The 42,377-nt window shown below is 70.1% G+C and carries 34 protein-coding genes; 21 read left to right on the top strand and 13 right to left on the bottom strand.

The window, feature by feature from the left end; all coding sequences use genetic code 11:
* Nucleotides 1-1,839: prolyl oligopeptidase family serine peptidase (locus AC07Y4_RS24745; protein WP_495275229.1), on the bottom strand; the 1,839-nt coding region annotated here is incomplete at its 3' end.
* Nucleotides 1,840-2,085: 246 nt separating this feature from the next.
* On the opposite strand from AC07Y4_RS24745, the gene AC07Y4_RS24740 reads away from it, so the two are divergent.
* The 5 genes from AC07Y4_RS24740 (at nucleotide 2,086) to AC07Y4_RS24720 (ending at nucleotide 6,572) form a co-directional block, all read left to right on the top strand.
* Nucleotides 2,086-3,792 (top strand): WS/DGAT/MGAT family O-acyltransferase, encoded by a 1,707-nt coding sequence (locus tag AC07Y4_RS24740; protein ID WP_070063828.1) that lies wholly within the window; start codon nucleotides 2,086-2,088, stop codon nucleotides 3,790-3,792.
* A gap of 146 nt (nucleotides 3,793-3,938) precedes the next feature.
* Complete coding sequence (locus AC07Y4_RS24735) at nucleotides 3,939-4,490, top strand: hypothetical protein (RefSeq protein ID WP_487847370.1); 552 nt, start codon at nucleotides 3,939-3,941, stop codon at nucleotides 4,488-4,490.
* Between the two features lie 86 nt (nucleotides 4,491-4,576).
* Complete coding sequence (locus AC07Y4_RS24730; protein ID WP_487847369.1) at nucleotides 4,577-5,047, top strand: phasin family protein; 471 nt, start codon at nucleotides 4,577-4,579, stop codon at nucleotides 5,045-5,047.
* A gap of 30 nt (nucleotides 5,048-5,077) precedes the next feature.
* Nucleotides 5,078-5,713, top strand: a complete 636-nt coding sequence (locus AC07Y4_RS24725; protein WP_070063831.1) for a TetR/AcrR family transcriptional regulator — start codon at nucleotides 5,078-5,080, stop codon at nucleotides 5,711-5,713.
* Between the two features lie 85 nt (nucleotides 5,714-5,798).
* A complete protein-coding gene (locus AC07Y4_RS24720) occupies nucleotides 5,799-6,572 on the top strand; it encodes an esterase/lipase family protein (protein WP_095746971.1) in 774 nt (257 codons plus the stop codon).
* A 75-nt stretch (nucleotides 6,573-6,647) separates the two neighbouring features.
* Here AC07Y4_RS24720 and AC07Y4_RS24715 read toward each other — a convergent pair whose 3' ends face one another.
* From AC07Y4_RS24715 to AC07Y4_RS24705, 3 genes are all read right to left on the bottom strand, one after another.
* Complete coding sequence (locus AC07Y4_RS24715) at nucleotides 6,648-9,866, bottom strand: bifunctional cytochrome P450/NADPH--P450 reductase (protein ID WP_487847368.1); 3,219 nt, start codon at nucleotides 9,864-9,866, stop codon at nucleotides 6,648-6,650.
* 398 nt (nucleotides 9,867-10,264) lie between these two features.
* The gene (locus tag AC07Y4_RS24710; protein ID WP_487847367.1) at nucleotides 10,265-11,530 is read right to left on the bottom strand and encodes a branched-chain amino acid ABC transporter substrate-binding protein; all 1,266 of its coding nucleotides are present in this window, start codon (nucleotides 11,528-11,530) and stop codon (nucleotides 10,265-10,267) included.
* A gap of 32 nt (nucleotides 11,531-11,562) precedes the next feature.
* Nucleotides 11,563-12,243 (bottom strand): TetR/AcrR family transcriptional regulator, encoded by a 681-nt coding sequence (locus AC07Y4_RS24705; protein ID WP_487847366.1) that lies wholly within the window; start codon nucleotides 12,241-12,243, stop codon nucleotides 11,563-11,565.
* Between the two features lie 85 nt (nucleotides 12,244-12,328).
* Here AC07Y4_RS24705 and AC07Y4_RS24700 point away from each other — a divergent pair, with 85 nt between their 5' ends.
* The 4 genes from AC07Y4_RS24700 (at nucleotide 12,329) to AC07Y4_RS24685 (ending at nucleotide 19,176) form a co-directional block, all read left to right on the top strand.
* Nucleotides 12,329-13,978, top strand: a complete 1,650-nt coding sequence (locus AC07Y4_RS24700) for an AMP-binding protein (protein ID WP_487847365.1) — start codon at nucleotides 12,329-12,331, stop codon at nucleotides 13,976-13,978.
* Nucleotides 13,979-13,991: 13 nt separating this feature from the next.
* Nucleotides 13,992-17,288, top strand: a complete 3,297-nt coding sequence (locus tag AC07Y4_RS24695; RefSeq protein WP_487847364.1) for a carboxyl transferase domain-containing protein — start codon at nucleotides 13,992-13,994, stop codon at nucleotides 17,286-17,288.
* Between the two features lie 129 nt (nucleotides 17,289-17,417).
* A complete protein-coding gene (locus AC07Y4_RS24690; RefSeq protein WP_487847363.1) occupies nucleotides 17,418-18,689 on the top strand; it encodes a GDSL-type esterase/lipase family protein in 1,272 nt (423 codons plus the stop codon).
* Nucleotides 18,690-18,801: 112 nt separating this feature from the next.
* Entirely contained in the window at nucleotides 18,802-19,176 is a 375-nt protein-coding gene (locus AC07Y4_RS24685; protein ID WP_070063838.1) for a YXWGXW repeat-containing protein, read from the top strand.
* Nucleotides 19,177-19,207: 31 nt separating this feature from the next.
* Here AC07Y4_RS24685 and AC07Y4_RS24680 read toward each other — a convergent pair whose 3' ends face one another.
* Nucleotides 19,208-20,455, bottom strand: a complete 1,248-nt coding sequence (locus AC07Y4_RS24680) for a S1 family peptidase (protein WP_487847362.1) — start codon at nucleotides 20,453-20,455, stop codon at nucleotides 19,208-19,210.
* 22 nt (nucleotides 20,456-20,477) lie between these two features.
* Nucleotides 20,478-21,335, bottom strand: coding sequence for a formyltetrahydrofolate deformylase (purU, locus tag AC07Y4_RS24675; protein WP_062478396.1), 858 nt, complete (start codon nucleotides 21,333-21,335; stop codon nucleotides 20,478-20,480).
* Nucleotides 21,336-21,405: 70 nt separating this feature from the next.
* Here purU and aptA point away from each other — a divergent pair, with 70 nt between their 5' ends.
* A complete protein-coding gene (gene aptA / locus AC07Y4_RS24670) occupies nucleotides 21,406-22,740 on the top strand; it encodes an omega-aminotransferase AptA (RefSeq protein ID WP_487847361.1) in 1,335 nt (444 codons plus the stop codon).
* Here the strand turns inward: aptA and AC07Y4_RS24665 are convergent.
* Nucleotides 22,724-23,542 (bottom strand): ChaN family lipoprotein, encoded by an 819-nt coding sequence (locus AC07Y4_RS24665; RefSeq protein WP_159274660.1) that lies wholly within the window; start codon nucleotides 23,540-23,542, stop codon nucleotides 22,724-22,726. The two genes, aptA and AC07Y4_RS24665, sit on opposite strands and share 17 nt — an antisense overlap.
* Nucleotides 23,543-23,606: 64 nt before the next feature.
* Between AC07Y4_RS24665 and AC07Y4_RS24660 the strand changes: the two genes are divergently transcribed.
* Nucleotides 23,607-24,671, top strand: coding sequence for an AbrB family transcriptional regulator (locus AC07Y4_RS24660; RefSeq protein WP_487847360.1), 1,065 nt, complete (start codon nucleotides 23,607-23,609; stop codon nucleotides 24,669-24,671).
* Nucleotides 24,672-24,725: 54 nt separating this feature from the next.
* Here the strand turns inward: AC07Y4_RS24660 and AC07Y4_RS24655 are convergent, their stop codons facing one another.
* Both AC07Y4_RS24655 and AC07Y4_RS24650 read right to left on the bottom strand, forming a co-directional pair.
* A complete protein-coding gene (locus AC07Y4_RS24655) occupies nucleotides 24,726-25,007 on the bottom strand; it encodes a BTH_I0359 family protein (protein WP_056577200.1) in 282 nt (93 codons plus the stop codon).
* Nucleotides 25,008-25,116: 109 nt separating this feature from the next.
* A complete protein-coding gene (locus AC07Y4_RS24650; RefSeq protein WP_487847359.1) occupies nucleotides 25,117-26,289 on the bottom strand; it encodes a DUF3108 domain-containing protein in 1,173 nt (390 codons plus the stop codon).
* 118 nt (nucleotides 26,290-26,407) lie between these two features.
* On the opposite strand from AC07Y4_RS24650, the gene AC07Y4_RS24645 reads away from it, so the two are divergent.
* The 3 genes from AC07Y4_RS24645 to AC07Y4_RS24635 all read left to right on the top strand — a co-directional run bounded on the left by AC07Y4_RS24645 (nucleotide 26,408) and on the right by AC07Y4_RS24635 (nucleotide 30,014).
* On the top strand, nucleotides 26,408-27,502 hold the full coding sequence (locus tag AC07Y4_RS24645; RefSeq protein WP_487847358.1) for a fumarylacetoacetate hydrolase family protein: 1,095 nt from the start codon (nucleotides 26,408-26,410) through the stop codon (nucleotides 27,500-27,502).
* A gap of 172 nt (nucleotides 27,503-27,674) precedes the next feature.
* On the top strand, nucleotides 27,675-28,859 hold the full coding sequence (locus AC07Y4_RS24640) for an ABC transporter substrate-binding protein (protein WP_487847753.1): 1,185 nt from the start codon (nucleotides 27,675-27,677) through the stop codon (nucleotides 28,857-28,859).
* 27 nt (nucleotides 28,860-28,886) lie between these two features.
* Complete coding sequence (locus AC07Y4_RS24635) at nucleotides 28,887-30,014, top strand: zinc-dependent alcohol dehydrogenase family protein (RefSeq protein ID WP_487847357.1); 1,128 nt, start codon at nucleotides 28,887-28,889, stop codon at nucleotides 30,012-30,014.
* Here AC07Y4_RS24635 and AC07Y4_RS24630 read toward each other — a convergent pair.
* Nucleotides 30,001-30,798 carry a helix-turn-helix transcriptional regulator gene (locus tag AC07Y4_RS24630; RefSeq protein WP_487847356.1) on the bottom strand — a complete coding sequence of 266 codons (798 nt, stop codon included), beginning with the start codon at nucleotides 30,796-30,798 and terminating at the stop codon, nucleotides 30,001-30,003. The genes AC07Y4_RS24635 and AC07Y4_RS24630 overlap by 14 nt on opposite strands.
* Nucleotides 30,799-30,881: 83 nt before the next feature.
* On the opposite strand from AC07Y4_RS24630, the gene AC07Y4_RS24625 reads away from it, so the two are divergent.
* From AC07Y4_RS24625 to AC07Y4_RS24615, 3 genes are read left to right on the top strand one after another with little or no spacing between them, the layout of a single operon-like run.
* Nucleotides 30,882-32,639: an FAD-dependent monooxygenase gene (locus AC07Y4_RS24625; protein ID WP_487847355.1), complete on the top strand. Its 1,758-nt coding sequence runs from the start codon at nucleotides 30,882-30,884 to the stop codon at nucleotides 32,637-32,639.
* Nucleotides 32,636-32,872 (top strand): hypothetical protein, encoded by a 237-nt coding sequence (locus tag AC07Y4_RS24620; protein WP_487847354.1) that lies wholly within the window; start codon nucleotides 32,636-32,638, stop codon nucleotides 32,870-32,872. Before AC07Y4_RS24625 ends, AC07Y4_RS24620 begins: the two co-directional genes overlap by 4 nt.
* A gap of 4 nt (nucleotides 32,873-32,876) precedes the next feature.
* Nucleotides 32,877-33,851: a Bug family tripartite tricarboxylate transporter substrate binding protein gene (locus tag AC07Y4_RS24615; protein ID WP_062482864.1), complete on the top strand. Its 975-nt coding sequence runs from the start codon at nucleotides 32,877-32,879 to the stop codon at nucleotides 33,849-33,851.
* Between the two features lie 20 nt (nucleotides 33,852-33,871).
* On the opposite strand, the gene AC07Y4_RS24610 is transcribed toward AC07Y4_RS24615, so the two are convergent.
* Nucleotides 33,872-34,999 (bottom strand): toxin-antitoxin system YwqK family antitoxin, encoded by a 1,128-nt coding sequence (locus tag AC07Y4_RS24610; RefSeq protein WP_487847353.1) that lies wholly within the window; start codon nucleotides 34,997-34,999, stop codon nucleotides 33,872-33,874.
* 74 nt (nucleotides 35,000-35,073) lie between these two features.
* Nucleotides 35,074-35,487, bottom strand: coding sequence for a VOC family protein (locus AC07Y4_RS24605; protein ID WP_095746953.1), 414 nt, complete (start codon nucleotides 35,485-35,487; stop codon nucleotides 35,074-35,076).
* 65 nt (nucleotides 35,488-35,552) lie between these two features.
* Here AC07Y4_RS24605 and AC07Y4_RS24600 point away from each other — a divergent pair, with 65 nt between their 5' ends.
* The 4 genes from AC07Y4_RS24600 to AC07Y4_RS24585 all read left to right on the top strand — a co-directional run bounded on the left by AC07Y4_RS24600 (nucleotide 35,553) and on the right by AC07Y4_RS24585 (nucleotide 40,580).
* Nucleotides 35,553-36,809, top strand: a complete 1,257-nt coding sequence (locus AC07Y4_RS24600; RefSeq protein ID WP_487847352.1) for a TraB/GumN family protein — start codon at nucleotides 35,553-35,555, stop codon at nucleotides 36,807-36,809.
* Nucleotides 36,810-36,820: 11 nt separating this feature from the next.
* Nucleotides 36,821-37,192 carry a DUF2946 family protein gene (locus tag AC07Y4_RS24595; protein ID WP_487847351.1) on the top strand — a complete coding sequence of 124 codons (372 nt, stop codon included), beginning with the start codon at nucleotides 36,821-36,823 and terminating at the stop codon, nucleotides 37,190-37,192.
* A gap of 86 nt (nucleotides 37,193-37,278) precedes the next feature.
* Entirely contained in the window at nucleotides 37,279-39,618 is a 2,340-nt protein-coding gene (locus AC07Y4_RS24590) for a TonB-dependent receptor (RefSeq protein WP_487847350.1), read from the top strand.
* A 32-nt stretch (nucleotides 39,619-39,650) separates the two neighbouring features.
* A complete protein-coding gene (locus tag AC07Y4_RS24585) occupies nucleotides 39,651-40,580 on the top strand; it encodes a copper chaperone PCu(A)C domain-containing protein (RefSeq protein ID WP_495275228.1) in 930 nt (309 codons plus the stop codon).
* Nucleotides 40,581-40,598: 18 nt separating this feature from the next.
* Here the strand turns inward: AC07Y4_RS24585 and AC07Y4_RS24580 are convergent, their stop codons facing one another.
* The gene (locus AC07Y4_RS24580; RefSeq protein WP_487847348.1) at nucleotides 40,599-42,320 is read right to left on the bottom strand and encodes a phospholipase D family protein; all 1,722 of its coding nucleotides are present in this window, start codon (nucleotides 42,318-42,320) and stop codon (nucleotides 40,599-40,601) included.
* Nucleotides 42,321-42,377: the final 57 nt, after the last annotated feature.

The following is a 42,377-nucleotide window of genomic DNA, read 5'->3' as shown; positions in this document are numbered from 1 at the left end:
CGGGTAGGGCGTGCCGGCCTTGGCGTTCTCGTAGGGCGAGAAGGTCCGGATGAATTCCCACTCGTCGGGCAGTTCCGGGTCGCCGTACTCCGCGATCCACGAGGCGCCGGCCGACAGCTGCGTGTAGCGCTTCATGTCGAGCAGCGCCACCTCGCTCACGATGGCGCCGTACAGCTGCGGGTACAGCGTGAGCATGTTGCCCATGAGCAGGCCGCCGTTGCTGCCGCCCATGGCGCCCAGGTGCGCGGGCGAGGTGATGCCGCGCGCGAACAGGTCCTGCGACACGGCCGCGAAATCCTCGCAGGTGCGCAGGCGGTTCTCCTGCAGCGCGGCCTGGTGCCAGCGCGGGCCGTACTCGCCGCCGCCGCGGATGTTCGCCACCACGTACACGCCGCCGCGTTCGAGCCAGGCACGGCCGATGCCGCCGCTGTAGCTCGGCTCCAGCGAGATCTCGAAGCCGCCGTAGGCGTACTGCAGCGTGGGGTGGGTGCCGTCGGCCACGAGGTCTTTCGCGGCGATCTCGAAGTAGGGCACGCGCGTGCCGTCCGCCGAGGTCGCGAAATGCTGGCTCACGCGAAAGCGCGAGGCGTCGAAGAAGCCGGGGCTGTGCTTCAGCGGCTGCGGCTCGCCCTGGCCGAGGGTGCCGATGTACAGCGTGGTCGGCTGCAGGAAGCCGCTCACGGTCAGGAAGTAGTCGTCGCTCTCGGTCTCGTCGATGCCGCCGGCCGCCACGCACGAGAGCGCGGGCGCGCCGCCCAGGCTGTCGCGCGCCCAGTCGCCTAGGCCGTCCGCCGGCGGCGTGAGCACCTCCAGCCGGTTCACCACGTCGTGCATCACGTTGAGGATGAGGTGGTGGCGCGTCCACGAGTAGTCGTCGAGTGCGGTGGTGTCGTCGGGCTCGAACAGCAGCGTGAGTTCGCGCGCGCCGGCCATGTAGTCGTCGAAGCGCGCGGCCAGCAGCGAGCCGGCGGTGTAGGTGCGGCCGGCCACGGTCCAGTCTTCGCGCGGCTCGATCAGCAGCCACTCGCGCGTGACGCCGGTGTTGGCGTCGTCGGGCACGTCGATCTTGGCCAGCCTGCCGTCGGGCGCACGCAGCCAGGTCTCGCTGTCGTAGAAGTCGATCTGGCGCGAGACGAAGTCGCGCTCGAAGCCGGGCGTGTGGTCGCTCCAGGCGCTCACCGACATGTCTTCGTGCGCGCCTTCGTACACGGTGACGGCCTCGGCCAGCGGCGTGCCGCGTTGCCACTCCTTCACCAGCCGCGGGTAGCTCGAGCTGGTCATGGAGCCGGGGCCGAAATCGGTGCCCACGTACAGGTGGTCGATGTCTTTCCAGGTGACGTGGTTCTTCGCCTCGGGCAGCGTGAAGCCGCCTTCGACGAAGGCCATGTTCACCAGGTCGAACTCGCGCACCACGTCGGCATCGGCGCCGCCGCGCGACAGCGAGATGAGGCAGCGTTCGTAGGCGGGCTCCAGGCAGTCGGCGCCGTGCCAGACCCAGTTCTCGCCGTCCTGCGCGGCCAGCGCGTCGAGGTCCAGCACGGTCTCCCACGCGGGCTCGGGCGTGCGGTATTCATCGAGCGTGGTGCGGCGCCACAGGCCCTTGGGGTGCGCCTTGTCGCGCCAGAAGTTGTAGTACAGCGCACCGATCTTGCTGACCATCGGGATGCGCGCGTCCGAGTCGAGCACCTCGAGCAGGCCCTGCTCGATCGACTGGAAGGCCGGCGACTGCGCATAGGTGTGAACGGCGTGTGCATTCTGCTGGCGAGCCCAGTCCAGAGCGGCTTCGCCGTCGATGTCTTCGAGCCAGAGATGGGGGTCGTCGTTGTGCGCAGAGGTCATGCGGCACAGTGTACGAAGCCCCCGTGAATGCGGCGGCCTGTGAGCAGTTGTTGCGGCCTGGTTGCGGCCTGTAGGGCGCGTTGATTTTTTCATTACAAGTGGACGCGCACCCCGCCAAAGCTTGGGGCAAACCCCTGTCTCGCGCGTGCCTTCCCCCGGTGGAAACACTGAAGAAGCGAAGGCCCACGAACGCGATGCCCACGGTATCCTGCCGGACGGCGCATGCCCCAACGAGGAGAACCACACATGAAACACCTGAGCGGTCTTGATGCCACCTTCCTGCACCTGGAAACCCCCGAGATGCCGATGCACGTGGGTTCGCTCAACGTGCTGGACCTGCCCAAGGGCTACAAGGGCGACTTCTACGAAGACGCCAAGGCCTTCATGGCCAGCCGCATCCACCTGGCCGACGTGTTCACGCGCAAGCTCGCGCTGATGCCCTTCGACATGACCAATCCGGTGTGGGTCGAGGACGACGACATCGACCTCGACTACCACGTGCGCCATATCACGCTGCCCAAGCCCGGCACGAACCGCCAGCTGCAGCAATACGTGGCACGGCTGCATTCCACGCTGATGGACCGCAGCCGGCCGATGTGGGAGTTCTTCATCATCGACGGCCTCAAGAGCGGCCAGGTGGCGCTGTACACCAAGGTGCACCACGCGGGCATCGACGGGCAGGCCGGCGTCGAGCTGGGCAAGGCCATCTTCGACCTCGAGGCCACGGGCCGCGTGATCAAGCCGCCGCGTGCGCGCCCGCGCAGCAACGGCTACCAGCTGGGCATGGCCGAGCTCGCCACGGCGGCGCTGCGCAACACGGCGCAGCAGTACGTCAAGCTGTTCAAGATGGCGCCGGCCATCGCGCGCGCCATCGGCGGCCTGGCCCAGCCCGACGAGAAGGCGGCCGACAAGGCGGCCGCCACCGCGCCGAAGAAGTTCAACCTCTTCGCGCCGCGCACCTCGCTGAACGTGTCGATCACCAACCAGCGCACCTTCGCCGGGCGCACCATCTCGCTGGCCGAGACCAAGTACATCGCCAAGCACTTCGGCGTGTCGCTCAACGACGTGGTGCTGGCCACCGTGGCCGGCGCGCTGCGCCACTACCTGGCCGACAACAACGAGCTGCCGGCCAAGCCGCTGGTGGCCGGCGTGCCCGTGAGCCTGCGCGAGGCCGGCGACCAGACGGCCAACAACCAGGCCAGCATGATCCTCGTGAGCCTGGCCACCGACATCACCGATCCGCTGCAGCGGCTGAAGGCGATCAACGCCTCGTCGAATTCCTCGAAGTCGACGATGAACCGCTTCAAGGCCGTGATCCTGGACGACTTCCCGACCTTCGCCGCGCCGTGGCTGGTGTCGGGCATCGCGTCGATGGTGGGGCGCTCGGGCATCGTCAACCTGCTGCCGCCGGCGGCCAACGTGGCCGTCTCGAACGTGGCGGGCGCGCCGTTCCCGATGTACTTCGCGGGGGCGCTGGTCACCTGCTACTACCCGGTGTCGATCGCCAGCCACGGCACCGCGCTCAACGTCACCGTGCAAAGCTACAACGGCCGCATGGACTACGGCCTGATCGCCTGCCGCCGCGCCGTGCCCGACATCACCGAGATCGGCGACTACCTGCTGGCCGAGCACAAGCTGCTGATGGAGTTGACCCAGAAGCACCCGGCCGTCTCCGGCGCGCCGGCCACACCGCCCAAGCCCGTGGCCGCACCCGCGCCGGAGGCGGACGAAGAGGCCCAGGCCGCTGCACCGGCCCGCAAGCCGGCCGCGCGCAAGAAGGCGCCGGTGAAGGCCGTTGCCGCCAAGAAGACGGCGCAGAAGGCCCCGGCCAAGGCCGCGCCGGTCAAGGCGGCAGCGAAGAAAGCCCCTGCGAAGAAGGCTGCGGCAAAGAAGGCCGCACCCCGGCCCGCGGCCCGCAAGGCCGCCGCATCGCCGCGCGCCGCTGCGGCATGATCGACAGGGCCGGCCCGGCCTGGGCAAAAAATTGGGGCAGTTGGACTAGTTTTCCGACCGTTCTAGTTTTCCAGGCCTAGGCCCTGCGGAAGATGATTGGCCCATCGCGATTCCCCGCGAGCCATTCAACTTCAAGGAAATCTCACATGTCCACGCAAACCAACATCGCTTCCGCCGCCATCCACGTCGTCGGCCAGTACAACGACGCCGGCAAGACCCTGGTCGGTGCCTACCGCACCGGCGTGCAACGCCTGCTGGGCGGTGCCGCTTCGCGCTACAGCGAGTTCCTGGGCAACCGCCAGATCCCGCTGGTCAGCGAACAGATCAAGGCCAACCTGATCGGCGCGCAAGAAAAGGTGCATGGTTTCCTGTCGAACCGCCTGGACATCGACACCAGCCGCATCGTGAACGTGATGGACCGCGTCGCCGCCGGTACCACCAGCGGCATCGAAACCGTCGCCAACCGCGTCGCCCAGATCGAATCGCCCGCTGCCACCACCGTGCTGAACGCCCTGTCGGCCGTGAACCAGCCCTTCGCCACCGTGTCGGTGCAAATTGCTGACCGCATCGTCGCCGGCACCAAGCAGATCGAAGCCCGTGTGAGCGGCACCGAAGAAGCCGCCCCCGTGCGCACCGTGAAGGCCAAGGTCGCTGCGGCCAAGAAGCCGGTTCGCCGCGCTGCCCGCAAGGCGGCCTGATCCCGGGGCGCCGATCGCGCCCTTTTCATTCCTTACGCCCCTGGAGCACCCACCGCATGGCGACCCGTCCCGATGACACTGCAAAGTTGAAGAAGAGGGCGGCGCCTGCCAAGAAGGCTCCGGCGGCCAAGAAGAAAGCCGCGCCCCGCAAGGCGGCGCCGGCTGCAAAAGCACCGCCCGCAGACACTGCTGCGGCCGGCACCAACAAGGCCGAAGCGCTGCTGCGCGCCGGCCTCAAGGCGCTGGACAACGTGCGCAACGATGTCGCCAAGCGCCAGGCCAACGTGATCGAAGGCCTGCTCGGCATCGGGCACGGCAAGGCCGACGTGGCCGGTGCCAAGGCGGCGCTGACGCGCGGCTTTCCCAGCCTGGACACCTTCGGCATCCGCAAGTTCGAGGACGTGTTCGACCAGCGTGTCGCCACCGCCCTGCAACGCCTGGGCATGCCCAGCGCCGAGGAGGTGCAGGCCCTGCGCGACGAGGTGGCGCAGTTGCGCGAACGCCTCGCGAAACTCGAGAAACCGTCCAGTTCAAGTGGCTCCGGCGGCAAGCGCTGAGCGGCACACAACGCACGCAACACGCCGCTTGTGGCCAGCTCCAACACCACGCGCGATCGCATCCTGCAGACCAGCCTTGCGCTGTTCAACGCGGAAGGTCTTCCGGCCGTGTCCACGCACAAGATCGCGGCCGAGCTCGGCATGAGCCCGGGCAACCTGCATTACCACTTCAAGGCCAAGCAGCTGATCGTCGAATGGCTGTTCCGGCGCTTCGAGCAGCGGCTCGAGGTGCTCAACGGCTCGTCGGCGTCCATTGCCGCCATCGACGACCTGTGGCTCGCACTGCACCTGCGCTTCGAGGCCATCGACGAGTACCGCTTCATCTACCGCGACATGGCCTTCCTGGCCAGCGAATACCCGGCCCTGGGGCAGCGCGCCCAGGCCATGACCGCGCAGAACCTGCTCGCCGCCCAGACGCTGTGCGAAGGGCTGGTGGCGTCGGGCGTGATCGAGACCAGCGCCGAGCAGGCGCGCATCCTCGCGCTGCAGATGGTCTTCACCACCACCTGCTGGCTCTCGTTCGAGCGGCTGGTGCCGGGGCGCGACGCGCTGGCGCAAGCCGACCCCGGTTTGGCGGCTTTCTACACACTCACGCTGGTTTCTCCGTATGTTTCCAGCGAATCGAGGGCTTATCTTGATTACCTGAGGGGCAAATACCTCGGATAAATGAAGTCGTCGTCCGACGGGGCATGCAACTTCGCACCCCCATCGTCGTCCTACAGAAGAAAGAAACAGAAAGGAAGCCGCCATCATGACCACCGCCACCCACGAACCCATCGCACCGCCGTCGCGCCTGCTCTTGCTGGCCGAAGCGCGCGCCCTCTGGGAAACCGGCGCCGGCCTCGCCATGTGGCCGCTGCTGCAGCTCGCGCCGCGCGGCGACGGGCACCCCGTGCTCGTGCTGCCGGGCCTGGTGGCCAGCGACATGTCCACGCTGCTGCTGCGCCGCTACCTGTGCAGCCGCGGCTACGACGCGCACGGCTGGGGCCAGGGCCGCAACCTGGGCCCGCGCGCCGGTGTCGAGGACGGCATGGTCGATCTGCTCAAGACCCTGGCCGACAAGAGCGGCCAGAAGGTCAGCGTGATCGGCTGGAGCCTGGGCGGCGTCTACGCGCGGCTCTTGGCCTCGGCGCAGAAGGACCTCATCCGCAACGTGATCACGCTCGGCAGCCCGTTCTCGGGCAGCCCGCGCGCCACCAACGCCTGGCGCGTGTACGAAGGCGTGAGCGGCCAGAGCTCGCACGACCCGCGCCGCATGAAGTTCGTCGAACCCACGCCGCCCGTGCCCACGACCTCGATCTTCAGCCGCACCGACGGCGTCGTCGCATGGCGCTGCAGCCTCGAGAAGACCGGCCCGCAGTCCGAGAACATCGAGGTGGTGGCGAGCCACCTGGGGCTCGGCGCGCACCCGGCTGTGCTCTATGCGGTGGCCGACCGGCTGGCGCAGCCCGAGGGCGAGTGGAAGCCGTTCAACCGCGGCATGCTCGGGCCGCTGGTGTACCCGGACCCGGACCGCAACGTCTGACCCGGGGCGAAAGCTCCCAATGAAAAAAGACCGGCGAATGCCGGTCTTCTTCTTTGGGGCTCCAGAGTGGGCCCTTCAGGCCCCGGCCCACACGTCGAGCACATAGCGCTGCTCGGCAATCATCCTGTCCATCCACGCCGCGCTGTCCTGTCCGTGCTCGCGCGCGAGGTCGCTGAGCGTGCGGCGCACGTCGGGTTCCATGCGCGAGCCGTCGCCGCACACGTACACCACGGCGCCCGCTTCGAGCAGCTTCCACACGGCCGCGCCCTGTTCGCGGATCAAGTCCTGCACGTAGACCTTGCGGTCGCCGGCGCGCGAGAAGGCCGTGTGCAGCTTCATCAGGCCGCGATGCGACCAGGCCTGCAGCTCTTCGGCGTAGATGAAGTCCTGCTCGGGATGGCGGCAGCCGAAGAACAGCATTGCCTCGCCCAGCGCGTCGCCGCGTTCGACCTGCGCGGCGCGCGCCTGCAGGAAACCGCGGAACGGCGCCAGGCCGGTGCCCGGGCCGATCATGATGAGCGGCCGGTTGGCGTCCTCCGGCAGGCGGAAGCCTTCGGCCGTGGTCTCGCGGATCACGCCGTGCACCGTGTCACCGGCCTCGGCGCGCGCCAGGAAGTTGGAGCACACGCCCTCGAAGGTGCCGTTGCCCGACATCGCGGGCGCGCTCACCACGCCCACCGTCACGCTGCAGCGCCCCGGCGTCATCGTCGGCGACGAGGAGATCGAGTAGTAGCGCGGCGACAGCGGCGACAGCATTTCCAGGAACACAGCGAACGGCACCTGGCAGGCGCGGTGCTCTTCGAGCAGCTCCAGCAGCGACTTGCGCTTGTGCAGCACCTCGGCCTTGTACGCGGCTTGCGAGGCCTCGTCGCTGCCCGACAGCGCCTGCAGCTTCGGCTTGGTGAACGGGCACTCGGTGTGCGCGGCGAGCGTGGCGATCTGCTTGCGCGTGGCCACGTCCTGCAGCTCGACGTAGTCGCCGAGCAGGCGATCGACCGCGATCACCTGGTCCACCGGCAGCGCCGCCTTGCGCCCCGGCACCGCCGACAGGCGCACGTGCGCCGAGCGGTCGAAGCCGAAGCGCGCCATCGCGCGTTCGACCTGCGCCGGGCTGTTGCGCGGCACCACGCTCAGGTGGTCGCCGGGCACGTAGTTCACGCCCTCGGGCAGCATCAGCTCGACGTGGCGCGTGGAGCGTCCGGCCTCGCCGTTGGCGCCGGCGCTTTGCAGTTCGCGGTTCTCGATCACGCGCAGCGGCACCGCGCCCAGCGCATCGACCAGCGCGTTCTTCTGCGGCGGCGGCAGCTCTTCGAGCGTGTACAGCGGCTCGGCCTCGGCCGGCGTGTCGGCGCCGTTCTTGATGTCGAAGGTCTTCACCAGCGCGGGCCACAGCGCGTCGCTCCAGTCCTGGAAGGCGCCGTCCATGTCCTCGCGCGCATCGCCTTCGCCGCGCGCGTGCACGCGGTCGGCGCCCAGTGCTTCGAGCCGCTCGTCGATGCGGCGCGGCACCGCCTGGTAGGTGGCGGCCCAGTCGGTGTTGCCGCAGCCGAAGACGCTGAAGCGCACGCCGTTGAGCGAGTCGTCGGCCTTGTCGAGCCAGCGGTGGAACTCCGCCGCGTTGTCGGGCGCCACGCCGTTGTACGAGGCGCAGACGATCGCCACCGCGCCGCTGGCCGGCAGCCGCTCGGCGTAGTCGTCGAGCGAGGCCAGCTGGGTCGAGAAGCCGCGCAGCTCGCCGGCCTCGGCCAGCTGGCGCGCCAGGTCTTCGGCGGTGCCGAGGTTGGAGCCCTGCAGCACCAGCAGCGAGGTGCCGTGGCGCGCCGCCTGCGGCTTGCGCGCGGCGGGCTTGGCCGGCGCGTCGGGCGCGGCCGCCGCCTCCACGGTGCCGCGCGGGCGCGAGGCCGGGTCGCGCAGCAGCGCCTTGATCTTGAAGTTCTCGGGCTTGATCGTCAGCGCTTCCTTGATCTTGAGCTTGTAGCCCGTGTGATCGACGAGGTTGAAGCGCTGCAGGATCATGCCCAGCGTGAGCACCGCCTCCTGCAGGGCGAACTGCCGCCCGATGCAGGCGCGCTGGCCGTTGCCGAAGGGCTTGAAGGCATTCACGGGCCGCTCGCGCTCGGCCTCGCGGCTGAAGTGGTCGGGGTTGAACTGGTCGGCGTCCTCGCCCCAGATGCCCTTGTCACGGTGCAGCGCCAGCGCATGCATGATGACCATGTTGTTCTTCTTGATCGTGTACTGGCCGCCGATCTTCGTGTCTTCCTTCGCGCGCATCGAGATCGCGGGCGCGGTCGGGTACAGGCGCAGCGATTCCTTCAGCACCTGCATCACGTACTGCAGCCGGTTGACCTGCGCGTAGGTGGGCTTTTGCGTGGTGTCGCCGCCGAACACGCTGTCGACCTCGGCCTGCGCCTTGGCCATCGCCTCGGGGTTGTTCAGCAGGAAGTAGATGGCGAACGACAGCAGGCCGCTGGTGGTCTCGTGGCCCGCGATGAGGAATTCGATGCACTCGTCGCGGATCATCTTGTCGGTGAGCTTCTCGCCGCTCTTCTTGTCCACGCCCGCGATCATGTAGCTCAGCAGGTCGGGCTTGGTGGCGATGTCGGCACCGCTGGCGCGTCGCTCCTCGATGATGTCTTCCACCATCTTGTGCATGTAGCGGATGTCCTTGCGCTGCTGCGCCAGCTCCTTCTTGAGCATCAGCTCCTCGAGCGGAATGCCGCGCCGGTTCTGCACCGTCTCCAGCGTGCGCACCATCGCATCGACAAAAGGATGGAAGCCCTCGCGGTAGAACGAGTTGAAGCGGTAGCCGAAGCCGCACAGGCCGATGGTGTCGAGCGTGAGCGCGGTCATGTCGCGCACCACGTCCACCTCTTCATCGAAATTGAGGCGCTCCCACTTGGTGACCAGCTGCCCCGCGATGTCCAGCATCATCGGGTGGTAGGCCTGCATCGCGCGCTGGCTGAAGTTGGCCAGCAGGATGTTGTGCGGCTTGGACCACGTCTCCTCGTGCGTGTCGGAGGTGAACAGGCCGTGCGACGCGGCGCGCAGCCGGCGCAGCGCACCGCGCGTGCTCTTGTCGAAGCGCGGCTCTTCGCACAGCTCGTCGACCAGCGCGGGCGACGACACCACGATCACCGGCATGCCCGGCATGTCGAGCCAGTAGATGCCGCCGAGGTCCTGCGCGATCTTCCACATGTCGAGCACCGGCGAGTCGGAGCCGATGGACAGCAGATTGCCGACGAAGGGTTTCTTCGCCGGATGGGGGATCGGATGGAGCGAGTTCTTTCCTGCCATGGTGTACCTTGTTGTGCCTTCGGTATGGACCCGCTTCGGATGTCCGGGATGCGAATCCGGAGTATCCCGATGGCACAGGGGGTGGGCAGGACGGGGTTTCCCTTAGGAGGCGCCGGGGCCGTTTACAGAGTCAGTTCAGGGCGCGATCACGCCGACGGGGCACCTTGCTCCGCGAATGTCCTCCGCCCTTCGGGCTCCCCCTTGATTTCGCTGCGCAAGGCACCCCATCAGCGTGATCGTCATTCACAGTGCGCGTTGATCGGCGAGCACCAGCCGCGTGTCCTCGTGCACAGGGCACTGGGTGCTCCCCGCAGCGAAATCAAGGAGGAGGGGCGAAGCCCCGGGGGACATTCGCGGAGGGGAGTACCCGGTGTCCTGGGTACGTACCCCGAAAGCACTCAGGGTCGGACCATCTTGCAGTCGGTGCCTTGCGCCAGCTCGTTCCCGGTATAGACCGCATCGGTGCGGAAGCCGTAGTTGGTGCCTTCCCAGCCCGTCTTCACCGCCTTGCCGTCCACCGGCGCGATGGTGTTCACCACCTGCGGCAGCAGCAGCTGGTGGTCTTCGCCGCGCATGCGCACCGGGCCCACCACCGAATCGAAGCTCAGGTCTTCGAGGGCGCGCGCCACCTTCACCGTGTCGGCGCTGCCGGCCTTGGTGATGGCGGCGGCCAGCAGGCGCGGCGTCAGGTCGATGCGCGGCGCGAGGAAGTCCTTGCCGGTCTTGGCCTTGTAGGCCTTGGCGAGTGCATCGACCTTCGGCGTGTCGGCCTGGCCCGGGTGCCATTCGGCCACCCAGGTGAGCTGCCCGGTCTTGGCCTGCGACACCGCGGTGACGGTGCCGGGCACCGAGCCCGCGCTGTGGTTGAAGTAGCGCAGGTTGTAGCCCGCGTCGCCCGCGGCCTTCTGCAGCAGCGTCATGTCCTGGCCCCAGTTGCCGGTGATGACCGAGTCGGCGCCGCTTTGCTTGATGTTGGCGATGTAGGGCGCGAAGTCCTTCACGCGGCCGATCGGGTGCAGCGTCTCGCCGACGAACTGGATGTCGGGGCGCGCCAGGCCCACCAGCTGGCGGCCGTAGCTGGCCCACTGCTTGCCGTGGGCATAGTCCTGGTTCAGCAGGTAGACCTTCTTCACGTCCGGCGTCTTCTTGATGTAGTTGGCCAGCGCCTTCATCTTCATCGCCGTGTTGGCCTCGGTCTGGAAGTGCCAGAAGCTGCAGCCCTTGCCGGTCATCTCGGGGTCGATCGAGGAGTGGTTCAGCACGATCAGTTCCTTGCCCGGGTTGCGCTGGTTCCAGCGCGCCACCGCCAGCACCAGCGCCGTCACCACCGACGAGCCCGAGCCGCCCGTGACGATCGCCTTGGCGCCCTGGTCGATCGCCGCCTGCAGCGCGCTCTGGCTTTCCTGCGCCGAGAGCTTGCTGTCGAACTGCAGCAGCTGCAGCTTCATGCCGCCGAGCACGCCGCCCTTGGCGTTGATGTCCTCGATGGCGTACTGCGTGTGCATGAGCATCAGCTCGCCCACGTTGGCGAACGGCCCCGACAGCGGATCGATGTAGGCGATCTTGTAGGTCGGCTGCGGGGCCTGCGCCTGCGCCGCGGTGCCGGCGATGGCAAACAAGGAGGCAAGGGCGATCCGCGCCAGGGGCGCATGCGTGAGCTTCATGGGTGTCTCCGGAGGGTGTGTGAAAGACGGAATCAGTTCTTCGCGCGCAGCCCGATCACGCGGCTGGCCAGCTTCGTGAGCTGCGCCACCACCTCGTCGGGCGAGAGGCGCCCGTTGGGGCGGTACCAGCTGTAGAGAAAGCCCGGCAGGCTGCAGGCCGCGAGCGCGGTGATCTTGGTCTCGTCGAAGTCGAGGTCGCCGTCGCGCCGGGCTTCTTCGAGCAGCGGGCACAGCAGGTCGTAGAAGTGGTGCGCGAGCTTCTTCTGCGCTTCGAGGTACTCGGGGCGGTACACCTGCGGCTCGCGGTACGCGAAGAAGGCCACCGGGTGGTGCGAGATGGTGGCGCGGATCAGCCGCTCGATGCCTTCCATCACCTTCTCGCTCGCGCGGCGCGGGTCGGCGGCGGCGAAGTCGAGCGCGGTGAAGCAGTCGACCGCGGGGCGCCACGACAGCGTCTCGAAGATCTCCTGCTTGTCGCGGAAGTAGTAGTACACGAAGGGCTTGGTCACGCCCAGCTCGCGCACGATCTGCGCCATGGTGGTGTTGGCGTAGCCCTGCGCGGCAAACAGCTGCGCCGCCGCCTGCAGGATGCGCTCGCGCTGCAGGTCGGTGCCCTGCGTGGCCGCGCGCTGGCGGCCCGTGCCCTGCGGCAGGTGCGGCTGCGCCGTGTGCGTGGCAGAGGGTTTGTTCGGTGTCGCGGAAGTTATACCCATGGGTAGGATTGTTCGTGCACCATGCCGCATTGGCAAGCGCCGGCCATGCGCAGGCGGCTATCGATAACCCTGAGAAAGTGACGCCATGGAGACAACGCCCGCCACCCCACAACGCTTGAAGGAACTGCCGCCGCGCGTGCAGCAGCCCCTGCACGCCTACCTGCGCGACCACGCACGCACGCGCGGCGACGCCACCGCCTGCCTCTGGTACGGCCAGGCCCTGAGCTGGGCCGAGCTCGACCGCGCGAGCGACGCCTTCGCCGCGCGCCTGCAGGCCCTGGGCGTGGCCAAGGGCGAACCCGTGGTGCTGTTCCTCAACAACTGCCCGCAGTACCTGGTGGCGCACTTCGGCATCCAGAAGATCGGCGCCATCGTCTGCCCGAGCGGGCCGCTCAACAAGGAGCACGAGCTGGCCTACCAGGTCAACGACCTGAAGGCGCGCGTGATCGTCGCGGCCGCGCCGCTCGTGCCGGTGGTGCGCAAGGTGCAGGCCCAGAGTGCCCTCGCGCTCGCGCATGTGTTCGTCGTGCACTACGCCGACCTGCTGCCCGCCGAGCCCACGCTCGACCTGCCGGCCGAACTGGCCGCCGAGCGCACGGCCGAACGCACCGTGCCCGAAGGCTGCGAAGACTTCCTCGCCGTGATGCGCAGCGGCGCCACGCCGCAGCCCGTCGCCATCGACATGGACGACATCGCGCTCATGACCTACACCTCGGGCACCACCGGCCTGCCCAAGGGCGCCATGCTCAGCTACGGCAATGCGCTCTTCAAGACGCGCGCCGCGGCCGACTGCAACGGCGTGGGACCGGACGACGTGCTGCTGTCGATCGCGCCGCTGTACCACATCGCCGGCATGCTCATGGGCGTCAACGTGCCCGTGCTCAGCGGCGCCGCCTCGGTGCTGATGCACCGCTTCGACCCGCGCGCCGTGCTGCAGGCCATTGCCGCTTACAAAGTGAGCTGGTGGTACAGCATCGCGCCGATGAACGTGGCCTGCATGCAGGTGCCCGACATCGCCCGCTTCGACCTGTCGAGCCTGAAGATGAACCCGGTGACCAGCTTCGGCATCGCCTTCACCGAACCGCTGGCCGCGCAGTGGCGCTCGCACGCCAACCACTGCAGCTCGTTCGAGGCCGCCTACGGCCTGAGCGAAACCCACACCTGCGACACCTACACGCCGCACGTGGCGCCGCGCTGGGGCACGCAGGGCGTGCCGGTGCCGGGCGTGACCATCCGCATCATCGACACCGACACGCAGGCCGACATGCCCACGGGTGAAGTCGGCGAGATCGTGCTCACCAGCGCCGGCTCGTTCAAGGGCTACTGGAACAAGCCCGAGGCCACGGCCGCCACCTTGCGCAACGGCTGGGTGCACACGGGCGACATGGGCAAGCTCGACGCCGACGGCTACCTCACCTTCATCGGCCGCTTCAAGGAAATGATCAAGGTCTCGGGCTACAGCGTGTTCCCCGAAGAGGTCGAGACCATCCTCATCAAGCACCCGGCGGTGGCGCAGGCGGCGGTGATCGCGCAGCCCGACCCCGAGAAGGGCGAGGTCGTGAAGGCCTTCATCGTGCGCAAGCCCGGCGCCGCGCTCGAGGCCGACGCGCTCGTGGCCTGGGCGCGCGAGAACATGGCGAGCTACAAGGCGCCGCGCGCCGTGAGCTTCATCGATGCATTGCCCACCACGGGCGCGGGCAAGGTGCTGCGCCGCCTGCTCAAAGACAAGACCTGAAAGGCTTCTTCGCGTGTTTTCCAAAGTTCTGATTGCCAACCGCGGCGAGATCGCCGTGCGCCTGGTGCGCGCGCTGCGCGACCTGGGCATCGCCAGCGTGGCGGTGCATGCGCGCGACGATGCCGCCGCGCTGCATGTGCAGCTGGCCGACGTGGCGGTGGCGCTCGATGCGACCGGCCCTTCGGCCTACCTCGACGTGGCCGCGTTGATTGCGGTGGCGAAGGCGCAAGGCTGCGATGCGGTGCATCCCGGCTACGGCTTCCTCAGCGAGCGCGCCGACTTCGCACAGGCCTGCGCCGACGCGGGCCTGGTCTTCATCGGCCCCACGCCCGAGCAGCTGGGCCTGTTCGGCGACAAGGCCCGCGCCCGCGAACTGGCCGCGCAGTGCGACGTGCCCGTGATGCCCGGCAGCGCCGGCGCGGTGACGCTCGCGCAGGCGCAGGCCTTCTTCGCCGAGCAGCATGCGCAGGGCGCGGGCGTGATGGTCAAGGCCATCGGCGGCGGCGGTGGGCGCGGCATGCGCGCGGTGCTGAACGCCGAAGAGTTGCCCGAGGCGCACGCGCGCTGCATGTCCGAAGCCAAGGCGGCGTTCGGCATCGAGGGCGTGTACGTCGAGCGCCTGATGCGCAACGCGCGGCACATCGAGGTGCAGGTGCTCGGCGACGGCAGCGCCGTGGCCAGCCTCGGTGAGCGCGAGTGCACGCTGCAGCGCCGCTTCCAGAAGCTGGTCGAGATCGCGCCCAGCCCCTCGCTGCCCGAGCCGCTGCGCGCACAGGTCACGCAGGCCGCGCTGCGCATGGCCAAGGCCGTGGGCTATCGCGGCCTCGGCACCTTCGAATTCCTGGTCGATGCCGCGTCGACCACTTTGCCTTTCGTCTTCATCGAGGCGAACCCGCGCCTGCAGGTCGAGCACACGGTGACCGAAGCCGTGACGGGGCTGGACCTCGTGCAGCTGCAGATCGCTGTCGCGTCGGGCGACACGCTGGACGCGCTCGGCGTGGAGGCCGGACGTACGGCACCGCAGCGCGGCTTCGCGGTGCAGTGGCGCATCAACGCCGAGACGCTCGACGCGCAGGGCAACGCACGCCCCGCGGGCGGCACGCTCGCGCGCTTCGACCTGCCCGCCGGCCCCGGCGTGCGCGTCGACACGCACGGCTACGCGGGCCTCGCACCTTCGCCGCACTACGACACGCTGCTGGCCAAGCTCATCGTGCATTCGCCGTCGCCGCGTTTCGCGGACGCGCTGCGCCGCTCGCTGCGCGCGCTCGACGAATGCCACATCGACGGCATCGCCACCAACCTGCCGCTGCTGTGCGCCATCGCCGCGCGGCCCGAGTTCGCGACGCAGGCGGTGCACACGCGCTTCGTGGAAGCGCACCTGGGCGATTTGCTCGCCGACGCGAAGGCGTTCGAGAAGCACACGAAGAAGGTGACCGCGCCCACCGCCGCGAGCGCACCGGCGCCGGACGAAGAAGACGACGACGGCCTCACCGTCAAGGCGCCGATGCCCGCGAAGCTGGTGCAGTTCGAGGTCGCGGTGGGCGACGTGCTGCCCGCCGGCGCGCAACTCGGCGTGCTCGAGGCCATGAAGATGGAGCACCTGCTGCACGCCCCCGTGGCCGGCCGCGTGCTGGCGCTGCTGGCTGCGCCCGGCGACTACCTCGTCGAAGGCCAGTCGCTGGTGCGGCTGGAGGCCGTCGATGCGCAGGGTGTGCAGGCGCAGGCGCGCGTCGCGCACGACCTCGACGCGATCCGTCCCGACCTGCAGAAGGTCATCGACCGCCATGCGCCCACGCTCGACGCGAACCGCAAGGCGGCCGTCGACAAGCGGCATGCGCAGGGCGGGCGCACCGCGCGCGAGAACATCGCCGACCTGTGCGACATGGCCGGCGACCCGGGCAACTTCATCGAGTACGGCGCGCTCGCCATCGCCGCGCAGACGCGCCGCCGCACGCTCGAAGACCTCATCGCCAACACGCCGGCCGACGGCATGGTGACCGGGCTGGGCAGTGTCAACGCGAAGCAGTTCGGGCCCGAGAAGTCGCGCTGCGCCGTGCTGGCCTACGACTACACCGTGCTGGCCGGCACGCAGGGCATGCGCAACCACCACAAGACCGACCGGCTGCTCGCGGTGGCGCACCAGCTCAAGCTGCCGGTGGTGCTGTTCGCCGAGGGCGGGGGCGGGCGGCCGGGCGACACCGACATGCCGATCGTCGCGGGCCTGAACAACCACACTTTCAGCCAGTTCGCGGCGCTGTCGGGCAAGGTGCCGGTGGTCGGCATCGTGCACGGGCGCTGCTTCGCGGGCAACGCGGCGCTGCTGGGCTGCGCCGACGTGATCATTGCAACCAAGGGCAGCAACATCGGCATGAGCGGTCCCGCGATGATCGAAGGCGGCGGCCTGGGCACTTTCGCGCCCGAGCAGATCGGGCCGAGCAGCGTGCAGTCGCGCAACGGCGTGATCGACATCCTGGTGGAAGACGAAGCTGCAGCCGTGGCGGCTGCGAAGCAGTACCTGTCGTACTTCCAGGGCCCGGTGAGCGACTGGCAGTGCGCCGACCCGCGCACGCTGCGCCACGTCGTGCCGGAGAACCGCCTGCGTGTGTACGACGTGCGCGCCGCGATGCGCGGCGTGGCCGACACCGGCTCGCTGCTCGAGTTGCGCGCGGGCTTCGGCGCGGGCATCGTCACGGCGCTGGCGCGCATCGAGGGCAAGCCGGTCGGCCTGATGGCGAACAACCCGCACCACCTGGGCGGCGCGATCGACGTGGAGGCGGCCGACAAATCCGCACGCTTCATGCAACTGTGCAATGCCCACGGGTTACCGATCGTGTCGTTGTGCGACACGCCCGGCTTCATGGTCGGGCCCGAGGTCGAGGCGCAGGCGCAGGTGCGCCACGTGTGCCGCATGTTCATGGTGGCCTCGCACTTGCGCGTGCCTTTCTTCGCGGTGGTGCTGCGCAAGGGCTACGGCCTGGGTGCGCAGGCCATGACCGCCGGCGGCTTCGATGCGCCCGTGTTCACCGTGGCCTGGCCCACCGGCGAATTCGGTGCGATGGGCCTCGAAGGTGCGGTGCGACTGGGCTTTCGCAAGGAACTCGCGGCCGTGCCCGAGGGCGCCGAGCGCGACGCGCTGTTCAAGCAACTGGTGGCGCAGCAGTACGCGAACGGCGAGGCGATCCACATGGCGCAGACGCTGGAGATCGACGCGGTGATCGACCCGGCCGACACGCGCACCTGGCTGGTGCGCGGCCTGGCGTCGGCCACGCGGCCGGCCGAGGCGGTCTCGGCGTACGTCGACACTTGGTAACTTTAGGTTAGACCTCGTCACTGGCGCGGGCAAGGCGGCTCCGTACACTGGGCCGCTTTTGCACGCATGAAGCTTCTTGCCCGCTGGCGCGTCCGTCTGCGCGACGCCGCCTTTTCCCCTGCACACTGGATGGCCGTTTTCGGCCTTGCGGTGCTGCTCGTGGGCGTGCAGGCGGTGTGGGCGGAGAAGGTCGAGCAGGCGGCACGCCAGCCGGCCGAAGCGCGCTGGGTGGCGAGCTGGGCCGTGGCGGTGCTCGACTTCGCCGAGCTGGACGCGAACCCCGCCACGGCCGCCATCGGCGGACCGGGCGACCATGTGTTCCGCGGCCAGACCTTGCGCCAGATGATGCGCCCGACGCTCGACGGCGAGCGCATCCGCGTGCGGGTGTCGAACCGCTTCGGCAAGACGCCGCTGCGCATCGCCGCGGCCACCGTGGCCCTGGGCACGGGCGGCGACGCCATCTCGCCGGCCTCGTTGCGCACGCTGCGTTTCGGCGGCCGCGCCACCGTCACCGTGGCGCCGGGCGCGGAAGCATGGAGCGACGGCGTGGCGCTGAACGTTGCGGCGGGCCAGGCCGTGGCCGTGAGCCTTTTTCTCGACCGCGCGACACCGTTCGCCACGATGTACCTGCTGTCCAGCGACACGGGCTGGCTGGCGCAAGGCAACGCCGTCTCGGCGCCCCGGCTGTCGAAGGCGACGGCGCTGCCGATGAGCCACATCGTGACCGGGCTCGACGTGCTCACCGCCCGGCCCGTGCGCACCGTCGTCGCGTTCGGCGACTCGATCACCGCGGGCGGCGGCGAGTCGGGCGACGGTTCGTACCCTGACATGCTCGCCACGCGGTTGCGTGACAGCCCGCAGGCCGCGCACGCGGTGTCGGTGATCAACGCCGGCATCGGCGGCAACCGGCTGCTGGTGAACGGCATCGGCCCTGACGGCCTGTCGCGCTTTGCGCGCGACGCGCTGGGCCAGAGCGGCGTGACGCACGTCATCGTGCTGCTGGGCACCAACGACATCGGCCGCGCCATCTTCGCGGGCATCCCCGGCCTCAAGGTGCCGCCGCACGACGTGCCCACGGCCGAGCGCGTCACCGAGGGCCTGGGGCAACTCGTCAAGCAGGCGCGCGCCAAGGGCGTGAAGGTGCTGCTGGGCACCGTGCCGCCCTTCGGCAACACGATCTACGGCACCGACGCCAACGAGGCCATGCGCGAGGTCGTGAACCGCTGGGTGCGCAGCCGCCAGGACGTGGACGGCGTGATCGACTTCGATGCCGTGCTGCGCGACCCGGCCGCGCCGCGTCAGCTGAATCCGACATTCGACAGCGGCGATCACCTGCATCCCAACCGCGCCGGCCACGCGGCCATGGCCGCGGCCATCGACCTGCGCGAATTGCAGGAATAAAGCGCGTCTGCGGCAGCGAAACAGCTCTACACAAGATTTCGCGCAGCGCTTACAGGCGCTTCACACGGTCCCGGCAGCATGAAGGCTCCTCCAACAACCATGGGGCTTTCTCATGAAAACACTCGCAGTTGCTCTTTCCATTGGTGCCGCTTCGCTGCTGTCGGTGGGCGCCCTGACCGTTCCCACGGCCGCGCAGGCGCAGGCGGTGATCACCATCCAGGGGCCGCCGCCCCCGCCGCGCTACGAGCGCATGCCGCCGCCGCGTCGCGGCTATGTGTGGTCGCCGGGCCACTATGAGTGGCGCGGCGGTCGCCATGTGTGGGTGCGCGGCATGTACGTGCGCGCCCGCCCGGGCTATGCCTACCGCGCGCCGGAATGGCGCGAGAACAATGGCCGCTGGGAATACAACCGCGGCCGCTGGGACCGCGACGGCGACGGCGTGCCGAACCGCCAGGACCGGCGTCCGGACAACCCGTACCGCAATTGATCGATAGAGAGCGCGCGGCGCGCGCCCGGGGCTAGCGGATGCTCACCAGCTCGAGCACTTCGCTGACCTGGAACGCGCCGCCGCTCGCACCGCCGCGCGTCTGCACTTCGAAGCGGACGACGCGGCCCAGCTCCGGCGAGAACCACACGCTGGCGCGGTAGGTCCCGTACTGGTTGCCACTCCAGGCGCCCGCGTTCGCGAAGCGCTGGGTGTGGCCGCGGTAGTCGATCTTCACCACCTTCATCTCGCGGCCGTTGACCGGCAGCATGGCGGCGTCGTCCACCACGTTGGCACGCAGGTCCATCTTGATGCGCGTGCCGCCCATGGTGGCGTCGTATTCCGTGGTCCAGGCGGCGTTCTGTTCCAGGGTCGGGCGGGCCCAGCCGCCCGGCGGCATGACGCTGTCGAACTCGCCGCCCACGGCCGTCGTGACGCCGATCACTTCGCCGCCCGGCTTCTCGATCCAGCCCCCGTTGTTGAAGCTGAGGCGGTCGTCACTGGTGGTGGCCGTGTCCGCGCGGTAGATCACCTTGCGGTAGGTGTTGGTGAGGCGGTCGTGCAGCTGGTACTCCACGAGGCTCGGGCGCTGCAGCGACACGCTGGCCGGCGCGGGCTGTGAGGCCAGGCGCTCGATGGCCCGCTGGCCGCGCGTCGGCAGCTCCGCGATCCACGCGGCTGGCATGGCGAGGGTCGCCGGCGCCGATCCGGCGACGAGGCCCACGAGGCGGCCTTGCGCATCGAACAGGCCGGCACCGGCCAGGCCCGCCTCGGTCGGCGTGGCCAGCTGCAGCGACTCGAGCGCGCCCGCGGCGTTGCGGCGCACGCCGCCGAGCATGGAGATGCCGAGCGTGAGTTCGCGCCCGCGCGGCGACCCGATGACGTACAGCGGCATCCCGACCTGCAACGCCCCCGCGGGCACGACGCCCAGCGTCGGCGACACGAGGTTCGCGATGCGCAGCTGGCACAGGTCGCGTTCGACGTCCGGGTGCTCCAGCGCGGCGCCGTAGCTCACGTTGTCGCGGCGCAGCACCACGGCGCTGGCCTTGGCCAGCAGCTTGCAACTGGTGACGGCCGTGCCCGGGCCGGTGGCCACTGCGCTGCCGGTGGCCAGGACCTTGCCCTGGGCGTCGCTGGCCTGCACCACCCAGACGCTGGGCGAGATGCGCGCGAACAGCGCGTCGGGCGCCAGCGGGGCGCTGCCGGCGCGGGCGTCCTGGGCGAAGGTGGCGGGCGCTGCCAGAGCGGCAGCAAGGGCGAAAAGCGGAAGCTGCAGGCGCATCTGGGAGCGGCGGTGGGGTGGGTTAGCGGAACACGACCGTGCGGTGGCCGTTCAGCAGCACGCGGTGCTCGCTGTGCCACTTCACGGCGCGGGCCAGCACCTGGCTTTCGGTGTCGCGGCCGCGGGCCGTGAGGTCTTCGACCGTGTCGGTGTGGTCGGCACGGGCCACGTCCTGCTCGATGATCGGGCCTTCGTCGAGGTCGGCCGTCACGTAGTGGGCGGTGGCGCCGATCAGCTTCACGCCGCGGTCATGTGCCTGGTAGTAGGGCTTGGCGCCCTTGAAGCTGGGCAGGAACGAGTGGTGGATGTTGATCGCGCGGCCGGCCAGGCTCTTGCACAGGTCGTTGCTCAGGATCTGCATGTAGCGTGCGAGCACCACGAGTTCGGCGCCTTCGGCCTCGATGATCTCCAGCTGCTTCGCCTCGGCCTGCGCCTTGGTCGCGGCCGTCACCGGGATGTGGTGGAAGGGCACGTTGTAGCTGGCGGCCAGCTGGTAGAAGTCGCGGTGGTTCGAGATGATGGCGCGCACGTCGATCGACAGCAGGCCGCTCTTCCAGCGGAACAGCAGGTCGTTCAGGCAGTGGCCTTCCTTGCTGACCAGGATCACGGTCTTCATCGGGTCGGCGGCGGCGTGCAGCTGCAGGCTCATGCCGAAACCGGTGGCGAAGGCCTTCAGCTCCTCGCGCAGCACGGCTTCGCTGTGGTCGCCGCAGGCGAAGCGCACGCGCATGAAGAACAGGCCGGTGCCGTGGTCGTTGTATTGGGCGGCCTCTTCGATGTTGGCGCCGCGCTCGAGCAGGAAGCCCGACACGGCGTGCACGATGCCCGTCCGGTCGGGACAGGAGAGGTTCAGGATGTAGGCAGGCGTAGTGGTCGTCATCAGGGGCAGGATTGTGGCAGGGGTGCCAGAATCGCGATTTTCCCTCCCCACATAACCGCAGGAGCGAGACATGGCCTTCCAGGACTTCAACATGGACAACCAGTGGTTGCCCTTCACGCCCAACCGCCATTTCAAGAAGGACCCGCGGGTTTTCGTGGCGGCCGACGGCATGACGTTCACCACGCACGACGGCAAGAAGGTGGTCGACGGCATTTCCTCGCTGTGGTGCGTGGGCGCGGGCCACAACCGCAAGCCGATCAACGAGGCGATCAAGAAGCAGCTGGACACGCTGGACTACGCCACCGCCTTCCAGGTCAGCAACGACAAGGCCTTCAAGGCGGCCGAAATGATCGCCGCGCTGGCCCCGGGCGACCTGAACAAGGTGCTGTTCTGCAACTCGGGCTCCGAGGCGGCCGACACCTCGATGAAGGTGGCGCTGGCCTACCACCGCGCGCGCGGCGAAGGCCACCGCAACGTGTTCATCGGCCGCGAGAAGGGCTACCACGGCGTGGGCTTCGGCGGCATGTCGGTGGGCGGCATTCCGGGCAACCGCAAGGTGTTCGGCTCGGCCTTCCTGCCGCGCGTGGACCACATGCGCTTCATTCACGACCCGGTGAACCATGCCTACATCCACAACCAGGAGCCGGTGTGGGCCGAAGACCCGCTGGTCGAACTTGAGACGCGCATCCTGCCGCTGCACGACCCGAGCAACATCGCCGCGATCATCGTGGAGCCGGTGGCCGGTTCGGCCGGCTGGTACCTGGGGCCGCAGGGCTACCTGAAGCGCCTGCGCGAGATCTGCGACAAGCACGGCATCCTGCTGATCTTCGACGAGGTGATCACCGGCTTCGGGCGCATGGGCACCAACTTCGCGTCCGACTTCTTCGGCGTCGTGCCCGACATGCTGAACTTCGCCAAGTGCGTGACCAACGGCGTGATTCCGCTGGGCGGCGTGATCTGCCGCGACAAGCTCTACGACGCGATGATGAAGACCGACGCGCCCGAGCACGTGGTCGAGTTCTTCCACGGCTACACCTACTCGGGCCACCCGGTGGCCTGCGCGGCGGCGGTGGCCACGCTCGATCTCTACAAGGAAGAAAACCTGTTCGCGCGCGCCGGCGAAATGGGCAAGGTGCTGGGCGATGCCTTCCACAGCACCTTCAAGGGCCTGCCGAACGTGATCGGCATCCGCAGCCTGGGCCTGGCGGCGGCGGTGGAGCTGGCGCCGATTGCCGGTTCACCGGGCAAGCGGGCCTACGAGGTGTTCCTCGACTGCTTCCACAAGGGCGCGCTGGTGCGCGCTGCGGGCGACGTGCTGGTGATTGCGCCGCCCTACATCGTGGAGAAGCAGCACATCGACACGCTGGTCAACACGCTGGCGGATTCGATCAGGAAGTTCGCCTGAGCACGCCCGCGCAGTAGTCCACCGGCGGCAGCGCCGGCGTGCGCCAGGTGGCGTCGTAGGCGTCGGTGTCGTCCTCGGCCGGGCCGCCGGCCTGCAGGTGGACCGTCTTCACCGACACGTCGGTCGGCAGGTGCTGCGGCACGCCCAGCACCTTGGTGACGTGGCCCGCGCCGGCAATCAACACCACCGTCTTGCCCGGCTGCCGGGCCTTCACCAGCGCTTGCGCCATGGCGCGGTCGCGCCCGACCTGGATGCGCGTCATGGGGCCGATCTGCGATTCGGGCAGCAGCTTGCAGTGGCCCTCGCGCACGGCCTCCTGCTGCGCGGCGTAGGCCTCGCCGTTGAGCTGCACGTCGAGCGAGACGTCGGCCATCGCGTCCTTCATGCGCGCACGCGGCAGGTTGGCGCCGACCACCGGCACGCCGGCGCGCACGGCCGTCATCACCGTGGGGCCGTAGCGCGTCCAGGGCCAGGCCTTGTCGTTCCAGCCGAGGGCGGTCTGCACTTGCGCATCGGTCGCGGTGGTGGGCAGGCGGGCGCTGCTGCGGCCGTCCTCGGCCATCTCGAGCGCCAGCGCGGCGAGCTGGCCGCGCTCGGCCAGGGCCTGCACGGTCTCGCGTTCGAGGGCGTGGTGTTCGGGGGCGTCGTGCTGCTCGCCGAGCAACAGCGCGTCGGCCGGCAGCAGGGCCGCCACGCGGCGCGCGACGGGCGCCTCGGCGGACAGCGCGGCGCAGCCGGCGAGCAGGGCGGCGGCGACCAGGGGCGCCAGGAACCGGGAAGCACGGGAAGGGCGAGGAGGCATCCCGCCATACTATGCCCGGCGCCCTGCACCGGGCTGTCGTCCTTTTCCGCTGCTTTCTCTGCCCGTGTCCTTTCGTTTTCCCCTTCGCGTGCTGGCCACGCTGCTGCTGGCGCTGGCCGCCGCACTCGCCTGTGTCGTGCTGCACACCCCGCTGCCCTGGATGATCGGCCCGCTGTTCGCGGTGTCGCTGGCCTCGATCGCGGGCCAGCCGACCGCGAGCCACACGCCGCTGCGCAACCTGGGACAGTGGGTCATCGGCACCGCGCTGGGCCTGTATTTCACGCCGCAGGTGGTGACGCTGGTGGCCGGCGTGTGGTGGGCGATCCTGCTGGCCATCGGCTGGGCGCTGCTGCTGGGCTGGGGGTTCGGCCGCTGGCTGCATCGCGTGCACGCGGCGCGCATGCCGCATGTGCCGGCGAAATCCATGAGAGCCACGACTTACTTCGCAGGCGCCATCGGCGGCGCTTCGGAGATGACGCTGCTGGCCGAATCGGCCGGTGCGCGCACCGACCTGGTGGCCGCCGCGCACAGCCTGCGGTTGATGGTGGTGACGGTGACGATCCCGTTCGCGATGCAGTGGAGCGGGCTGCACGGCCTGGAGATCAACCCGCCCGGCGTGCGCGAGGTGAACCCGGCCGGGCTGGCCCTGCTGGCGCTGGCCACTGGCGCGGGTGGGCTCGCGATGCGGGCGCTGGGCCGCACCAACCCCTGGTTCATGGGGCCGCTGCTGGTGGCGATGGGCTTCACGGTCGCGGGGCAGTCGCTGTCGGCGGTGCCGACCTGGCTGTCGAACACCGCGCAGCTGGTGATTGCCGTGAGCCTGGGCGTGCGCTTCAGCCGCGAGTTTCTGCACACGGCGCCGCGCTGGCTCGGCTCGGTGGCGCTGGGCACGGTCGGCATGCTGGTGCTGTGCGCCGGCGCGGCCTGGCTGCTGGCGGGGGCGACCGGGCTGCATCCGGCCACGATGATCCTGGGCACCTCGCCCGGCGGCATCGCCGAGATGTCGATCACGGCCAAGGTGCTGCAGCTGGGCGTGCCGGTGGTCACGGCCTTCCAGGTGTGCCGGCTGGTGGCGGTGCTGCTGATCGTGGGGCCGATGTACCGCTGGACCGAGCGCCGGGGCGCCTAGGCAAAGAAAAAGCGCCCCGCGGGGCGCTTTTTTCGTTCGGGCGGGGCGGGCTGCTCAGTGCACCAGCACCGGCGTGTGCGCCAGCTCGGCATAGCCTTCGAGCGTGTCCTCGACCTCTTCCTGCGTGGGCGTGTTGAGCTGCCAGGCGGCGATCTGCTGCTGGAACAGTTCGGCCCAGGAGCCGTCGAGGTACACCTCCTTGCCCGATCGCTTGTCCACGATCTCGAAGCCGTGGCGTTCCAGCACGGGGCCGTTGGGCTTCGTGCTGGGCTCGTCGCCGTCGTTCGGCTGCACGTGCACGACGACGAAGGACTCGGAGTCGTAAAGCATGTTCATGGCGGGCCCTGTGAGGATGTCGATGGCGTTCATGGGGGTTAGATAGCAATCAACGCGCCAGTTTCAAGAACAGTTGTCGTCGCGCCGTTGATATGTGAGTCTTTTTGCCTCAATTGGCGGGCGCTTCGGGTAGGGGTTTGCGCAATTGGGCGTCAGCAAAGTCGCCGTTTGCCTCGGTCTGGCGGATGCGCACGGGCAGGTAGCCGTAGCGCGGCGCCAGCCAGAGTTCCAGTTTCCGGTCGAAATCCTTGCGGGGCGTGCGGGTGAGCTTGCGCGTGGTGAAGTCGCCGGCCGGCAGGCTCAGCTGCTCCTCGTCGCCGACCTCGAAGACCCACACATCGCCGTCGCGCACGCCCACCGTCTGCACCGAGATCCGGGTGCCGGCCGGGTACCGCCCCGGGCTGGCCGCCAGCAGGCCGCCCAGCTGCATCATGACGCTCATGCGGTCCTGTGCACCCGGCTGCAGGGGCACGGGGGGGGCGTTGTTGCTGAAGATGATCTGCCCCTGGTCGCGCACGAAATGCGAGGCCACCTCGGCCTTGCGGCTTTCCGAATAGCGCTCGGGTTCCAGGCCCGAGGGGCCGATCTTGCCGGTGCTGTGCCAGTTCAGCAGGGTGAAGAACACCGCCTTGAGCGTGAGCCGCCCGTCGTAGCGGCTGCCGTCCTGCAGCCAGACCAGCTCGCCGAACACGCCGCGCTGCGGGGAGGCGCCTTTCTGGCCCGTGGCTTCGAAATCGAGCGTGACCGAGCCCGGAATCCGCAGCGCCTGGGTGCCGGCGATGGTGCCCGAGGCGCCGCTGCCGGCCGTGGTCGTGCCGCCCTGCGTGCCACCAGCCGTGGTGCCCGTGGCGGCGGCCGGGGCGCTGGCCGGTGCTTCGGGGGCGGTTGCTCCTGAATCTGTAGCGGCTTGCGCGGTCTGGTCGGGCGTTTCGGGAGGAGGTGTCTGTGCCGGCGCGTCCGGCACGGGGGCCGGGGCCGGCTTGGGCTTGGGCACCGACGCCTCGCGCGGACGCCGGGGCTTGGCCGGTGGCGGCGGCTTGGCCGCGACCGGCGCGGCGGCCGGTGCCGCGGGGGCTTCCGCCGCGGGCGGCGCGATCACGATCGTGCGCGTGATGAACTTGCTGGCCAGCGGCGAGGGCTCCGGCCCGATGGCCATCGGCGCCAGCCCGAGCAGCAGCAGGTGCGCCAGCGCCACCGCCAGCGTCAGCCCCGCGAGCGCGCGCCAGGACGGGCGCCCGGGCAGGCCCAGGGACAGCGGTGGGGGCGCGACGTGCGTCGACATGGGTGTGTGGAGTGGGTTGCGGCGCCGAGGTTCACGAAGTCCACTCGGTACACTGCCGCCCGTTCAACCAGTTTAGTGGGCGCGGCGCCGCGCCCTTTTTCTTGCTCACGCCCGCACCATGAAACTCGCCACCCTGAAGGACGGCTCGCGCGACGGCCAGTTGGTCGTCGTCTCGCGCGACCTCACGCTCGCCCACTACGCCACCGGCATCGCGAGCCGGCTGCAGCAGGTGCTGGACGACTGGGGCTTCATGAGCCCGCAGTTGCAGGACCTGTACGACGCCCTCAACCACGGCCGCGCGCGCCACGCCTTTCCCTTCGACCCCGCCCAGTGCATGGCGCCGCTGCCGCGCGCCTACCAGTGGGCCGACGGCTCGGCCTACCTGAACCACGTCGAGCTGGTGCGCCAGGCGCGCAACGCCGAGGTGCCCGAGAGCTTCTACACCGACCCCCTCATGTACCAGGGCGGCAGCGACGACTTCCTGGGCCCGGTCGACGACGTGATCGTGCCCAGCGAGGCCATGGGCATCGACTTCGAGGCCGAGATCGCCGTCGTCACCGGCGACGTGAAGATGGGGTCCACGCCCGAGCAGGCGCTGGACGGCATCCGCCTCGTGATGCTGGCCAACGACGTGAGCCTGCGCAACCTCATCCCGGCCGAGCTGGCCAAGGGCTTCGGCTTCTTCCAGAGCAAGCCCGCCACCGCCTTCAGCCCCGTGGCCGTCACGCTGGACGAACTCGGCGAGGCCTGGCAGGACGGGCGCGTGCACCTGGCGCTGCAAAGCAGCTGGAACGGCCGCAAGGTCGGCCTGTGCGACGCCGGCCCCGAGATGACCTTCCACTTCGGCCAGCTCATCGCCCACATCGCCAAGACCCGCAACGTGCGCGCCGGCAGCATCGTGGGCAGCGGCACCGTGAGCAACAAGGGCGTCGAGAAGAACGGCCGCATGGAATGGCCCAAGGGCTACTCGTGCATCGCCGAGAAGCGCTGCATCGAGACCATCCAGGACGGCGCGCCCGCCACCGACTTCATGAAGTTCGGCGACACCATCCGCATCGAGATGAAGGGGCTGGACGGGCGCTCGCTGTTCGGCGCGATCGACCAGGAGATCGTGTCGACGGCGGGGCGGCCGGTGGAGGCGCCGGTGTCGCTCACCAAGCCGCAGGCCGGAATCGACGCCGGCACCGCGCCGGAACCCGCCGCCGAAGGCTGACGCGGGCCCTGTCGGGGTTTCTCCCCGTTCGGCTGGCCGGAAGCCCCCATTCCGCAAAGCCCAACCCTGCGCGGCGGGCGCTGCCTAGGATGCAGCGATCCGTTCACTGCAAGGAGACAGGTCCATGGGCATGCCGAAGCTGGCGGGGCGCGCGCTGTGCGCATGGGTGGGGATGGGCATGGCGCTGGCCGGGCAGGCCGCCGCCCAGAAGCTCAGCGACGACAAGGTGCGCGTGGGCGTGCTGTCGGACATGTCGGGCCTGTATGCCGACACCGCGGGGCGCGGCTCGGTCGAGGCCGCGCGCATGGCCATCGAGGACTTCGGCGGCAAGGTGCTCGGACGGCCCATCGAACTGGTCTGGGGCGACCACCAGAACAAGGCCGACATCGGCGCCTCGCTGGCACGCACCTGGTACGACCGCGACGGCGTCGACGCCATCTTCGACATGAACAACTCGGCCGTCGCGCTGTCGGTGGTCAACCTGGCGCGCGAGCGGCAGAAGCTGTCGATCAACACCGGCGGCGCCTCGGTGGCGCTCACCAACGAAGCCTGCGCGCCGACCTCGGTCCACTACACCTACGACACCTACGCGCTGGCCAACGGCGCCGCGCAGGGCGTGAGCCGCCAGGGCGGCAAGACCTGGTTCCTGCTCGGGGTGGACTACGCCTTCGGCAAGGCCATGGCCGCCAACATGACCGAGTTCGTCGGCGAGCTGCAGGGCAAGGTGATCGGCAGCGTGTTCCACCCGCTCAACGCCAGCGACTTCTCGTCGTACGTGCTGCAGGCGCAGGCCTCGGGGGCCGACACCATCGCGCTGGCCAACGCCACCAGCGACACGGTCAATGCCGTCAAGGCGGCGCGGCAGTTCGGCGTGTCGCCCAAGCAGCGCGTGGTGCCGATGCTGATGTTCATCAACGACGTGCATGCGCTGGGCCTGGCGCAGGCGCAGGGCATGACCTTCGCCACCGGCTTCTACTGGGACCGCACGCCCGAGTCGCGCGCCTGGGCGCGGCGTTACTTCGAGCGCATGAAGAAGATGCCCTCGATGATCCAGGCCGGTGCCTACTCGGCGGTCACGCACTACCTGAAGGCGGTGCAGGCCGCGGGCACCGACGACGGCGCCACGGTGGCCGCGAAGATGAAGGCGATGCCGGTGAACGACTTCTTCGCGCAGGGCGGCACGATCCGCGCCGACGGCCGCATGGTGCACGACATGTACCTGGTGAGCGTGAAGAAGCCCGCCGAGTCGAAGTACCCGTGGGACTACTACACGGTGCTGTCCACGATCCCCGGCGACAAGGCCTTCCAGCCCTTGTCCAAGAGCAAGTGCCCGCTGGTTGCCGCAGCGAAGTCCTGATCGCCTGACCGAACCGAAGGAGACCCCATGAAAGTCCGTGCCGCCGTCCTGCAGCGCCTCGGCGCCCCCGCGCCCTATGCCCAGAGCCGACCGCTCGAGATCGAGGAGGTCGAGCTGGCGCCGCCCGGCCCCGGCGAGGTGCTGGTGCGCATCGCGGCCGCGGGACTGTGCCACTCGGACCTGTCGATCCTCAACGGCGACCGGCCGCGCCGCACGCCGATCGTGCTGGGTCACGAGGCGGCCGGCGTGGTCGAAGCGCTGGGCGAGGGCGTGACCGACCTGGCGCCGGGCGACCACGTGATCCTGGTCTTCGTGCCGAGCTGCGGCCATTGCGCGCCCTGCGCCGAGGGCCGCCCCGCGCTGTGCGAGCCGGGCGGTGCGGCCAACGTGGCGGGCACGCTGCTGGGCGGTGCGCGGCGGCTGTCGTACCGCGGCGAGCCGATGGACCACTTCGTGGGCGTGTCGGCCTTTGCCGAGTACGCGACGGTGTCGCGCCGCTCGCTGCACAAGATCGACCGCGAGCTGCCGCTGGAGATCGCCGCCATGTTCGGCTGCGCGGTGGTGACCGGCGTCGGCGCCGTGGTCAACACCTCGCAGGTGCGGCCGGGTCAGACCGTGGCCGTGGTGGGGCTCGGCGGCGTGGGGCTGGCCGCGCTCATGGGCGCGCTGGCGGCGGGCGCCGCGCGCGTGATCGCGGTCGACCTGGCGCAGGACAAGCTCGATTTCGCCCTCGCACTGGGCGCCACCGACAGCGTCAACGCCAGCGACCCCGACGCGGCCAAGCGGCTGCGCGACATGACCGAGGGCGGCGTCGACCATGCGCTCGAGATGGTGGGTTCGGCCAAGGCGCTGGAGTTCGCCTACAAGGTCACGCGCCGCGGCGGCACCACCGTGACCGTGGGCCTGCCCGCCGCCATCCAGACGCTGAACACGCCGGTCTGGCACCTCGTGGCCGAGGAGCGCACGCTCAAGGGCAGCTACCTCGGCAGTTGCGTGCCGCGGCGCGACCTGGGGCGCTTCATCGCGCTGTACCGCCAGGGCAAGCTGCCCGTGGACCGGCTGCTCACCGGGCGGCTGAAGCTTGAGGAGATCAACGAGGGCTTCGACCGCCTGCAGCGCGGCGAGGCCATCCGGCAGATCGTCATGATGCCGTGACGGCCGCAGGCATCGCGCCCCGCAGCAACTCCTTCTGCGTCCGAATCCCCAACCGCCGGAACGCCCGGTACTGATGCGTGCGCACCGTGCTGAGTTCCACGCCCAGCACGCGCGCCGTTTCCTTCGCCGTGCGGCCCGCCATCAGGTGGCCGATCACCTCGCGCTCGCGCAGGCTCAGCGTCAACAGCCGCGAGGCGAGGGTGGGCGCGGCCGCCTCGTGCACGGCCGCCGCGCTGCGGCTGTGGGCGCTGGCGGCGTCGGCCAGCAGGGTGGCGTGGGCGGCGACGACGCCGAAGTCGGTGTCGCCGAACTCGGGTTGCGCCAGGCTGCGGTAGAAGCTCACGGCCACGCGCTGGCCGCTCGGGCGCAGCAGCAGCACCGAGCTGCGCTCGCGGATGCCCACGTCGCCGTAGCAGGCGGCGCGGTAGGCGGGGTCGGCCACCTCGTCGCCGTGCTGGTGGCCCATCCACAGCTGCGCGCGCTTCGGCAGCTTGCGCGCGGCCAGCCACGCCATGTGGGGGTCGAGCCGGTCGAAGCGCTGTGCCACGTAGCGCTCGGCGGTGCGCTCGGCCGTGTGGCCGTAGCTGCTGGCGGCCGACACGGTCTCGATGCGGCCGGTGGCGTCGACGCCGAACACGGTGCAGAAGGTGACGGGCATCACGCGGTGCATTGCCGCCAGGCAACTGGCGGCCAGGTGTGGCGTGCCGATGCCCGCCAGCACGTCGCCGACGACGGCCGCCGACAGTTGCGCGTCGGCGGCGGGGTGGAGGCGCCAGCGTTTCATGGGTTTCGAAGGGAGGCTAGGGTAAATACCTCCTACGAAGTTATGACATTGGCGCGGGCGGTGCATCGGGACAATCCCGTTCCATGACCACCACCCGTACCGCCGACGCCGCCACCGGCCCCGTGCCGCCGCCAGCCAGCGCGACCGCGCTGCCGCCTTCGGTCGGCGCCTTCCACTACACGCGCTTCGCGCCCCGGCTGCCGACGCTCGGCGCCGACGGCATGGAGCCCGGCCGCCACCCCGTCGTGATCGCGGGCGGCGGCCCCGTGGGCATGGCGCTGGCGCTGGGGCTCGCCAACCACGGCGTGCGCTGCGTGGTGCTCGAGGCCGACGACACGGTCTGTGTGGGCAGCCGCGCGGCCTGCATCTCGCGCCGCAGCCTGGAGATCGTCGAGCGCCTGGGCGCGCTGCCGGCCTTCATGGGCAAGGGCCTGCCGTGGAGCGTGGGGCGCAGCTTCTACAAGACGGCCGAGGTGTTCCGCTTCGAGATGCCGCAGGCCGCGCAGCAGAAGCTGCCGCCGATGATCAACCTGGAGCAGTACTACATCGAGCAGTACCTGCTGGACGAGATCGAGCGCCGCAATGCCGCGACGCCGGGGCTCATCGACATCCGCTGGGGCACCGAGCTCACCGCGCTCGCGCAGGACGAGGACGGCGAGGGCGTGACGCTCGACGTGCGCAACGCCGAAGGCGCCTACCGCCTGCGCGGCCAGTGGCTCGCGGCCTGCGACGGCGGCCAGAGCTTCGTGCGCAAGTCGCTCGGGCTGGCGCTGGAAGGCACAGGCTACGAAGGCCGCTACGTGATCATCGACATCGAGCTGCACAGCGGCCACCCGACCGAGCGCCGCGCCTGGTTCGACCCGCCATGGAACCCCGGCTCGACCGTGCTGATGCACCGCCAGCCCGACGACATCTGGCGCATCGACTACCAGCTGCGCGCCGGCCAAAGCACCGAAGACGCGCTGCAGCCCGCGGCGGTGGCCGAGTTCGTGCAGCGCCACCTCGACGCCATCGGCGAAGGCCACCTGCCGTGGAAGACGGTGTGGACCTCGGTGTACCGCGCCGGCGCGATGACGCTCGAGCGCTACCGCCACGGCCGCGTCGTGTTCGCGGGCAACGCGGCGCATGCGATGCCGATCTTCGGCGTGCGCGGGCTCAACTCGGGCTTCGACGACGCCGACAACCTGGCCTGGAAGCTGGCCTTCGTGGCCGAGGGCCTGTCGGGCCCGGCGCTGCTGGATTCGTACTCGCAGGAGCGCATCGCGGCCTTCCACATCAACGCCGAGAGCGCGATGCGCAGCACCGAGTTCATGTCGCCGCCCTCGCGCGGCTTCGACCTGCTGCGCGAGGCGGCGCTGTCGCTGTCGGAGGCACACCGCGGCATCGCGCAGCTCATCAACCCGCGCCAGACGCAGGCCGTGCGCTACGACGACTCGGCGCTGTCGAGCGAAGGCGATGCATTGCCGGCGGGGCCGTTGCCCGGCGAGGTGATGCCGGAGCAGGCGCTCGAACAGGGCCATCTCACGGACTGGATTGCGCCGGTGTTCACGCTGCTGGTGTTGCGGCCGGATGTGGCTTCGCCGCCCGTCGCCGACATCGAGCGAGCGCAGCGAGGCGCCTTGCCTTTTGCGGTTCGCAGCATCGGCAGCCTGGGGAGCGACGGTACCGATGCGCAGGCGTCCCCCGCTGTCTTCGCCACGCTCGGCGCCAGCGACGGCGCGGTCTACCTGCTGCGCCCCGACGGCCACGTGGCCGCGCGCTGGCACCGCCTGCCGGCCGGTGCGCTGCCCGCCGCGCTGGCGCGCGCGGCCGTCGCCACTTCACAGGACATTCCCGCATGACGACCCCCGCCCCCTCGCTCCATCCCGACGCCCGCGACCGCCTGTACGCCGAGTGCGCGCGCGCCATCACCGAGGCCGGCGCCGAACGCGAATCGCTGTTCCTCGCGCGGCTCGCGCTGCTGCTGTTCGAGCAGGTCGGTGACGAGGCGCGCTGCCGCGCCGCGCTGGCCGACGCGTTGCGCGCGCTGCCCGTACCATCGCTGTCCGCTTCCGAACAAAAAACAGGAGATTGATCTCATGGATCGCCGCACCCTTCTCGCCACGCTCGCCTCCGGCGCCGCCGTGGCCGCAGCCCCCTTCGCCCACGCACAGGACTACCCCGCGCAGCTCATCAAGTGGGTCGTGCCGTACCCCGCGGGCGGCGGCACCGACGTGATCGCGCGCGTGCTGGCCGAGGCCATGCGCCAGACGCTGGGCCAGCAGATCGTGGTCGACAACCGCCCCGGCGCCTCGACCAACATCGGCGCCGACCTGGTCGCCAAGAGCAAGCCCGACGGCTACACGGTGCTGTCGGCCGACAACGCCGTGCTGGCCTTCAACGAGCACCTGTTCAGCAAGCTGCCGTTCAACCCCGAGAAAGACTTCACCTACATCGGCGCCATCGGCAAGTTTCCGCTCGCGCTGGTGGTGCACCCGGACTTCCCGGCCAAGACCTTCAAGGAGTTCCTGGCCTACGTGAAGGCCAACCCCGGCAAGGTCAACTACGCGTCGCCCGGCAACGGCTCGCCGCACCACCTGGCGATGGAAATGTTCAAGGCGCGCACCGGCACCTTCATCACCCACATCCCGTACCGCGGCGCGGCGCCGGCCATGGCCGACGTGATGGGCGGCCAGGTGCCGTGCATGTTCCTGGACCTGGCCTCGGGCCTGCCGATCATGCAGGGCAACAAGGTGCGCGTGCTGGCCATCGGCTCGGGCGCGCGCAGCAAGCGCCTGCCCGACGTGCCGACGCTGGCCGAAGTGGGCGTGCCCAACACCGAGGTGTTCGCGTTCCAGGGCATCCTGGGCCCGGCCGGCCTGCCGGCTGCCGTGGTGAACAAGCTCAACAGCGACCTGAACAAGGCCTTCAGCACGCCGGCCGTGCAAAAGCGCTTCGACGACTTCGGCATGGAAGCGATGCCCGGCACGCCGGCGCAGTTCGCGGCGCTGTCGCGCGCGGAGTCGAAGCGCTGGGGCCCGATCATCAAGCAGGCCGGCATCAAGCTGGACTGATGCCGCCGGGGGCGTTCACCTCAACGGGTGAATGCCTTTCTGGAGCCGTCTTCGAAGACTTCGTCGTCGCGCTGCAGCTCGCCGTTCTCGTCCCAGCTGCGCTCGCGCGTCACGCGGCCCTTGTCGTCGAAGCTCGACTCGGCCAGCAGCTCGCCCTTTTCATTGAAGCGCTGGTGCGTGCCCACGGGCACCTGCCGGCCGCGCCCCGGCGCGAGGTAGCGGCCCTGCGCGGCGCGCTGGCCGCTGTCGTAGAACTCGGTCACGTCGACCGTGCGCTCGCTGCCGGTGCCGCTGTAGACGGCCTTGCTGCGCGGTTGGCCGTTGAGGTGGTAGCTGTCGTCGCTCAGGGGCTCGCCCGCGGCGTTCCAGCGCTGGTCGCGCACCAGCGAGCCGCGGTCGGAAAACTCCTGCTCGCGCTGGCGGATCGACGAGCGCCCGACCAGCAGCCACACGGTTTCGCGCCGCTTCACGCCTTCTGACGAAAAACTGCGCTCCACGCGCCGGTTGCCGGTGGTCTCGTCGACCACCGAGGGCTTGCCGTTGTCGTAGAACTCCTGCGTGCGCACGCGCTTGCCCGCCTGGTACGACAGCCGCGAGCGCAGGGTGCCGCGCGCGTCGAACAGGTCGACGTTCGAGGGCCCGCCCGTGAAGCCGCACAGCCTGGCGTCGTCGGCCACCGGCGCCAGCACCGGCGCCTCGGCACAGCGCAGCATCGACATCTGGCCGCGCTCGGTGAACTCGACCATGGCGCGCTCGGTGCCGCGGTCGGGGTAGAAGGTGGCGCGCCGCAGCTGGCCGCCCGGGTAGAAGCTGCGCACCAGGCCGCGCTCCTGGCCGTCGTCGTACGTGGCGTCGCGCAGCACCTGGCCGCCCGGCGCGAACTCGCGCGCGCGGCCGTGCATGTTGCCCTTGGCGTTGATGGTGTGCTCGCGCGCGAGCTTGCCCTTTTCATAGAAGCGCACCGGGCCCATGAAGACGCCGTTCTGCACCTGCTGCTCGCGCTGGAGTTCGCCGGTGCCGCGGTCCTTGCAGCGCATCAGGCCGGTCTTGCCGGCGGTGCTGTTGCCGTCGGCCGGGCTCACGCGCTGGCCGTTGAGCTCGCACTCCTGCTGCGCATGGACCGTCGGGGTACCCAGCAGCGCGGCCAATGCGATCGCGGCCGGGCCGAGGAGGGACGCGGCCGCCCGAGGCGCCCGAAGAGCGGGAACGGGCGGGCGCAGGGTCACTTGTCGTAGAGCGTGTCGAGCGAACGGAAACCCTTGGCCTCGATCGGGTTGCCGAAGGGGTCGCAGAAGAACATCGTCCACTGCTCGCCCGGCTGGCCTTCGAAGCGCACCTGCGGCTTCAGCACGAACTCGGTGCCGGCGGCCTCGAGGCGCCCGGCCAGCGCCTGCCAGTCGGGCAGCGCGAGCACGATGCCGAAGTGCGGCATGGGCACCATCGCATCGCCGACGCGGCCGGTGCGGGTGGTGGCGAAGGGTTCGCCCAGGTGCAGCGAGATCTGGTGGCCGAAGAAGTCGAAGTCGACCCAGGTGTCGGTGCTGCGGCCTTCGGCGCAGCCGAGCACGTCGCCGTAGAAGCGGCGGGCGCCGTCCAGGTCGCGCACGTGGAAGGCAAGGTGAAAGATGCTTTGCATGGTTTTGGATTATGGGCAGCGGTGCTGTGAGAATGCCGGACTTTCTTTCAATCATGGAGCTCGCCTTGCGGATACTCCGAGCCCTCGTCGCACCGCTGCGCCTGCTGTCGCGCGGCACCGACCGGCCGGCGCCCCAGCGCCTTCTTGCACGTCTGACCCGCCAGGCCTTCGCGGCCGTCGGTGGTTGTTTCATCGCGGTGGCCGCACATGCCGCCGCCTGCCCGCCCTCGGCCATCGCCAGCCTGGAGAAGCCCGGCATCGGCCTGCGCAACGGCATCGACCGCGGCCTGCTGTGGCGCATCGAGCGCGACGGCCGCACCTCGTGGCTCTACGGCACCCTGCACCTGGGGCGCGGCGAATGGGTGCGTCCCGGTCCCACCGTGCAGAAGGCGATGGCGCAGAGCGATACGCTCGCGCTGGAGCTCGACTCGCGCGACGACGCCACGGTGCGCGCCCTGAGCCAGCCGGCCGACCCGGCCGCGGTGGCGCGTGTGCTCAGCGGCGAACGCGCCCGCCGGCTCGAGCGCCAGAACGCCGAGGCCTGCGTGTCGCCGGGCTCGACCGCCCGGCTGCCGCCCATCCTGCAGGTGACGGCGCTGACCGCACTGGCGGCGCGCGCCGACGGCCTGTATGCGGAGTTCGGCGTCGACGAGACGCTGGCCGTCTCGGCCCGCAACAGCAACAAGCCGATCGTCGCGCTCGAGAACGCCGCCGACCAGCTGCGCTGGCTCACCGGCGGCTCCGAAGCCGAGGAGGCCGAGCAGATCGACGCCATGCTCGACGAGCTCGAATCGGGCCGGCTGCGCGGCCAGCTCAAGACGCTGGCCGATGTCTGGGCACGCAGCGACGCGGCCCGGCTGGCGCGCTACGCCGAGTGGTGCGAGTGCCTGAACACGCCGGCCGAGCAGCGCCTCATGAAGCGCCTGCTCGACGACCGCAACCCCGGGCTGGCCGACGGCATCGAGCGCCTGCACGCGGGCGGGCGCAGCGCGTTCGCCGCGGTCGGCGCGCTGCACATGGTCGGCGCGCAGGGCCTGCCCACGCTGATGGCGGCGCGCGGCTTTCGCGTCACGCCGGTGCTCACCGAGGCGCAGGCGCAGCAGGCGCTGCCGATGCCGGCGCTCGCCGCGCCCGAGCCGCCGGCCCGCAAGGCGGTGCGCGGTGGCAAGAACGTCAAGGGACAGAAGGCGGCCAAGGGCACGGGCCAGAAGGCCGCCGCGAAGGGCGGGGCCAAGCCGGCGTCCAAGGCCGCTGCCGCGCCCAAAGGCAAGGCCGCACCCCGTGCCGCCCCCAAGGCCACCAACAGCAAAGTGCGCCGATAATCGCGATCGCCATGCACACGTTGCGCCCCCACCCCCGCCTGATCGGCCACCTCGGCCGGTGGGTGCTGCTGTGGTTCGTGCTGTCGCTGGGCGTGGCGGTGGCGTCGCCGGTGGTGCATCCGCAGGCGATGGAACTGGTGTGTTCCGGCGCCGGCACCATCAAGGTGGTGGTGCACACCGAAGATGGCGTGCAGGACATGGGCGCCACGCACATGGACTGCCCGCTGTGCGTGCTGACCGGCGCGCCGCCCCCGCCGCTCGTGGCGGCCGCGTTCGATGCGCCCCTGCCGCTGGGGCGCGTGCTTCAACCCATTCCCGCCGCGCGCCATGCCGCGGCCACGGCCGCGCCGCTGCCGGCCCGTGGGCCCCCGCGTTCCGCCTGAGCGATCAGCAACAGCGCTGTCTGTCGGTGCACCCCAGGTGCGCGCAGGCGGTCCCTTTGGCTTGAAGTTCGTGGAGCCGGTTCCCCATGAAGCAGCACTCCCGCGCCCTGGCGATCGCCATGGCATTTCCCTTCAGCGCGCCGGTGTGGGCGCAGCAGCAAACGCCGCCGGACGTTGATCCGCCGGAGGCCGGCGCTGCGGCCGCCCCGGGCCGCACGCTGGGTACCGTCACCATCAGCGGTGGCCGGCCGACCTCGCTGCCGACGCAGATCCCCACCACCATCGAAGGCGTGACCGCCGAGCAGATCGCCGAGACGGTCAACGCGACCGACGCCGAAGACGCGCTCAAGTACCTGCCGAGCCTGCTGGTGCGCAAGCGCTACATCGGCGACTTCAACCACGCGGTGCTCGCCACGCGCGCCTCGGGCACGGGCAACAGCGCCCGCGCGATGGTCTACGCCGACGGCATCATGCTGTCGAACCCGCTGGGCAACGGCGCCACCTTCGCGCCGCGCTGGGGCATGGTGTCGCCCGACGAGATCGAGCGTGTCGACGTGCTCTACGGTCCGTTCTCGGCCGCCTACCCGGGCAACTCGGTGGGCGCCGTGGTCGACTACGTGACGCGCATGCCCACGCAGCTCGAGGCGCACGTCAAGCTCAGCGGCTTCGCCTCGAACTTCGACCTGTACAACAGCCATTCGTCGCCGGGCGGCCAGCAGCTCGACCTGTCGCTGGGCAGCCGCAGCGGCGACTGGTCGTGGTGGCTCGGCGCCTCGCGCACCCACAGCAAGGGGCAGTCGCTGTCGTTTGCCAACCGGCTGGTGAGCGCCGGCGCGGTGGGCAGCGCGGGCACGCCCGTCACCGGCGCGGTGCTCGGGCTGAACCCGTCGAACCAGCCGTGGTGGCTGCTGGGCGGCATCACCGCCTACGACACGACCCAGGAGCAGGCCAAGCTCAAGCTGGCCTACGACTTCTCGCCCACCGTGCGCGCCACCTACACGCTGGGCGCTTGGCACAACACCACGCACGGCAGCACCGACACCTACCTGCGCGATGCGCTCGGCCAGCCGGTGTACGGCGGGCGCGTGAACCTCGGCGGACGCACCTACAACCTCGACACGCCGGCCGCTGCCTTCGCGCCGACCGAGACGGCGCTCACGCACTACATGCACGGCCTCTCGGTGAAGAGCCACACGGGCGGCGTGTTCGACTGGGAGGTGGCGGCGAGCCTGTTCGACTACGCGAAAGACACCTCGCGCACGCCGACCGCGCCTTTGCCGGGCGCGTTCTACGGCGGCCCCGGCCGCACCACCGACATGGGCGGCACCGGCTGGCACACCTTCAAGGCCGCGGGCACCTGGCGGCCCACCGGCTCGGCTGAAGGCGTGGGCGCGCACGTGGTCGACTTCGGCGTCCAGCAGGACACCGCGCGGCTGCGCAGCGCCATCGGCAACACGCGCGACTGGATCGGCGGGCCGGCCGTGTCGCCGTTCTCCGCCTTCAACGGCAACACGCGGCTGCGCTCGCTCTACGTGCAGGACACCTGGCGCTTCGCGAAGGACTGGAAGACCACGCTGGGCCTGCGCCACGAGCGCTGGGAGGCCTACGGCGGCCAGCTCGGCAACGCGGCGCGGCTGCTCGACTTCGCGCCGCGCAAGAACAGCTTCGTCTCGCCCAAGGCCGCGCTCGCCTGGCAGGCCACGCCCGACTGGCACTTCAAGGCCTCGGTCGGCCGCGCCGTGCGCATGCCCACCGTGAGCGAGCTCTACCAGGGCTCGATCGAGGGCAACCGCATCGTCAACACCAACCCCGAGCTGCGCCCGGAGCGCTCGTGGACCGCCGAGCTGAGCGCCGAGCGCGACCTCAAGCGCTGGGGCGTCGACGGCGTGCTGCGCACCACGCTGTTCTTCGAGCACACGAAGGACGCGCTCTACACCCAGGCGCTCACCAACCTCGTGAGCACCGTGCAGAACGTCGACGCCATCCGCACGCGCGGGCTGGAGGTGGCGGTGAACACGGTCGACGCGGGCATCCAGGGGCTGGACCTGGGCGGCAGCCTCACGCTGACCGATTCGAAGATCACCGCCAACCGCGGCTTCCCGGCCAGCGTCGGGCGCGACCAGCCGCGCGTGCCCAAGGTGCGCGCCTCGCTGCTCGCCACCTACCGGCCCGATGCGAAGTGGAGCTACACCGTCGGCGCGCGCTACAGCGGCCGGCAGTACGGCACGCTCGACAACAGCGACCCGAACGGCATGGCCTTCATGGGCTTCTCGAAGTTCTTCGTGGTCGATGCGCGCATCCGCTACCGCATCGACCGCCAATGGAGCGCCGCCGTCGGCATCGACAACCTGAACAACCGCACCTACTGGGCCTTCCACCCGTACCCGCAACGCACCTTCGTGGCCGAACTCAAGTTCGACCTTTGACCCTCACTTTTTCCTCTCCAAGGACACACGCCATGACGAAGCTTTCGACCCCCACTTTCCACACCCTCGCCGCCTGCGCCCTGCTGGCCGGTGCCGGCGCCGCCGGCGCCCACGTGAGCCTGCCCCCGGGCGGCGCCACCGTCGGCAGCGAGTACAACGCCGCCTTCCGCGTCGGTCACGCCTGCGAAGGCGCCAAGGCGACGACCGGCCTCGCGGTGCGCCTGCCCAAGGGCTTCGTGCTCACCGACGCCCAGGCGCGCAAGGGCTGGAAGCTCGATGCGCCCAAGGCCGGCAGCGCCGAAGGCGAAGTGCGCTGGACGGCAGAGACGCCGCAGAACGCGCTGCCCGGCAGCGAGCGCGGCGAGTTCGTGCTGCGCGGCAAGGTGCCCGCCACGCCGGGCCCGCTGTGGTTCAAGGTGCGCCAGGACTGCGACGTCGGCAGCGTCGACTGGGCCGAAGTGCCCGCCGCGGGCAGCACCACGGCCGGCCTGAAGAAGCCCGCGGCCAAGCTCGACGTGATGGCGCAGGGCGTGGCCACGGTCGACGTGCGCGACGCCTGGGTGCGCCAGTCGGTGCCGGGCCAGAGCGGCACGGGCGCCTTCATGAAGCTCACCGCGCCCACGGGCACGAAGCTGGTCGGTATCTCGACACCCGCCGCCGGCGTGGCCGAGGTGCACGAGATGAAGATGGAAGGCGACACCATGCGCATGCGCGAACTCGCGGGCGGCCTCGAGCTGCCGGCCGGCAAGACCGTTGAGCTCAAGCCCGGCGGCTACCACGTGATGCTGATGGACCTGAAGGGCGCGATGACCAAGGGCGCGACCGTGCCCATGACCCTGAAGTTCGAGGACGCCAAGGGCGCGAAGACGACGCTGGAGCTGAAGCTGCCGGTCGGTGCGCCCGAAGGCGCCGCCGCCGCTGCTGCACCCGCCGCGGGCGGTGCGCACCAGCACAAGCACTGAGCCGGTTGAACCGGACCGTCAGAGCAACTGGTCCGGCGCCAGCGGCCCGAACAGCCGCAGCAGGAAGCGCAGCGTGGCGCTCGCGTCGGGCTCGGTGTCCGTGTCCTGCAGGCCGCTGCCTTCGGGCGCCTGCCACACCAGCGCGCCCTTCACCAGCTCGACATGCCACGAGCGTTCGCGCATGCCGCGCTCGATCTGCTCGGCCGCCATGCGCGAGAGTTCGCCGCTGCGGATCAGCAGCGCGATCTCGGTGTTCTGCAACTGCGAGCGCAGATCGAGATTCATGGAGCCGACCACCAGCAGCCGGCCATCCATCACCAGCACCTTGGAGTGCAGCATCGCGCGCGACTCGCCGCTCACGCCGCTGCCGCCCGAGGAGCCGAACACATTGCCGAAGCTGGTCTGTTCGCTGCGCAACTCGTACAGCTCGACGCCCGCGGCCAGCAGCGCCTTGCGGTGGCGCGCATAGCCCACGTGGGCGATGGGGGCGTCGTTCGAGGCCAGTGAATTCGTCAGCACCCGGATGCGCACGCCCCGCGCACGCGCGGCGGCAAAGGCCTGCTGCATGTCGGGGCCGGGCACGAAGTAGGGCGAGATGATCAGCAGGTCGGTGCGCGCTTGGCCGATCAGCTGCAGCAGGCCCTCGACCACCGTATCGGCGCTGGACGCCAGGTCGGCCAGGGCCGCGGCGTTGCGCGAGGGCATGTCGGGCCGGCTCACGACGAGGTCGGGGTTGCGTATCGCACCGGGGCCGCTGTCGGCCGGGATCTTGCCGGGCGCATCGGCCAGCATCAGGGCCGGTGCCCAGACGAAGGCGGCGCTGCGCAGGTCGAGCGGTTTCTCGTCCCAGGCGCGGGCGCGCTGCTCCGCCGTGGGCGCCGCACCGGGGCGGGGCTTGTCGTCGGCCGGCTCCGAACGGTTGCGGGCCTCGGCCGCTTCATCGTCGAGTTCCTTGTCGATCCGGCGGGCGCGCTCACGGATGTGCTGGAACTCCTCGCGCGAGACCAGCGACTGCACGGGGTAGGCGCGCTCGTTGTTCCAGTAGCTGTCGAAGCTGCGCGAGAGGTCCTGCACGATCGGGCCGGCCGCCAGCACGTCGACGTCGACGAAGTTGCCGGTGATGGCATTGCCGAAGTAGGCGTCGCCCAGGTTGCGCCCGCCCGTCACGCCCATCACGTTGTCGGCCAGGAACAGCTTGTTGTGCATGCGCTGCTGGATGCGCGAGACCTCGCCGATGGCATTGAGCATGCGGTTGAAGCCCGTGCCGCGCGAGCCCGCGAGCGGGTTGAACAGGCGCATCTCGATGTTCGGAATGAAGGCCAGGCCGAGCACCAGCGCGTCGCGGCCGATGGTGTGGAAGTCGTCCAGCAGGATGCGCACCCGCACGCCGCGCTCGGCCGCCGCGCGCAGCCCGCGCACCAGCCGGCCCGTGCTGGCGTCGGCGTGGATGGCGTAGTACTGCAGGTCCAGCGTCTTCTGCGCGTTCTCGATCAGTGCGAGCCGGCTGCCATAGGCCGCCTGCGGGCCGCCCAGCAGCAGGAAGCCGGAGTCGAAGCGTGCCTTGTCGGCGTTGCGGCGCTCCCGCAGCAGCGTGGCCAGCGCCGTGCCGTCGGGCGAGGCGAGCGCGGTCGAGACGGGGCGGTCCACCTCCTTCGGCAGCTGCGCGCAGGCGCCGAGCACCAGGAGGGCCAGCAGTGCGACGCTGCGGCGGACCAATGCGTGGAAGGAAGAAGAAGGCATGCGGCGGGGTCTTTCCGGGGGCTGGGGAAGGCGGTGCCGCATGTATAGCCGAGTTGG

Source organism: Variovorax sp. GW460-12-1-14-LB1 (assembly GCF_059423605.1).
The sequence above is the reverse complement of the archived record's forward strand: the minus strand, read 5'-3'. Positions and strand labels throughout refer to the sequence as shown.

Excerpts from the sequence above, each read along its gene's own strand:
- AC07Y4_RS24705 (WP_487847366.1), bottom strand. The coding sequence starts at position 12,243 with ATGGGTATAACTTCCGCGACACCGAACAAACCCTCTGCCACGCACACG.
- AC07Y4_RS24710 (WP_487847367.1), bottom strand. The coding sequence starts at position 11,530 with ATGAAGCTCACGCATGCGCCCCTGGCGCGGATCGCCCTTGCCTCCTTG.
- AC07Y4_RS24625 (WP_487847355.1), top strand. The coding sequence starts at position 30,882 with ATGACCACCACCCGTACCGCCGACGCCGCCACCGGCCCCGTGCCGCCG.
- AC07Y4_RS24580 (WP_487847348.1), bottom strand. The coding sequence starts at position 42,320 with ATGCCTTCTTCTTCCTTCCACGCATTGGTCCGCCGCAGCGTCGCACTG.
- AC07Y4_RS24720 (WP_095746971.1), top strand. The coding sequence starts at position 5,799 with ATGACCACCGCCACCCACGAACCCATCGCACCGCCGTCGCGCCTGCTC.
- AC07Y4_RS24740 (WP_070063828.1), top strand. The coding sequence starts at position 2,086 with ATGAAACACCTGAGCGGTCTTGATGCCACCTTCCTGCACCTGGAAACC.
- AC07Y4_RS24680 (WP_487847362.1), bottom strand. The coding sequence starts at position 20,455 with ATGCGCCTGCAGCTTCCGCTTTTCGCCCTTGCTGCCGCTCTGGCAGCG.
- AC07Y4_RS24590 (WP_487847350.1), top strand. The coding sequence starts at position 37,279 with ATGAAGCAGCACTCCCGCGCCCTGGCGATCGCCATGGCATTTCCCTTC.
- AC07Y4_RS24690 (WP_487847363.1), top strand. The coding sequence starts at position 17,418 with ATGGCCGTTTTCGGCCTTGCGGTGCTGCTCGTGGGCGTGCAGGCGGTG.
- AC07Y4_RS24595 (WP_487847351.1), top strand. The coding sequence starts at position 36,821 with ATGCACACGTTGCGCCCCCACCCCCGCCTGATCGGCCACCTCGGCCGG.
- aptA (WP_487847361.1), top strand. The coding sequence starts at position 21,406 with ATGGCCTTCCAGGACTTCAACATGGACAACCAGTGGTTGCCCTTCACG.
- AC07Y4_RS24735 (WP_487847370.1), top strand. The coding sequence starts at position 3,939 with ATGTCCACGCAAACCAACATCGCTTCCGCCGCCATCCACGTCGTCGGC.
- AC07Y4_RS24635 (WP_487847357.1), top strand. The coding sequence starts at position 28,887 with ATGAAAGTCCGTGCCGCCGTCCTGCAGCGCCTCGGCGCCCCCGCGCCC.
- AC07Y4_RS24630 (WP_487847356.1), bottom strand. The coding sequence starts at position 30,798 with ATGAAACGCTGGCGCCTCCACCCCGCCGCCGACGCGCAACTGTCGGCG.
- AC07Y4_RS24700 (WP_487847365.1), top strand. The coding sequence starts at position 12,329 with ATGGAGACAACGCCCGCCACCCCACAACGCTTGAAGGAACTGCCGCCG.
- AC07Y4_RS24715 (WP_487847368.1), bottom strand. The coding sequence starts at position 9,866 with ATGGCAGGAAAGAACTCGCTCCATCCGATCCCCCATCCGGCGAAGAAA.
- AC07Y4_RS24620 (WP_487847354.1), top strand. The coding sequence starts at position 32,636 with ATGACGACCCCCGCCCCCTCGCTCCATCCCGACGCCCGCGACCGCCTG.
- AC07Y4_RS24665 (WP_159274660.1), bottom strand. The coding sequence starts at position 23,542 with ATGCCTCCTCGCCCTTCCCGTGCTTCCCGGTTCCTGGCGCCCCTGGTC.
- AC07Y4_RS24655 (WP_056577200.1), bottom strand. The coding sequence starts at position 25,007 with ATGAACATGCTTTACGACTCCGAGTCCTTCGTCGTCGTGCACGTGCAG.
- AC07Y4_RS24615 (WP_062482864.1), top strand. The coding sequence starts at position 32,877 with ATGGATCGCCGCACCCTTCTCGCCACGCTCGCCTCCGGCGCCGCCGTG.
- AC07Y4_RS24685 (WP_070063838.1), top strand. The coding sequence starts at position 18,802 with ATGAAAACACTCGCAGTTGCTCTTTCCATTGGTGCCGCTTCGCTGCTG.
- AC07Y4_RS24645 (WP_487847358.1), top strand. The coding sequence starts at position 26,408 with ATGAAACTCGCCACCCTGAAGGACGGCTCGCGCGACGGCCAGTTGGTC.
- AC07Y4_RS24650 (WP_487847359.1), bottom strand. The coding sequence starts at position 26,289 with ATGTCGACGCACGTCGCGCCCCCACCGCTGTCCCTGGGCCTGCCCGGG.
- AC07Y4_RS24640 (WP_487847753.1), top strand. The coding sequence starts at position 27,675 with ATGGGCATGGCGCTGGCCGGGCAGGCCGCCGCCCAGAAGCTCAGCGAC.
- AC07Y4_RS24605 (WP_095746953.1), bottom strand. The coding sequence starts at position 35,487 with ATGCAAAGCATCTTTCACCTTGCCTTCCACGTGCGCGACCTGGACGGC.
- purU (WP_062478396.1), bottom strand. The coding sequence starts at position 21,335 with ATGACGACCACTACGCCTGCCTACATCCTGAACCTCTCCTGTCCCGAC.
- AC07Y4_RS24585 (WP_495275228.1), top strand. The coding sequence starts at position 39,651 with ATGACGAAGCTTTCGACCCCCACTTTCCACACCCTCGCCGCCTGCGCC.